The following is a 54,188-nucleotide window of genomic DNA, read 5'->3' as shown; positions in this document are numbered from 1 at the left end:
ACGGCGGCAACTACCGGGTCAAAAAGGAGGTGGCGCTCGCCGAGGGCGTCGACTTCACCGAGTTCGTCGGCGACACGCAGAAAGTGACGCTCGCGGAAGCCGCGGCGGAGGTCGATCAGGAGGATAGCGAGGCCGACGCGGACGACGACGCCGTCCGCGACGTGCTGGCGGCGTTCGAGCGCGGGGACATCTCGATGGACGACGCCGTCGAGATGCTCTAGTCCACGATCTCGGCGTCCTCGGCCTTGCGGAGTCGCGAGTAGGGGAACGCGTAGACGCGCGGCTCGTCGGTGCGGAGTTGCTCGCCGAGGTAGACGGCCTCGACCACGGGGTCCTCGGCCGGGTAGCGGTCGTTGGTCGGGTGCTCGGCCACGGTCGTCCCGGTGGCTTCGATGACGTACTCGTCGGCCCGATCGGGAGTGAGGCGTCGGACGACCAGCGTGTCGGCGGACTCGCGGTCGACGACCACGTCGCCGTCGTCGAGTCGGCAGTCGTCACAGAGCGGAATGACGGCGGTCTCGGGGACGAACGACTCGCGGCCACAGTTGTCGCAGTCTGCGCGGCGCCGGCCCGGCGATGGGACCCGTCCCTGGGTGATCTCGATCGCCACCCGGCGGCGGTGCTTGCAGTTCGTGCCGCGGAAGTAGTAGTCGGGGCAGGTGCAGCGGCCCCCCGGGACGTCGACGGTGTAGGTGTCGTCGTGACTCTCGACGTCGTAACAGCCGCCGCCGAGCGGCGTGACGGCCATCGGTTCGATCCACGCACGGACGGTTCGCTCGTCGCAGTCCCTGAGGTCGGGCGCGAGGGCGATCTTGGAAGCTCGTGACATCGGCGATCAGGACGCTGCTGGGTTCCACCGCGTCCACCGTCCGGTAGGAGCCCGAGCTACCTAAGGGACACGCCCCACATCCCCCGTATTCGCGCGGTAGGAGTGTCCTACCCGCCATTTTCCGGCACCTCCAAGACTCCGAATTCGGGGGCTGGGGGCGGCATCGAAGGCCTTTTGCTCGGGCCGGCGAAATCGCCGGCCATGAACATAGAGCGGGAGACGGTCGTCGAAGCGGGCGTCTCGCTCGCGGCAGTCCTCGTCTTCATCGCGGCCCTCGTCGTCGTCGGGTCGACGTTCGGGACCAACGGCGATCTCTCCGGGACCGGCGGTCTCGCCGTCATCGCCTCCGTCGGTCTCTTTATCGTCGTCATGACCGCCGTCGGGTACTGGCTCTCGTTTCGGGAGTAGGGAGAGCGAGGGCGAGTGAGCGGAGCGAACGAGCCCTCGAAGCGAAACGGCGACCGAAGGGAGCCGTGGAGCCGTAAAACGAGGCCTCGTTACTCCTCGTCTTCCGCGTCCCCATCCTCACGCCAGTCCACCAGTTCGTCCTCGTCGGCTTCGTCGAGCCGGTGCTCGTAGTAGTTCAGCGGGTGGGACTCGTTGATGACGTCCTCGCAGATGTCGTCCTTGTTCACGCAGTCCCCGTAGGACTGCATAGTAGCACAGGCCGGCGCGGAGTACTCGGTGGGGCTCGACTCCCCGCGGATGTGGTCGACCTGGTAGCGGGTGGCCTCCTCGCCGAATCCCGGATTCACCTGGAAGATGTCCACGATCTCGTCGGTGGTCATCCCGATGCTGGTCAGGAAGGCGGCGATGGCGAACCGTGAGTGGTGTTCGAGGTGCTCGCCCTTCTGGACCTTGTCGAGCAGGTGGCGCATGCAGGGCGGGAACAGGTCCGGGACGACTGTGTCGATGTCCCGCGTCAGGTCCAGATCGGCCAGCGTCTCGCTGATCCGCTCGGTTTCGGCCTCGAGTTCGGTCGCGATCTCGTCGGGGACCGCGAAGGGGAGGCCGTCCTTGACGCGGCGTTCGACGGCCTGGCGGACCAGGAGGAGGAGTTCGGTCTCGTCGACGGGCACCTGTCCGTCGGCCAGCGAGCGGTTGACCAGCCGCCACTCGTCGCCCCACTGGCCGGCGGCGTGTTCGAGGTACGCGCCGACGTCGACGCGGTAGCCGCCGTCGTCCTCTGGGCTGCCGTGGACGCTGCCCGCGAGGTCGAACTCCGCGAGCAGGTCCCGGAGATCGAGTCGTTCGGTGCGCGTGCTCTGGAACGCCGCCCGGTCGTCGAGTTCTTCGGAGAAGCGCTCGTAGGCGGTCGCCGCCTCCGCGCGGGCGTACCGGCGCAGGAGGACGTGCTGGTCGACCAGCGACACCAGCACCCGAGCGACCGGGTAGGAGAGGAGTTCGACGCGGGTGCGGCGGTGGGGCTCGCCGACGGTGCCGTCGGTGATCGCCCACTCGACGCGCTCCAGCCCCCGTTCGACGACCGCCTCGTCGCTGGCCACCAGATCGGCCAGGTCGACGCCCGCGGTCTCGACGGCCTCGCGAGCGGCCGCCAGAAACGGGTACCGGGCGTGGAGCGCCTTCATCGACCCTTCGGTTGCGGCCGGGGTCGAATAAACCCGACGGTCGGCGCAGTCGGGCTAACTCGATCGGGCGAGAAGTGGCCTCAGGGATCGTGCCGGCGTTCGATCTCGGTGACGACCTGTTCGTCGTCCGTCCCGCCGTCGGAACCGAGTTCCGACGAGGTCCCGATCACGTCGTTCACGGGACCGCCGTCCGCGAGTTTCGAGCGGTACTCCTGCAACTCGGCGGGCGTCACCTCGACGCGGCGGGTCTCGCCGCCCTTCTCGATCTCGAGGGTGACGGTCCCGTGGGGGTCGTTTCGCCGCCGGAAGTTCGCGACGGCGACGAAGACGTACCAGAGGGCGACGAAGGCGCCCAGGAAGTAGACCACGGCCGTCTCGAAGACGAGCGGGTCGGCGGCGTGGAACCAGCGCGCGGGGTAGGCGACGGAGAACAGGTACACGCCGGCGAGGGCGACGAGCGATCCGGCGACGACGCCGACCTGCTGGCGGCGCTCGGAGGGCAACACCGCGACGACGCCGAGGAGGACGGCCGGGCCGCCCAGCCCCGCGAGGACGCCGCCGAGGTGTTTCGCCGCGATGGGATCTTCGGCCCCGAGGAGGGCACCGAGCGGCGTCGTCACCACGAGCAGCGCGGTCACGAGCGCCGCGGCACCGGCGAGCGAGACGGCCGCACCGAGGGCGATCCGTCGCGGATCGCGCTTCCCGCGGTCCCGTCGGTCGGTGTAGGCCTCCGAGAGGCTCGGCATGGGCGGCTATTGTCCGTCCTCGTACAAAACGATACGTCAGACGCGCGTGTGACGGGCGGTCGGTGAGCGGGCAGTGGGCTAGCAAGAGGCGGACAGTGGGCGGTCGAGGGACGGGACCGGTTACCGGCGACCGAAGATGCGTTCGCGCAGGCCCCAGCCGCCCTTGCGCTCTGTGAGCAGGACGGAGCAGTCGACGTCGTCGACGACGTCCATGTGCAGCGAGTCGGCGACCAGCCGCGAGAGCAGCCCCCGTTCGGTCGCGCCCATGATGACGAGCGTGGCGTCGACGGCCGCGTTCTCGATGGCCGTCTCCACGTCGCCGGAGTCGTCGACCGTCATCGTCGCCCCGCCCAGGTCCTGTTCGACGGCCCAGTCGGAGAGGAACTGCTCGCCGGCCTCGCGCTCGTCGGGCCCGTCGACGACGTGCAGCAGTTCCACCTCGGCCCCGGAGATCGACTGGAGGGTCCGGGCGACGGCGGCACTCAGCTCGCAGTTGGGGCCGCCGTCGGTCGGCAGGAGGACGTGCGAGGTGTCGAGTCCGCGGTCTTTGAGGACCAGGAAGTCGCTCGGGAGGCGGCGAGTGAGGTCGCTCAGCGACCGGTCGGAGCGGGCCGCGCTCCAGAGGCGGTCCTCGCTCCAGCCCATCACGACGGTGTCCCCGTCCTTGCGGCGGACGATGTCGAAGATCTCCTCGAACGAGCGGTGGGAGACGACCGTCGACGTCTCGAAGCCGACGTCGTAGTCCGCGCCGGTCTCGTGAAGCGGTTCCAGGAGGCTCTCCGACTCCTCGATGATCCGCCGTCGCCGGGACCCGCGGTAGCCCCGGACGGGCCGGTCGGGTTTCTGGATGATGTGGACGACGTGGACGGTCGCTTTCTCGTGTTCGCTGGCGAGCACGCAGCCCAGTTCCACGAGGTGGGCCTCGGTCCGGGGGTTGGCGATGGGGACGACCACCCGGTGGTGGTCGCCGTTCTCCACCGGGCCTTCGGCCGTGTCGATCAGGGGGACGTACGACCGGCCGACGAAGCCGCCGAACAGCCACTCGCGGATCGAGAGCTGTCGGCTCGCACCCTCGAACCGGGCCGATTCGAGCCGGTGTTCGGTCGTCTGGAAGTAGTTGACGATGGTCACCAGGACCACGCCGCCGACGGTGTTGCCCAGCAGGACCGGGAGGACGAACTCGACCATCCCGGTCGTCAGGAGCAGTTCCCCGTGCAGGACGAGGTAGATCGTCTCCGTAAAGGAGACGACGGAGTGAAAGAGGCCGCCGAGCGGAATCGCGAGGAAGGCCAGGTAGATGACCACGAGCCGGGAGATGGTGTCGCGGGCGGCGTACTCCACCCAGACGACGCCGGCGACGATCAGCCCGGCGAAGGCGGCCTTCGAGAACAGCGGCCACCAGGCCGTCTCGACGCCCTTCATCGAGAGCGAGATGGCCGTCGCCGCCACCTCGTCGGAAAAGACGCCGCCGTAGACGAGCGCCACCGCACCGAGGGCCCCGCCCGCGAAGTTCCCGGCGAGGACGACGAGCCAGTTGCGCAACATCGCCGGAATAGAGGCCAGCCGTTCGAGCGTCAGCGCCACCGGCGGGAGCGTGTTCTCGGTGTACAGTTGATAGCCGCCGATGATGATGTAGATGAACCCGAGCGGGTAGAGCATCACGCTCAACACCGTGTCGCCGCCGGTCGAGGCCGTCAGCGACGCGTAGAGCAGGAACGTGATGGTGATGGCGAACCCGCCGGCGAGCGCGCTGAAGAACAGTTCGCGGCTGCCAGAGGTGATCTCCTCGTCGGCCGCCGCGATGATGCGCTGGAACACCTCGTCCGTCGAGAAGCGGTCGCGGACCACCCGCCCGACGGCGGGAGCGCCGCTCCGGGACCGTTCGACCGCCTCGCGGACGGACTCCTCGGGGTCTGGCTCGATCGGCTGCTCACCGTCGTCTGGCTCACGCATGACAGGTACGTACTCGGATACGAGAAGGGAGCACTGAGATGAAAAGGGCTGTGGTCAGCCCGTCGTCACTCGCTCTGGATGCGGGGTGCGAGCATGTACGTCACCGTCCCGTCGCCCTCGGCGATGTCGAAGTGCATCTTGACGGGGAACTCCTCGCCAAGTTCCATCTCGACCTCGGCGTCTTTCGGGATGGCCTTGTTCATGTCCTTCAGATAGTCCAGCGAGAACAGCGAGCGGGCGTCGCCGGCCACGAGGTCGATCAGTTCGTCCCGGCCCAGTTCGAAGTGGACGTCGTCGGTGTCGCCCTCGGCGTCGACGTAGAAGACCTCCTCGTCGGCGTTGACGCCGAGCGCGATGTGATCGGAGACCATGTCCGCGGCGGTGACCGCCCGGTTGATGTCCTTGCCCTCGAGGACGACCGTCGCGGGCAGGTCCAGGTCGGGCAGGTCCGGTTCCTGGCGGATGGAGTCGGGGTCGATCAGCGCCAGGGTCCCTTCGAGCCCGTCGATCTGGACGTGGAGCTTCCGGGTCTCCTCGTCGAGTTCCAGCTGGATGAGCTGGCCGGCGTCGGCCATGCCGGCGAACTCCTCGAGCCGCGAGAGGTTGACGCCGATGACCCCGCCGTCGGTCTCGTAGGACTCGAAAGCCGAGGCGTCGAGTCGCAGGTCGACCATCCCGACGTTGGCCGGGTCGACCGCCCGGATCTCGATGCCCTCGTCCGTGAGGTGGATCTTGCACTCGTCCACCAGGACGCTCACGGAGTCGAGCGTCGCCCGGAGCGTGTCTGCACTCACGATGGCGTTGAACATCTTGACCCGGGCTACGCCCCCATCTCTTAAAAAGTCCCGTCTTTCCGTTCCCCCTCGCCGGGTCGCTGCCGGACGCTCCGGGACGCAGGCCGGGATGCTGAGGGGTGGTGTCGGGCGGTCTGGACTGGTTCCCAGTCGGTCACGACTCCGTGCGCCTTCCCCCAGGGGAAGCGAGGGTTTAGGCGTGCCAGCGGTGGACGATGACCGATGGCACGGCACACGGAAGGCGACCCCGCGGTCTCCCGCAGGACCGTCCTCGCCGGCCTCGGCGCGACAGTCGGGCTGGCGGGCGCGACCGGGTCCGCGCTCGGGCAAGACGAGGGCGTCACAGCCCGCGCCGCGCTGCCCCAGACCCAGGAGTACCAGGTCGAGAGCCTCCCCGGCTACTTCATCCACGTCGATCCCGACCCCGACCCGGTCCAGGCCCCGCTGGCCGAGGAGTGCGAGTACGCCAACTGGCCCCGGGAGGAGACGATGGCCTACGAGGTCCTGCTGATCGACCGCAAGGACGACGACCACTGGTCGACGGAGACGGCGATGTACGTCCCGGACGATCGGTCCGTTCCCGCCGGCGGGTTGTACGTCATCAACGACGTCGAACGCTGCGCCGGGAGCTACGTCGGGGTCGAGGTCGAAGAGATGGTCGCCGACGTCTCCGTCCTCGGCGAGGTCGCGGGGAACGTGGATGCCGGCGCGGCCGAGGATCGGCCCGAGACGACCCAGACCGGGGGCGACGGCACGGGCTTCGGTCTCCTCGCCGGCCTGTCGGGACTGGCCGGTGCCGGCGCGCTCGCCCGCTGGCGCGACCGACGCGAGTGACGGGATCGCGGCGGTCGCGTCCGAAACGACCCCGGGAGTTTCGTGTGCGGCCGCCGATGGGTCGGTATGAGCGACCAGTCCTCACACGAACTGATGGAGTCCTACGTCGACCTGGCCGCCGAGGAGGCCAGGTACCGCCGGGCGAAAGCGGACGTGCTCGAGGACGTCGGCGACCGACTGGCCGAGGGCGTCGAAGACGCGGTCGACGAGGCGGGCGTCAACGTCGAGGTCGTCCACACGTCGAAGGACGGGAGCCTCCAGACGCTCGCTGCGCGACTGGACAGCGCGGCGCTCGTCGCGGCGCTGAACGACCACCTGCCCGACGGCTTCGTCGTCGAGCACGTCAACGACGACGGGACCCTGACGGTCCAGTGGGAGGAACGCGAGACGGTCAGGGACCGCCGCCACGACGGCGCCGTCCTGAAGGCCATCGTCGCCGAGGAGACCGTGCTGGACGCCGACGGCCTCGTCGATGAGGTCCCGACCCGCGAGCGGGTACTCTCCCGCGCGGTCGAACTCGGCGTCCCCGAGGAGGCGGCGGCGGACCGACTGGCCCGGCTGGCGGACCTCGACGTGGTCGACCTCTCCGACGGGAAGGTCTACCCCGACTCGAACTTCTCGAAGTTCTGAGCGTGGCCGAACGACACCGGTAAACGGCTCGGCGGGTAATCCTCGGCAATCAGATGACGGGGAAAGACGAGTACTACAACCGGGCCAAACAGGAGGGGTATCGCTCCCGGTCGGCCTACAAGCTGAAGCAACTCGACCGGACGGCGAACCTGCTCGACGAGGGCGCGACCGTCGTGGACCTCGGGGCCGCCCCCGGCGGCTGGCTCCAGGTGGCGAAACAGGAGGTCGGCGAGGCCGGCACCGTCGTCGGCGTCGACCGCCAGCGCATCGATTCCCTCGACGGCGTCCAGACCGTGCGGGGCGACATGACCGACGAGGATACCAAGGACGAAGTGCGCGACGTCGTCGGGGAGGCGGACGTGGTCCTCTCGGACATGGCGCCGAACATGACCGGCGAGTACGACCTCGATCACGCTCGCTCCGTCCACCTCGTCCGGCAGGCGCTGGAGGTGGCGCTCGACCTGCTGGGTCCCGGCGGGGACTTCGTGGCCAAGGTCTTCGACGGCCAGGACCTCGCAGACCTGAAAGCCGAGATCGAACCCGAGTTCGAGTACGTCCGCGAGGTCCGCCCCGAGGCGTCCCGCGACGCCTCTTCAGAGCTGTTTCTGGTGGGCAAGGGTCGGCTCACCGCGCCGGTCGAGGAAGGCGAGACGGTGACGGTCGAGATCGTCGACACCGGCCACGAGGGAGACGGCATCGCGAAGGTCGAGGGCTACACCCTGTTCGTCTCGGGCGCCGAAGAAGGCGAGACGGTCGACGTCCGCGTCGACGACGTGAAACCGAGCTACTCGTTCGGCCAGCGAGTCGAGTGAGTTACTGCGGTTCGCCGGTGGGCGCCTCGGCGGCCCGGTCGCGCGAGCGGGCGAAGCCGACGACGGCGTAGACGAAGGGCGTGTCAACGACGGCGATCAGGAGTTTCAGGAGGTACTGGCCGACGATCAGCCCGGCGACCGCGCCGAGGGGGAGCGCGACGCCGACGCCCAGAACCTGCGGGACGAGCAGGAACCCGAGCGTGACGAAGATGACCGTGTCGATGAGCTGGCTCGAGGCGGTCGAGGCGACGTTGCGCAGCCAGAGGCTGTCGCCGTCGGTCAGCTCGCGCAGGCGGTGGAAGACGAGCACGTCCCAGTTCTGCGAGACGACGTAGGCCGCGAGGCTGGCGATCACGATGTTCGTGCTGGAACCGAGCACCTGCCGGAACGTGGTCGGGTCGATGCTCGTCGGGGCGGCGGGCGCGAGGATGGTGCTCCAGACCAGCGCGAGCAGGACGAAGTTCATCGCGAAGGCGACGTTGACGAGCACCTGCGCGGCCCGCTTGCCGTACAGTTCGGCGTAGCAGTCCGAGGCGAAGAAGGTCAGGGCGTACGCCAGCGCGGCCCCCGGGAGCGACAGCGTCGCGCCCGTCACCGGCAGGGCGACGGGCAGCGAGAAGGCGAGCACCTTCGAGGCGGTCAGCTGGGCGGTCACCAGCGCCGTGACGAACAGCGCGATCAGGGCGACCTGGACGGGCGCCAGGGCGGCGGTCCGGTTACTCGTCATCGAGTCGCCCCTGTCGCTGGTCGATGTCGTCCAGCTGGTCCAGCGTCTTCCGGATCGACGCCCGGATGGCTTCGCTGCGGTTGACGAACTTCCCGTCCGTGCCGACGTGGTCGTCGAGGTCCTGCAGTAGCTCCGCGGGCACCTCGACGCTTATCTTGGGCATACCCGGGTATTATTGGAACCCCGGCTTAACGGTTTCCCACCCGGTCAGGCCCCTCCGAGTGGGCCGTCGGCGAGTTTCATCAGCGAGACGTTGCCGTCCTGGTCGAGCGTGATGCGGTAGCCGTAGTAGGAGAACTCGAGCCGGGCCTGGGCCTCGGGGGACGGGGGGTTCTCGTACATGTGACTGACGAGGTGGTCGATCCGGTCGTAGATCGGCGGCAACTCGGTCACGTCGACCCCCTCGACGTCCGCGATCAGCCGCAGGAGCCGGTAGTCGGCGTCCTCCGGTTCGGGTTCGATCTTCCGATGATAGATCCGTTCCTCCCCCTCGCGACGGCCGGTCGCCTCCTCGTCTCCCATATCGTCGGATACTCTGCCCCACTGGAAAGTCCAATCGACAGGCTGGGTGCGCGCTGGTTGCGAGGGAGAGCCGATCGATTGCGAGTCGCGGGAGGTCGAACCGTTGTCGAACCGTCTAGTCCGCGCTCGCGTCCGCGGGCCGGGGCCGACCTCGGCGCCCGCCCAGGGTGATCAGCCACAGGAGCCCAAGCCCGACGAGGAAGGCCAGGGCGGCGGGGACGGCCATGAGCAACATGGTGAACACGCCCCGGGGCGAGATGAACGCGGCGAGGGCGAACATCCCGACGACGACCTGGCGCCAGTACTTGCGCTGGGTGTGGAAGGAGGCGACGCCGCCGACGTGGAACAGCGCCATCGAGACGGGGATCTCCATGAGCAGGCCGATCCCCACGGTCGTGTAGATGACCAGCCAGCCGAAGTTGTTGATCCGGTAGGCGATGATCATGTTGGCGTTGATCGAGTCGGCGGCCAGCCAGGAGATGACGGAGGGCGCGACGTAGAGGAAACCGATCGCGCTCCCCAGGACGATCCCGACGATCAGCGACCCGCCCCAGACCAGCATCACCCGGGGGTCGCCGCGGACCCAGCCCCGCTCCTTCATCGACGGCCAGGCGTAGTACAGCACCAGCGGGAGCACCGTGACGATGGCCAACAGCGTCGAGAACTTGATCTCGAAGATGAGCGCCTCGACCGGGTGGAGCGTGACGATGTCGACGCTCGCGTCTATGCCGCCGGGCATCTGCCTGAAGAAGACGTCCTTGATCTTCCGAATGCCGCCCGAGTAGAGCCAGATGAACGACCCGCCCATCACGAGCATGAACAGGCCCACGATCCGGAAGGCCTTCGAGGTCAGCGAGTCGACGATGAACGCGACGTCGTAGTAGTAGCCGCCGATGTCCTCCTCGGTGGTCTCGTCCTCGGTGAACGCGTCGACCATCCCGGCGGCCGTCTGTTTCGCCGTCCCGCTCTCCTCCTCGGCCTCGGTCGTGGGGGCCTCGCCGGACTCGTCGGTCTCCGCGGCGCGCTCCTCGCGGGCTTCGAGTCGCGCCTGGATCTCGTCGAAGCGGTCGAGGATCGCCTCGGCCTTCGCGGGCTGCTCGTCGTCCATCGCCGCGCGGGCTTTCGCGACGGCCTCGTCCTCCGAGAGCTCCTCGAAGACTTCCGGCGGGGCCGCGCGCACGCCGCCGACGTCGAGGTTCGCGAGGTCGATCTCGGCAGGCGACCCGGCACTGGCCGGCGCGGGACCGGTCACGCCCTGGTCGGCGTCGCCGAGGGCTCGCGAGAGCAAGAGGAGCAGGGCGACCCCGGCGGAGAGCAGGGCGACGACGACCCCGACCAGTCCCGTCGCGATTTCCACTGGGAGGCCGAAGAAACCGGGCTGGGCGAGGCGGAACGAGGACTCGACGGGGACCGAGGCGATGAGTCCGTTGGCGGCCTCGACGCCGCCGCGGGTGTAGAAGCCGTAGACGGCGACGAAGGCGACGAAGGCGACGCCGGCCAGCAGGTTCCAGTGGTCGCGGGCGACGCCCGGCGCGTCCACCTCGCTCCCGCTCCGTTTGGCGACGACGACGATCCGCGTCAGCTGGAGCGAGAAGGCATAGAGGACGATCAGCGGGATCGCCCACATGATCTGCGTGAACGGCTCGGGCGGGGAGAAGAGCGCGCCGAAGACGAAGATGCCGACCACTGCGTGGCGCCACTTGTCCCGAAAGGTCTCGTAGGGGACGATCCCGGTGTAGGCGAGCCCGCTCATCGCCAGGGGCAACTGGGCCGCCAGGCCGAAGGAGACGGTCAGCATGAAGATGAACTCCGCCCACTTGACGATGGAGTAGGTGGGCTGGAACCCGACGTTGTAGGCGTTGGTCGCCAGGAACTCGAACATGATGGGGAAAAACAGGAAGTAGGCGTAGGAGATACCGACGGCCGACAGGCCGAGGGCGAGCAATCCGATGGCGGCGACCTTCCAGCGGGCGACGCGTTCGCCCGGCCAGAGGCCGCGTTCGCGGAGGCCGTCCCGGGAGTACCAGACGAACAGCGGGATGGCGAGGATCAGGCCGACGGCGAGGCCGATCTTCACCTGCAACAGGATCACGTCGAAGGGCGTCCGCGCGACGATGACGACCTCGTCTGCGACTTCCGGGCCGAGGCGGGAGAGCATGTCGCGTTTCAGGATCGTCCAGCCGAACTCCCGGAGGCCGTAGATGGTCCCCATCAGGCCGAGGACGGCGACGATGAACACCTTCTGGAGGTGTGACTGTGCGGACGACAGCATCGCGCCCACGGTCTCGCGCCCGCTCTGGACGGCGCGGCGGGTGTCCTCGTCGACGGCCCCGGACATTATCGTCCGTGGGTTGCCCGCTCGCAGTTATCAACCTTTTCGATGCGCGCGGCCGCGACCTCCGCCGCGCCGGCCGGCGCCGGGAAAAGAAAGTTTACAACGGGCCATCGGCTATCCCCGCCCACATGAGCGACGGCGAACCGGGGCTCTACTCCGAGATGGACATCGAGGGCCCCGACCGCCCGGAACCCGATCCGACCCCCGGCGGGGAACCCCCCGGCGCGGGGACGGGGACCGGGACGCCGGGTGCCCCCGACGACGAGGAGATGCCGCTGACGGAGCACATCGAGGAGATGGTTCACCGCCTCGGCGTCGTCGCCGTCGCGATGGCCGTCGTCGCCGGCATCGCCTTTCCCTTCGCCGACCGCCTGATCGAGTTCCTCTGGTTCTCCTTCCTCCCCGCGACGGCCTCGCAGTGTCCGCCGCCCGGCGGGACCGTCACCACCTCTTCGGCCTGCCCGCGGGTCTACCACCCGCTGGCGCTGATGGTCGCCCGGCTGAAGGTCGCCACGCTGGCCGGGTTCATCGTCGCCCTCCCCCTGTTCGTCTACGAGACCTACCTGTTCATGCGGCCCGGGCTCTACCCCCGCGAACGGAAGTACTACCTCGCGGCCGTCCCGACGAGCCTGATCCTCGCGGGCGTGGGCGTCTCCTTCGCCTTCTTCCTCGTCCTGCCGGCCATCTTCACGTACTTCCTCTACTACTCAGAGAGCGCGGCCGTCATCGCCTTCGGGCTGAGCGAGACGTTCAACCTGATGGTGATGATGCTCGGCCTCTTCGCCTTCATCTTCCAGATCCCACTGTTCGTCATGCTCGCGATCATGATGGGCGTCACGACCCGCCGGTGGCTCGAGTCCCGCCGCCTCTACTTCTGGGGCGGGTTCCTCACCCTGGCGTTCTTCTTCAGCCCCGACCCGACCGGCATGGCCCCCATCCTGGTCGCGCTGACGATGGTGGTCCTCTTCGAGGGGACGCTGGCCCTGCTCCGGTGGACCGGCGCAGACGCCCACACCTCCGCCGTCGAGCAGGCCGCCTCGCTGCGCCCGCTCGTCTACACTCTCACCGCGGCCGCCGGCTACGTCGCCGGCCCGGCCCCCATGCCGGCGGGCTACTACGGCAGCCTCCCGCAGGTCTTCGTCGACGCGCTGGCCTATCTCGGCCTGACCTCGGCGACGCCGGTCGTCGTCGGCCTCTCGGTGATCGCCGTCTTCGAGGGTCTCAACTACCTGCTCCGCCGGTACGACGCGCCCCGGCGGCTCCGCCGGGCGCTGGCCCGGATCCGGGTCCCGGTCTGGCTCGGCGCGGTGGCGGCCGGCTACCTGGCCAGCCCGGACCCGCGCCTGCTCGCTGACCTGGACGTGACCCTGCTCTCCACGGTCGAGATGGCCGTCGCCGTCGCCGCGGTCCTGGCGGTGTACGAGGGCGGCCTGGCGCTCTGGCGCTGGCGGCGCGCCGCGTAGAAACCCGAAGCTCTTTTCGGCGGCCGTCGAACCCACTGGCGATGACTACGGTCGTGGCGCTCCGGCACGGCGAGACCGAGTGGAACCGCGAGGGACGCATCCAGGGGTGGGCGGCCTCGCCGCTGAACGACCGCGGCCGCCGCCAGGCCCGCGCCGCCGGCCGCCACCTCGCCGACGCGTACGACTTCGATCGAATCCTCGCCTCCGACCTCCGGCGCACCCGCGAGACCACGGCCCAGCTCCGGGACGTCGGGCCCTTTCCCGAACCCGAGTTCACGAGGGGCTGGCGCGAGCGCTCCTTCGGCGAGTTCCAGGGCCTCACCTACGAGCAGGTCTTCGGCGAGTTCCCCGAACACCGCGGCTCCATTGGGATGCTCGGCCTGGAGAGTTGCCCCACCGGCGGGGAGAGCCTCCTGCAGGCCCGCGAGCGCGTCCTGGTGGCGTGGGACGACCTGCTGGAACAGGCCGGCCCGGACGAGGAAGTGCTGGTGGTGACCCACGGCGGCCCGATCTACGTCCTGCTCGCGCACGTTCGTGGGACGGACCTGCCGACGGCGATCTCGACGCTCTCACAGCGCAACTGCGCGGTGAACGAACTGCGGTACGACGACGAGACCGGCGAGACCGACGTGGTGCGGGAGAACGAAGTCGAGGATCGGGAACTGGACACGGTGGAGTGACGGCGCGAGCGCGCCGATCGCTCACTCGCTCGTCGGGTAGTCCGTACTGAACACGTCCTCGACCAGCGGTTCGTCGTCGTCCTCCTCGTCCGGGCTGACGCTCCCGGTCTGGTAGCCGTGGAGGTCGAGCGTGACGTGCTCGAAGCCGAGGTCGCCGATGTGGTCGCGAGCGGCCCGGACGAAGTCGGGGTCCAGCGCCACGTCGAGTTCGTCTTCGGCGACCTCGATGCGGGCGAGATCGTCGTGGTCGCGCACGCGGAACTGCTCGAAGCCCCAGGTCCGCAGGAGCCGTTCGGCCTTCTCGATGCGCGAGAGGCGTTCCTCGGTGACTTCCAGGCCCGTCGGGATCCGCGAGGAGAGACAGGCCATGGAGGGCTTGTCCGCGACCGAGAGGTCGTAGCGGCGGGCGATCTCCCTGACTTCGGGTTTCGTGATGCCGTGTTCCAACAGGGGGGAGTAGGCGTTCAGTTCCTCGACGGCCCGGAGGCCGGGACGGTGGCCCTCGCCGGGGTCGGAGGCGTTGGTGCCGTCGCAGACCACGTCGATTCCCTGGTCGCGCGCCTCGTCGAACATCGCCGAGAGGCGCATCGACCGGCAGTGATAGCAGCGGTCGCCGTCGTTCGCGACGAAATCTGAACTGTCGAGTTCGGAGAACTCCACGATCTCGTGGCGGATGCCGATCTCGTCGGTGACCTGGTTCGCGTCCTCGAGTTCCGCGGCGGGGAGGGTCTCGCTCTTTGCCGTACAGGCGACGGCGTCGGCGCCGAGTGCGTCGTGGGCGAGGGCGGCGACGACGCTCGAGTCCACGCCGCCCGAGAAGGCGACCAGGACGGCTTCCCGGTCGGCCAGGTCCTCGCGGACGGCCGCGACTTTCTCCGAAACCGCGTCCGCGTCGACCTGCGTGTCCTCTGCAGCCATGGCCCCGACTTTGCGATCCCACAGCAAAAGCCCCTCGTCTCGCGATCGGCAGCCTGGGGCCTAAATTGCCGGCGCGAAGCGGCAGGAATATACCGGCCGGACGCTGAGAGACGCGTCAAATGGGGGGCGTGTACGCGGTGGCAGGGGGCAAGGGCGGTGTCGGCAAAACGACGACGGCGATCAACCTCGGGGTCGTCCTCGGACGCACGGCCGAGCAAGCGGTCGTCGTCGACGCGGATCTCGCGATGCCGGACGTCGGCCGGCGGCTGAACCTCGACCGCGAGCGCGGGCTCCACGGCGTGCTGGCCGGCGAGACGCCCGTCAGGGACGCCGTCGTCGACGGCCCCGCGGGGCTGTCGGTGATCCCGGGCGAGCGGGACCTCACCGCGTTCGCCGACGCGGACCCAGCGCGACTCCGGAAGGTGCTGGACCTGCTGTCGGTCGCGTACGACGTGGTGCTGGTGGACACGGGCCCGGGCCTGCAGGACGAGACCGTCATCGCCTACCAGGAGGCCGACGGCGTCGTCCCCGTGGCGACGCCCGAATCGGGCGCCGTCGCCGATGCGAACAGGACGGCGGGCCTCGCCGCGGACGTGGGTGCCGAGCCGATCGGGACCGTCCTGACGCACGGCGAGGGGCGCGAGGCGCGGGAAGCCGCCGAGCGACTGGGCGACTACCTGCTGGCCGTCGTTCCCCCGCACGAGACGGGCGGTCCGGTGGCTGCCGTCTCGCCGGATCACGCCGCTGCCGAAGCCTACCGGACGGTCGCTGCGGCGCTGCCAGCGGTCGACGGGGCGACGATCGCGCCCCGGGACGAACGACCGCTGGATCCCGAGGCCGTCGCGGACGCCATCGTCGACGCCGAGGCGGATCGGGACGGTTCGGACGACGAGGACGGGGAGGCGGCGGACGCCGACGGGACGGTCGCGTCGTGAGCGACCCGGGAACACTTTTGTGGTGCGGTCGGTAGTGCGCACTCGATGGAGCTGGAAGCGATTCCGGGAGTCGGCGCGAAGACGGCCGAGCGGCTGGCCGAACTCGACGACCCCGAGCGCGCCCTCCGGGAGGGCGACGTGGCCGCCATCGCCCGCGCACCGGGTATCAGCGACGGGCGTGCGGCCCGCATCGCCCGCGGCGCGATCAGACGCGACCACGACGACCCGGGCGGCTTTCTCGGTACCGAGCGGGCCCGCGAACTCTACCGACAGGCGCTGGGCCTGGTACAGGAGCGGACCGTCACCGACTACGCCGCCCGGCGACTGGAGACGATCTACCCCAGCGCCGCGGCGTCGAGAATCGAGGAGGTCCGGGCGTTCGCGACCGACGCGATGGAACGGGAGCCCGACCCCGCCGTCCGCGAGGCCCTGGCAGACGTCGAGCCACTCGAAACGCCCGGCGACCTGCGGATCCGGGACCGCTGTCTCGCCACGGGGGACGCCGAGACCTACGCCCGCGCCCAGGAGGTCGTCCCCGAGGTCAGCGTCGAACTCGTCGACGACGCCCGAAAGCTCTCCGAACTGGGGCGAGGGTACGCCACCGTCGTCGCGCTCGACGAAGCCTTCGCCGGCGTCGAGGTCGACGGCGACGTGCGCGTCGACCCGACCGCCCTCGAGAGCCCGGCGGAGGTCGTCCCCGAGCGCGTCCTGACCTTCTTCGCCCGCAACCGCGAGAGCCTGCAGGCGGCCGCGACGGTCGCCCGCGAGGCGGGCCTCGACGCCCCCGTCGATCTGGACGCGCTTGCGGACGGACTCGCCAGACTGGACGCCGACGGCCGAGTCAAAGGCGACGAGGAACTCGACCGGCTGAGTACCGCCGTCGACGACCTCGACGCCGCGGTCTCGACCGCCGAGTCGGTGGCCAACGACCGCCTCCGCGAGGCCATCGAGGAGCGCGACGTCACCATCGAGGGCGCGGACCTGCTCTCGCTGGTCGAACGCGGCGCGGGCGTCGACTCGCTTCTGGACCGCGAACTCGCCGACGAGTACGCCGACGCGGTGGCGGCCGCCCGCGACCAGCTCGTGGACGCGCTCCAGTTGCGCGACACCGAGAGCATCGCCCGGCAGGCGTTCCCGGAGGAACCCACCTTCCCCGTCGAGCGCGACGAGGCCGTCGTCAGCCGCCTCCGCGAGGAACTGACAGCCGCCCGGGACCGCCGGGCGACCCGGCAGAAGCGCGAACTCGCGGCCGACCTGGCCGACGCGCGACCCGCCGCCGAGGAACTGGTCGACGCGGCGCTGTCCCTGGACGTGGAACTGGCGGTGGCCCGCTTCGCCCGCGAGTTCGACTGCACGATGCCGACGCTCACGGACGACGAGCCGGGCTTTGCCATCGAAGGCGGGCGCTCGCCGCTGCTCGACGTGTCCTTCGACGCGGTGGAGCCCGTCGATTACGGCGTCGACGGCGTGACGCTGCTCTCGGGCGTCAACAGCGGTGGGAAGACCTCGACGCTCGATCTGGTGGCGCTGATCGTCGTCCTCGCGCACATGGGGTTGCCGGTGCCGGCCGAATCGGCGAGAGTCGAGCGCCTGGCCGAGTTACACTACCACGCCAAGACCCAGGGGACGCTGGACGCGGGGGCCTTCGAGTCCACCCTCCGGGAGTTCGGCGGTCTGGTGACCGGCGTCGGCGACGACGCCGAAGGCGAGGAGCGGACCGGTCGCAAACTCGTGCTGGTCGACGAACTGGAGTCGATCACCGAGCCGGGCGCGAGCGCGAAGATCATGGCCGGCATCCTCGAGGCCCTGGACGAGCGCGGCGCGACGGCGGTGTTCGTCTCGCACCTGGCCCGCGAGATCCGGGCCGCCGCGGACTTCGACGTGCAGGTGGACGGCATCCAGGCCGTCGGACTCTCCGACGGCGAACTGGAGGTCAACCGGTCGCCGGTGAAGGGGGAACTGGCGCGGTCGACGCCGGAGTTGATCGTCGAGAAACTGGCCGAGGACGGGGACGAGCGGTCGAAGGCGTTCTATCGGCGGTTGCTGGGGAAATTTTAGACAAAGTGGATGCAGGCACCGATGTCCACCTGGAGGACGACTTCGAGGAAGACGCCGGCCAGGATCGGGAAGAAGGCGCCGGCGGTGACCTGGAGCGCGCCCATCATGGCGCGGCGGCCCTGTCGCCGCCTGTCGGCGCGGGTCGAGCCGAGTTGCGAGAACGCGGCGGTGGCGGTGAACGCGCCCTTCACGACGTGGAAGGCGGCCAGGACCGCGAACGCGAAGGTGACGAGGTCGCCGATGCCGAGCTGGCATGCGATCGATCCGACCTGACCGGTCGCGCTGGCGCTGGCCGTGCCGACGAGCAACGGCAGCGCGGCGGCGACGCTCGCGGCGACGGCGTGCGAGCGCACCGATGGTCGTGACATGCGACTGGTCACCCTCTCCCCCAAGAGGCGCTGGCAGGTATCCAGTCGGTTTTCGCCTCGCATTGTTAACTCTTTAGGAACGCCGCCGCCGTCCGGGATCCGCGACGCCGTCGGCCACCGACCGGGGACTGACCGGACCGGAGCCGCCCGTTCGCGGTCGAGCCCTGGCGAAACACTAAGTGCCGTGGGGAGCGTGGTGAAAGTGATGACCGACGACCCCGAGGAGGGGATGCTCTCGTGGGACGAGTCGGTGTTTCGCGACGAACACGTCTTCGAGATCGACTACCTCCCCGAGACGTTCCACCACCGGGACTCGCAGATGGATAGCCTGAAGTACGCGCTCCGGCCGGCGGTCCGGGGCTCGCGCCCGCTGAACGTGATCGCCCGCGGCCCGCCCGGGACGGGGAAGACCACGGCGGTCCAGAAGCTGTTCACCGAGTTGCGCGCCGAGACGGCCGAGGTCCGGGCGGTCCGGGTCAACTGCCAGGTCAACGGCACCCGCTACTCGGTCTTTTCCAGGCTGTTCGAGGGCATCTTCGACTACGAACCGCCCTCGTCGGGCATCTCCTTCAAGCGACTGTTCGAGCAGGTGACCGATCGCCTCGTCGAGGACGAGGAGGTGCTCGTGGTGGCCCTGGACGACGTGAACTACCTCTTCTACGAGAACGAGGCCTCCGACACGCTCTACTCGCTGTTGCGCGCCCACGAGGAACACGCCGGCGCGCGCATCGGCGTCATCTGCATCTCCTCGGACCTGGACCTGGACGTGATCGAGGAACTCGACGGCCGCGTCCAGTCCGTCTTCCGCCCGGAGGAGGTGTACTTCCCGACCTACGACGAGAGCGAGATCGTGGACATCCTCGGCGAGCGGGTCGACCGCGGGTTCCACGACGGCGTGATCTCCCCGACGGTGCTCGACCGGGTGGCAGCGCTCACGGCGGAGGCCAACGGCGACCTCCGGGTCGGGATCGACCTGCTCCGGCGGGCCGGGCTCAACGCCGAGATGCGCGCCTCGAAGGAGGTCAGCGTCGAGGACGTCGAGAGCGCCTACGACAAGTCGAAGTTCGTTCACCTCTCGCGGGCGCTCCGTGGCCTCTCCGACAGCGAGGCGTCGCTGGTGGCGGTGATCGCCGACCACTCCGGCGAGCAGGCCGGCGAGGTCTACGAGACCTTCAACGAGCGGACCGACCTGGGCTACACGCGCTACTCCGAGATCATCAACAAGCTCGATCGGCTGGGAATCATCGACGCCAGCTACACCGACGTCGACGGCCGCGGCCGATCCCGGGAGCTGACCCTCAATTACGACGCCGATGCGGTCCTCGACCGGCTTGAGACCTGATCCACCGACGGAGCCCGATCAGTCGCCAGCCCGGAGCCGGCGCGTCAGGAACGTCGACACGCCGTCGAAGTAGCGGGTGGCCCACAGCGCGACGGCGAGCCCCCCGAGACCGTCGAAGGCGAGGTCCAGAACGACGTCACGGAGTCCGTACTGGGCCAGCAGCGCCTCGCCGCCGAGCACCGCCGAGAGCCCGCCGGTCGCGAACTCCATGACCTCCCAGAGCACGCCGAAGGCCAGCACGAACAGGACGGTACAGCAGACGCGGAACCACGTGGGGAGGGAGACGGACGGCGAGTAGCGGTCGAGCGCCTGGACGGTCGCGTAGCCGAGGCCGGCGACCAGCGACGCGGAGACGACGTGAGTCAGCTGGTCGTACCAGCCGACCGTCTCGTAGATGCCGAGCGCGCCGACGCCGTGGAGGAACCCGGCGACCGTGAGCCAGAGCGCGAGTCCGGCCGAGAGCGGGCGGCCGTAGCGCCAGCGCACCAGATCCGGTACCAGCGCGACGACCAGCCCCATGCCGGCGTTGAACACGAGGCCGCCCCGGGCGGTGACCAGCCCGCCCACGACGACGAGGACGAGGACGGCCTGCATCGCCCGGACGGGGTAGCGCAGTCGCGAGTCGGCGAGTGAGTGCGGGTCGCGGTCCGGTGGCGTCGTCCGGTCGCGGTCGGCGCCGTCCGCGACGCGGTGGTACCGGCGGACGTACCCCCAGAAGAGCAGGCCGGCGAGGACGCCGACCGCCGACGCGAGGACCAGATCCCACATCAGGTCGGCCGTGTCGGTCAGGTACCGCGTGCCGAGGAACAGGTCCGAGGCGTACTCCAGCACGCCCCAGACGGCCGCCAGCGCCGCGGTCGTGACGGTGACGAAGGGGACGCTGAACCAGCCGGTCAGCTCCACGTCGGTGAACACGTCGATCTCGACGGCGAGGACGAGCGCCAGCGCCGCCGTCGCGCTGTAGCCCGCGAACGAGATGGCCACCCCGGCGACACGGGCGACCACGACCGCGGTCAAGACGGCGAGGATCTCCGCTGGGAGCATCCGCTCCGGGTCCCGCGTCCAGACGGCCGGGGCCACCGCGACGAGCGCGCCCGTGAGGGCGAACCCGCCCCAGAGGAGGTCGCCCCCGACGAGACTCCAGCCCGCCGCGACGACCAGAAGGACGACGGCGACCCACGCCAGGGCCGCGTTTCGACGTGCGTCCCGAACGAGCGTCTCGAGCGTTCGCACGACCACCCGTTCGCTCGCCGGACGGATATCGGTCGTGTCGGATCGGTTGCCCACTGGTTCCAGGCCCGCCGGGCCGGGCGCGTCGGCCACGTCGCGAAGGCGACCGGATCAGTACGGGTATTTTAGTCCTAGGGGGAATATCTTAGGCCCTTCTTGAGTGGAATGGTAAAATTTAATCACGGCTTTGTGGAAGAAAGAGATACCATGGTCGTCCCGAAACCGGACAGCGGCATACTGAACAGGCTGTACGCGAACCTCGTCGGGGGCAACGGGATCGTCTCGCTGGACGTCCCGGAGAAGGTGCTCAAGCGTCTCTACACGTACGGGAGCCTCCAGAACACCGACGAGGGGGTCCGCTTCGAGGTCAAAAACAGGTTGCAGGACGCCGAGTTCGCGGGCGTCGAGCGCCTCGAGATCAACGGCGACGAGGTCCTGCCGAGCGACGTGACACTGGAGACCTCCGAGGGAGACAGCTACGAACTGACGGAGATCGACGAGACGGATCCGATCGGCTTCCCGGTCGGCCGGACGGTGTACGTCACCGTTGCGGGGCTGGACCTCCCGACCGGCGATCACGACATCGAGATCGACTTCCTGGCCCCGCCCTTCGGGTCGCTCTCGCTGTCGGTCACCGACGCGATCCGGGACGAGGAGACGGTCACGAGCGTCCCGCGCGACGAGGCCGACAACTACAGCGAGGAGGCCATCGCCGAGCGCCACGAGTTCCTCGCCGAGGAGACGGACACGGAACTCGACCACGTCACGGAGTACTCGATCGATCCGGAGGGACTGGAGGGCAACATCGAGAACTTCGTCGGCGTCGCGCAGATGCCGATGGGGCTCGCCGGGCCGCTCAGGGTCGAGGGCGAACACGCCGACGGCGAGTACCCGATCCCGCTCGCCACCACGGAGGGGACGCTCGTGGCCTCCTACAGCCGCGGGATGAAGGCGCTGAATCTGTCCGGCGGCGTGAAGGCGACCGTCGTCGACGACCGGATGAACCGCGCGCCGGTCTTCGTCTTCGAGGACGCCCGGACCGCCCGGGACTTCCGTGACTGGGTGTTCGACCACTACGACACCATCAGGGAGAAAGCCGAGGAGACCTCGAGCGTCGCCGAACTGGTCGAAATCGAAGACTACCTCACCAACAACTACGCCTTCCTCCGCTTCGACTTTAAAACGGGGGACGCCGCCGGGCAGAACATGGTCGGGAAGGCCACGTTCGCGGCCTGCAACTGGATCCTCAACGAGTTCCCCGGCTACGTCGAGAACTTCTACCTGGAGGGGAACTTCGCGACGGACAAGAAACACTCGCAGGTCAACGACATGATGACCCGCGGCAAGCGGGTGACCGCCGAGGCCACGATTCCGGAGGAGGTGTTCACCCACCACCTCGGCGCCGACCCCGAGAGCCTGGTCCACCACGGCGAGGTCGCCAACATCGGGTCGATGCTGGCGGGGACCAACACGAACGGCGCGCACCCGGCCAACGGGCTGGCAGCGCTTTTCATCGCCACGGGCCAGGACGAGGCCAACGTCGCCGAGTCCTCGGCCGCGCTGGTCAACGCGACCCTGCTCGACGACAACTCGGTCCACGTCTCGGTGACCATCCCCTCGCTCATCGTCGCCACCTACGGCGGCGGGACCGGCCTGCCGACCCAGAACGAGGCCCTCCAGATGCTGGACTGTGACGGCGCTGGCAACGTCAACAAGTTCGCCGAGATCGCCGCCGGCGTCGTCCTCGCCGGCGAGCTCTCGCTGGCGTCGGCCATCTCGGCCTCGGACTGGGTGACCAGCCACGAGGAACTGGGCCGCAACCGCTGATCGGTCGGCCTCAGAAGTCCTCGACGTGCGGTCTGAGGTCCAGTTCCAGCGTCCACGCCGACTCGTCCTGCTCGACCAGGTGCCAGTAGCTGTCGGCGATGGCGTCGGGGTCCAGGTAGTCGTCGGGATTTTCGACCTCGCGGTCGGGCGGCAAGATCCCGCCGTCGAGGACGACGTGGGCCACGTGAATCCCTTCGGGGCCCAGTTCCCGGGCCATCGACTCGGCCATGCCGCGGCAGGCGAACTTCGCGGCGGAGAACCCGATCGCGCCTTCGCGGCCCCGGACGGACGTTGTCGCACCGGTGAAGATCACGGTGCCGCCGTCCCCCGCCCGCATATCGGCGACGGCTTCCTGTGAGCAGTGGAGGGCCGCCTTCGGGCCGACCGCGAGCGCGCGCTCGAACGACGCGGTGTCGATCTCGGTGAGCCCCTCCCACGAGGCGGCGCTGGCGTGGTTGACGAGGACGTCGACGGGTCCGAACGCGTCCCGGACGGCCTCGAAGCCCGCCGCGATCTCGTCGGGGTCGGTCAGGTCGGTCGGCACCGAAAGTCCCGCTCCGGGCGTCTCGTCGAGGTCCGCGGCGAGGTCGTCGAGGTAGTCCGCCGACCGGGCGAACAGGCCGACGCGACAGCCCTCGGCGGCGAAGCGCCGCGCGATCGACTCGCCGAGTCCGGGACCGACGCCCGCGACGACGACAGTGCGTGTCATACCTCGGCCTTCGAGCGGCGACGGCAAAAGGCCCGTCGCCGAAACCCCGTCGTGACAGCCCACCGATACGACGGGGCGGTCCCGCCGGGGGTCGACGGATCGCGCGCGGGACATGTCGCCGGCCGCGTCGCGTTCGGGCGATCACGGCGTTCGTGACCCCTACGCGGGACGCCAGGAGGTGTGGGAGAGTGTCTCACCCACCACCCAAAGTTAAGACGACACCATCCTTTGAGCGAGACGTATGCCGGAATGTCAGAACTGCGGCGCTTTCGTCACCGCCGCGTACGCACGTGTTTTTACACCGAACGGCATCCAGGAACCACGGGTCTGCCCCCAGTGTGAGGACAAGATCCGCGACGGCGCGGACGTCCGGGCGGCGCGGTCGACGCGGCGCGGATAGCCCGTTCCGGGACGGCAGGGACTTCGCGTCCCCACCCACCTACTTCCTCGCTGTCTCCAGCAACTCCCGAGCGGCCGCCAGCGCGTCCTGTGCCCGGTCGGCCTCGCGCCCTTCAGCGGTGATCCGGACGAGCGGCTGCGTCCCGCTGGCCCGCACCAGGAACCAGGCGTCGCCCAGATCCACGCGCACACCGTCCAACGTCTGAACGTCGTCGTACCGGTCGGCGACGAGGTCCCGGACCCGGTCCATCACGGCGGCCTTGTCCCCGACCTCGACGCTGTCGCGGTGGATCGGATACGTCTCGATCTCTGCTGCACGGTCGGCCAGCGGGCGCTCGGCGGCCAGTTCGACCAGCCGGCAGGCCGCGAGCGGGCCGTCCGGGCACAGCGTCGCGTCGGGCCAGATCCAGGCCCCGCTCGGCTCGCCGCCGAAGGCCACGCCCTCGCCGGCGACACGCTCGGCGACGTACACGTCGCCGACCTTCGTCCGCTCGACGGTCACGTCGATCTCGGCGAGGTGGTCCGCGACCGCGAGGCTGGTGTCGACCGGCGCCGCGACCCGCTGCCCGGGGTCGGCGGCCGCGCGGGCGAACAGCGCCAGCGTCACGTCGCCCGAGAGGTAGGTGCCGTCGCCGGCCACCGCCCGCATCCGGTCGGCGTCGCCGTCGTGGGCGATGCCCAGGTCCGCGTCGGTTTCGGCGACGAGCGTCGCGAGCGACTGGCAGTTCTCCGCCGTGGGCTCGCTGGGTCGCGCCGGGAACGAGCCGTCGGGCTGGGCGTTTAGCGTCTCGACGTGACACCCCAGGTCCTGGAGCGCGTCGACGGTGACGCCGCCGGCCCCGTTGCCGACGTCCACGATCACGTGGGGTGGGTCCGCGACGTCTACCGCGTCGACCAGCGCCGCGCGGTGGCGTTCGCGGGCGTCGGCCTCCCGCCGCGACCCCAGTCCGTCCCAGGGCTGCAGGTCGGCGGCGTCCTCGCGGACGCGGTCGCTGATGGTCGCCCGGCGGTCGGCGTCGAACGCCTGGCCGCTCGGTTGCCAGAGCTTGATCCCGTTGTCCTCGGGCGGGTTGTGCGAGGCGGTGATCGAGACGCCGGCGTCGGCGTCCTCCCAGCCGACGGCGCGGGCGACGGTCGGCGTCGCCGCGAGTCCGAGATCCAGCACGTCGGTACCCGACTCCCTGAGGCCGGCCGCGAGCGCGTCCGTCAGCAACTCGCCGCTCTCGCGAGAGTCACGCCCGACGACGACCCGGTCGGCGTCGACGCCGAGCGCGCGCCCCACCGAGAGCGCGAGGTCCGCCGTCACCGTCTCGCCGACCGGCCCCCTGATGCCGCTCGTTCCGAACATACCCGGACCGAGGAGCCTCCCCGTGAAAAATATCCACCTCCTATGTCGGGCGAACCCGCGGCTTTTTGTCCGCCGGGGCGGTCACTTCGGCCATGAAACGCGGCGGGAGCGACGAGGCGAAGCGACGTGCCGGCGAGTCCGCCGCCGAAGCCGTCGCGGACGGGATGGTGGTCGGCCTCGGCACCGGCAGCACGGCGGCCCACGCCATTCGGGCGCTCGGTCGGGCCGTGGACTCGGGGCTGGATATCGAGGGGATCCCGACCTCCTACCAGTCGCGCGACCTCGCTCGCGACGTGGGCATCCCGCTGACGACGCTGGACGAGGCGACCCCCGACCTGGCCATCGACGGGGCCGATCAGGTGGCCGGCGGCGACCTGATCAAGGGCGGCGGCGCGGCCCACGCCCGCGAGAAGATCGTCGACGCGGCCGCCGACCGATTTCTGGTGGTCGCCGACGACTCGAAGCTCACCGACCGGCTCTCGGCACCCGTCCCGGTCGAGGTCCTGCCCGACGCCCGCGAACCGGTTGCCGACCGACTCGGCGACCTCGGCGGCGACCCGGAACTCCGGGCGGCCGAGCGCAAGGACGGCCCCGTCGTCACCGACAACGGGAACCTCGTCCTCGACTGTGATTTCGGCGAGATCGACGACCCGGCGGCGCTGGGCAGCGATCTCTCGGCGCTCCCGGGCGTGGTCGAGCACGGCCTGTTCGTGGGGCTGGCCGACGAGATTCACGTCGGGAGCGACGACGACGTGACGGTCCGCCAGCCTGGCGAGTGAGGGAGGCGTCGATCGGCGCCGTCGCTGGTCGGGCTAAAAAATACGAGAATGGTGTCCCAGCCTCAGAGGTCGCGCGGCTGGACGGTCTTGCGGTCGTTCTCCTCGGCACGACGCGCGGCGTCCTCGAGCAGTTCTTCGACTTCGTCGTCGAGTGCGTCGTAGAAGTCAGATGCGACGTTCATGTCATCGAGCGCTTCCTTCACGGCGGCTTTGACGATCAGGTCTGCCATACAGGCCGCCTTTCCAGAGGGTTGTTTAAATACTTTCCTGTCCGTGCGGTTTCTCGCCGGTATTCACGGGGGTCTGAGGCGGTCTCGCGGGGGGCCATTTATAAATCCACTGGCCGGTTTATATACCCTCGCGCCCGCCGGTCGCGTCAGACATCCCGATTCGGTCGCCTACACCCCGCAACGGGACTCTCGCGCGCGCTTTGGTCCGTTAGAATATGTGTTGGAATGCCAACTATTCTGGAGTCGATGGGTAGGAGTGCATCGAGCGTCGAGGGGTGGTATGCGCGAGTTGCTCGACGCCGTCGCGGCGGGGGAGGTCAGCCCCGCCGAGGCGGAGGCGGAACTGGCCGGCTACGCGACCGGCGAGGCCGGGCGGTTCGACGCCGCCAGGGAGACCCGCTCGGGAGTCCCGGAGGCGGTCCTGGCCGACGGAAAGACGCCGGCGGAGGTCGCCGACCTCGCGGCGACGGCCCTGGAGACCACCGGCCGGGCCATCGCGACCCGGCTCGACCCCGAGGCCCTGGCGACCGTCAGGGACCGACTGGCCGATCACGACGCAGAAGACACCTACCACGAACGCGCCCGCGTGCTGGTGGCCCGCGAGCCGGGGTACGACGGCCCCGACCTCGACGCCACGGTCGGCGTCGTCACCGCCGGCACGTCCGACGCCGAGGCGGCCGGTGAGGCGGCGGTCATCGCCCGGGAGATGGGCGCCACGGTCGAACGGGTCGACGACGTGGGCGTGGCCGGCATCGCCCGGCTGCTGGACCGCCTCCCCGACCTGCGCGAGCACGACCTCCTGATCGTCGCGGCCGGCCGCGAGGGGGCGCTCCCGACGGTCGTCGCCGGCCTCGTGGATACGCCGGTGATCGGCCTCCCCGTCTCGACGGGCTACGGCCACGCCGGCGCGGGCGAGGCGGCGCTCGACGGTATGCTCCAGTCCTGTACCGCGCTGACCGTCGTCAACGTCGACGCGGGGTTCACCGCCGGGGCACAGGCCGGACTGGTGGCCCGTGCCGTCGACGCTGCCCGCTCCGAGTAGCCCGCTCCGGCCGGTTCGTGGCGGCCGCCGCGGGATACCTGACTGGTTTGGTATCGACGCTTTATCCGCCCACCTCCTATGCGAGTTGTCGGCAGTCGCTGGCTGTCGGCACCGACGAATGACAGAGTGCAACCACTGCGGCGCGCACGTGTCCGACCAGTTCGCACGGGTATTCGGCGACGAGTTCGGCCGCGTCCACGCGTGTCCGAGCTGCTCGGCGAACGCTGGCATCGCCGAGGTCGCACGCGAGCGCGCCCACCAGGCGTGACGGCACCGTAGCCACCCCCACCGCGGTGGAGTCACCACGCGAAGCCCCCTCCTGACGCTGGTCCGGCGACCGGCCGGACGCCACCCCATGCTTCCCCAGCGGCCGCGCCGTCGGGCGTAACGTTCACTGTCCGCCGGTCGCTCTTCGCACCCGTGTCGGACCACTACGTCTACGTGCTGCGCTGTGCCGACGACACCCTCTACACCGGGTACACCACCGACGTGGACCGCCGCGTCGCCGAACACGACGCCGGCGAGGGCGCGAAGTACACCCGCGGTCGCACGCCGGTCGAACTGGTCCACGTCGAGGCCTTCGACTCCCGGTCGGCCGCGATGTCGCGCGAACACGAGATCAAGGCGCGCTCGCGACCGGCGAAAGAGCGGCTGATCGCCGACTGACTCACTTTGTTCGTCAGTCGAGCCCGCACTCGCTTCGCTCGCGCGGACGCTGACGGATCGGGCCGGTGAGAACCCCGTCGGGATTGTCGGGGACCGGAGCTTTTTGCACGGGGGAGCGCGAGACCCCGTATGGACGAGATTTCGTTCGGGACGGACGGGTGGCGGGCGACCCTGGACACGTTCACCGACCGCCGCGTCCGGATGGTGGGGCAGGGCGTCGCCGCGGTCCTTCGCGAGGACGGGAGAGGCGGCGAAACCGTCGCCATCGGCTACGACGCGCGCGAACACTCCCGGGGATTCGCCGAGGAACTCGCCCGCGTGCTCTGTGCCAACGGGTTCGACGTCATGCTCCCCGAGCGGGACTGCCCCACGCCGGTCACCGCCTGGACGGTCACGGACCGCGACCTGGCCGGCGCGCTCGTCGTGACGGCCTCGCACAACCCGCCGGAGTACAACGGCGTCAAGTTCGTCCCCGACGACGGGGCGCCCGCGACCGCAGACGTCACCGACCGCATCGAGGCGAACCTGGCCGAACCCGACCCGCTGCCCGAGAGCGAGCACGGCGCGGTCACGGAGACGGACTTCGTCGGCCCCTACGTCGAACACGCCCTGGCGTTCGCGGACGCCGACCTCGACGGGCTGACGGTGGCCTACGACGCGATGCACGGCAGCGGCCGCGACGTGACCGACCGGCTGCTCGAGGCCGCCGGGGCCGACGTCGAGCGCCTGCGCTGTGAGACCGACCCCGAGTTCGGGGGCGAGTCGCCCGAACCGAGCGCCGAGAAACTCGACGCCTTGATCGAGCGCGTCCAGTCCGGGGACGCCGACCTGGGCATCGCCAACGACGGCGACGCCGACCGGATCGGCGTCGTCACGCCCGACCGCGGCTTTCTGGACCCCTCGCTCTTCTTCGCCGCCGTCTACGACTACCTGCTCGAGTCCCGGTCCGGGCCGGCGGTCCGGACGGTCTCGACGAGCGCCATCGTCGACCGGGTGGCCGAAGCCCACAACGAGAGTGTCGCCGAGACGCCGGTCGGGTTCAAACACGTCGCCGCGGCGATGGGCGAGACCGACGCCCTGATGGGCGGCGAGGAGAGCGGCGGGTTCGGCGTCCGCGGCCACCTCCGCAACAAGGACGGCGTCACCCTGGCGCTGCTGACCGCGGCGGCCAGCGTCGCTCGCCCGCTCGACGAGCGCGTGTCGGAGCTCGAAGCCGCACACGGCGAGGTCCACCAGGACCGGGTTAGCGTGGACTGCCCGGACGACCGGAAGGCCGCGGTCGTGGCCGACCTCGACGGGGCGCTCCCCGACGAGATCGCGGGTTCGGCCGTCGACCGCGTCAACGACGTCGACGGGTTCAAGATCTTCCTCGCGGACGGCGCGTGGTTGCTGGTCCGGCCCAGCGGCACCGAGCCGAAACTCCGGGTGTACGCCGAGGCGACCAGCGACGAGCGGGTCGCCGAACTGCTCGCGGCCGGGCGCGACCTGGTCGAACCACTCGTCTGAGTCAGATATCGAAACTGTCTATTCCGGCGCCTAAGCCGCCCTTACCCAGCGAATCAGCCAAAGAGCTAAGGAAACGACTGGCTAATACTACCCTCTATGGGGGTCGATTCGCAGGCGACCGAGCAGCTGTCACAGTTGTTCGACCTGTCCGACGTGGTCCTGAATCCGGACGCGGCGTTCGTCCAGCGGGTAGCCGCCGCGCTGGCGCGGGGGTGCGACCACGTCGATCTGCCCTGTGGGTTCCTGACCCACATCGATCCGGTGGCCGACACCCAGGAGATCGTGCTCGCGGTCGGCTCGGCGGGCGACCTGCGGGAGGGCGAGACGGTCCCGCTCTCGGAGTCGTACTGCCGGCGGACGATCGAGACCGACGGCGGGACGATGACAGTCACCGACGCCAATGCCGAGGAATGGCGCGACGATCCGGCGTACGAGCGGTTCGGGCTGGAGAGTTACGTGGGCTCGACGGTCGAACTCGACGGGGAACGGTGCGGGACGCTCTGTTTCGGCGGCTCGGAGCCGCTAGACGAGCCGCTGACGGCGTGCGAGGTAGGGCTCGTCGAACTGCTCGCCCAGTGGGCCGAGTTCGAACTGGCGGTCAGGACCGGGCGAACCGGCTTCGAACCGGACGCCGGTCGCATCCAGCGGTTCGCCGACCAGATCGCACCCGAGACCGTCGACGCGGCGCTCGACGTGTTCTCACACCGGACTCGCCGGGAGTTGCTCGCCTACCTCGCGGGGACCGACGGGACGGTCCCGGTCGAGGAGGCGGCGGCCTATCTCGCGAACCTGGACGGCGTGGCCGGACGGCCGCCGGATCGAATCGAGATCGCGCTCGTCCACACGCACCTCCCGAAGCTGGTCGACGCCGGCGCCGTCGCCTACGACGAGCAGACGGGAGAACTCGACTATCGCCACGACCGGCTCCTCGACCGCCTGCTGTCGACCGTCCGGCCGCTGGAGGGCTAGTTACGTCCGGACGCCCCGGAGCCGACCGGGGTCGGCGGCGGGTTCGATCGCGAATCCCAGCGACGCCCAGAACGGCCGGACCCGGGAGTCGAACTCGGCGACGAGTCGCTCGCGGCGGTCGGCGGCGGCCGCGACCAGCGCCGTCCCGATCCCCTGATCCCGGCGGCCGGGCCGGACCGCGATAGCCTCGATGGCGTCACCCTCGAGCACCAGTGCCCCGAGGATTCGCCCCTCCGTCACCGCGACGAGGACGGCGTCGGCGTCGACGGCGTCGACCAGTGCGTCGTGGGACAGCGCGAGGCCGCCGGCGTCGACGACGGTCGCGACCGCGGGGACGTCCTCGGGCGTCGCGTCGCGGACCCGCATCGTGCTCGCCGAAACGGTGTAAAGGCATATAGATGCCGACCCGAGACGGTAACTGAATGGCCCCCAGTTCGGTTCTCGGCCTCCTCTACACCGGGGTCCTGCTCGCGGCGTCGGTCACGAGCGTCGGCGTCGCCTACTGGGTGTACACGATTCAGGGCGTCCGCGGGTCGAAGACGTTCGTCATGATCCTCGCGACCTCGGTCGCGTGGTCGCTGAGCGTGGCCCTGCACGTCGCCACGTCGAACTGGCTCGTGATGGAGACCATCGTCAGGCTGGAACTGGGCTTCGGCCTCCTCGACGCCGCCCTCTGGTTCGTGTTCGCCTGCCAGTACACGGGCAAGACCCTCCACCGGCGCCGCTGGGTGCAGGCCGCACTCGCCGGCACCGGCCTCGCGTACGTCGGGTTGACCCTGACGAACCCGCTCCACCACCTGATGTGGCGGGCGACGCCCCGGTTCACGGAGCCGTTCACCTTCGTCAGCAACGAACGGGGCCTCGCCTATTTCGCCGTCCTCGCCGTCATCTACCTGACTGTCGGCGCCAGTTTCTACCTGATCACCGTCTTCCTGGCGTCGACGCGCCGGGGGACGCGCGTCCGGATTATCCTGCTCTCGATCGCCGTGAGCCTCATCGTCGGCCTGAACGCCCTCTCCATCGTCGACGCCCTCCCCGTCGCGGGCTTCGACCACGCCAGCCTCGGCGTCCTGCCGCTGGCGCTTGCGGGGACGGCCGCGGTCTTCTGGTACGACCTGCTCGACTTCGAGCCGGTGGCCCGGAACAGGCTCATCGAGCGCCTGGAGGACCCGGTCGTCGTCCTCGACGCCGGTCGACGGGTCGCGGACTACAACGGGGCGGCCGCCCAGCTGTTTCCGGCCGTCGACGAGGCCGTCGGCCAGCCCTTCGCGTCCGCCTTCCCGAGCCTGAACGAACAGGTCGCCTTCGACGACCGTGAGGCGGAGACGGTCGCCGAGGTGACCCTCGACGTCGGCGGGACCAGCCGCCACTACTCGGCGGTCCTCTCGCGGATCGAGGGCGACCCGGCGGCGACCGAACCGGTCGGCTACGCGGTCCACCTGCGCGACATCACCGACCGCGAGGAGTACCGGCAGGAACTCGAGCGACAGAACGAACGCCTCGACCGCTTCGCCAGCACCGTCTCCCACGACCTGCGCAACCCCCTCTCCGTCTCGAACATGCGCGCCGAACTGATCGAAGACGACGTGGCCGACGGCCACGACCCCGAACGCGTCCGCGAACACGCCCGGAAGATCCAGGGGGCCAACGAGCGGATGGAGACCATCATCGACGACCTCCTCGCGATCGCTCGCGGCGGCGCCGAAGTCTCCGAGGACGACACCGAACAGGTCGATCTCGACGCGGCCGCGCGGGCGGCGTGGGCGAACGTCGACACCGGCACCGGCTCGCTGGCGGTGGCGGACTCTGTGACCCTCACGGCCGAGCGCAGTCGCCTGCTCACCGTCTTCGAGAACTGCTTCCGGAACTCGGTCCAGCACGGATCGGACGACGTCACGGTGACCGTCGGGCCGCTCACCGACGGGCGAGCGGGCTTTTTCGTCGCGGACGACGGCCCCGGCATCCGGCCCGAGGATCGGGACGCGGTGCTCGAGTACGGGGTCAGCGAACGCGACGACGGGACGGGACTGGGGCTGGCCATCGTCGAGACGATGGCCGAGGCCCACGGCTGGACGACGACCGTCACCGAGTGCGAGGACGCCGGCGGGGCGCGCGTCGAGTTCACGGGCGTGACGCTCGGCGGCGACGCAGCCGGATCGTCCGAATCGGTGTCGGACGCCACCTCGTCGGAGCGGTGCTAGCGCTTCACCCGCCTTTGATCAGTCGCAGGATTCGGACGTGATCGGTCTCCACCTGCCGGTCCTCCGGGACCGGGGTGTCGTCGACGAGGACGGACACCTCGTGGGGGCTGTAGTCGACGGCCGCCACGAGGTCGGCGTAGGTCGGGTCGGGCCCCAGCGCCGACAGGTCGATCTCGTACGTGTCCTCGCCGACCACTTCGACCGTCACCATGTCCGGACGAGGGGCCGCGACCGGTTTGAGCGTGTCGCTCACCGATTCGCGCGGTTCGATCGCACGATGCTCGCGAGCACCCAGATCGACAGCGCGAGGCCGATGGCCGTGACCACGAGGAAGTCCGTGTCTCTGTCCATGCCGGACGGCGGGCCGCCAGGCGGGTAGTTATCGAGGGCTTACCGGGCGGCTGTCCCCCGATCCCGTGGTCGCGGGACCCCCCGACGCGGGCGGTCCCGGACCGTTTAAGGCTGGGCCACTCCTCCCCGGGGACATGAGCGAGGGAGCCACCGAGTCGCGGGCCGGGCGGGACGAGATCTGGATCGAGAAGTACCGCCCCCAGACCCTCGGAGACATCGTCGGACAGGACACCATCACCGAGCGCCTCGAGAGCTACGTCGCGCGGGACGACCTCCCCCACCTCATGTTCTCCGGGGAGGCCGGCATCGGCAAGTCGACCGCCGCGCTCGCCATCGCGCGGGAACTGTACGGCGAGGACTGGGAGGAGCACTTCCTGGAACTCAACGCCTCCGACCAGCGCGGGATCGACGTCGTGCGCGAGCGGATCAAGAACTTCGCCCGCTCCTCCTTCGGCGGCGCGAAGTACCGCATCATCTTCCTCGACGAGGCCGACTCGCTCACCTCGGACGCCCAGTCGGCCCTGCGCCGGACGATGGAGGAGTTCTCGAACAACGTCCGCTTCATCCTCTCCTGTAACTACTCCAGCCAGATCATCGACCCGATCCAGTCCCGCTGTGCGGTCTTTCGCTTCGCGCCCCTCTCGGACGAGGCCGTCGCCTCGCAGGTCCGCAAGATCGCCGCAGAAGAGGGCATCGAGGTCACCGACGAGGGCGTCGACGCCCTCTGTTACGCCGCCGACGGCGACATGCGCCGGGCGATCAACGGCCTGCAGGCCGCCTCGGTCACCGGCGACGTGGTCGACGAGGAGTCAGTGTACGCCATCACCTCGACGGCCCGGCCCGAGGAGATCGAGGAGATGGTCACCCTGGCGCTCGACGGCGACTTCGTCGCGGCCCGCTCCCGACTGGACGACCTGCTCACCGAGTCGGGGATCGCCGGCGGCGACGTGATCGACCAGATGCACCGTTCGGTCTGGGAGTTCGACCTCGACGACGAGGCCGCGGTCACGCTGCTCGACCGCATCGGCGAGGCCGACTACCGGATCACCGAGGGGGCCAACGAGCGCATCCAGCTCGAGGCACTTTTGGCCTCGCTGGCGCTGGACGACTGACTCGGCCTCAGTTCAGCCGCCAGAGTTCGTAGTTCAGGAGCGCGGCGAAGCTCACCCACGCCAGATACGGGACGAGCAACAGCGCCGCCCGCCGATCCACCCGGGCGAAGGCCCACACGGTCGCGACGATGGCGAGCCACAGGAGGGCGATGACGACCAGCCCCGCGACGGGCGAGCGCAGGCCGAAGAACGCGCCCGACCACGCCACGTTGAGCGCGAACTGGCCGGCGAAGAGCGCCAGCGCGAGCCGGACTCGGCGCTCGTCGAGCCCGGTCCGCCAGACGAGCCACGCTGCCGCGCCCATGAGGGCGAAGAGCGTCACCCAGACCGGGCCGAAGACCCAGCCCGGCGGGGTGAAGCCGGGTTTCGTCAGCGTGGGGTACCAGGTCGTCACGCCGCCCAGCGAGATGAGGTTACCGAGAGCCCCGACCAGTTCGCTGGCGAGGACGGCGAGGGCGAGCGAGGCGAGCGGACGGCGTCGAGGGAGGGTGGGAGCGGAGTCGTGCGTGGACACGGTTCGATGGTCGGCGGCCAGCGTAAAGAGCGTCCGGGCGAGCGGTCCCGACGGGGCCGCGACGGCGGCCGGATCGCCCGACCGTGGGGCTGGCCCCGGCGAATCTCGCCGGCTGTTCGGAACTGTTTTACCGCCAGGTTGGCCACAGTAGGGCAACGAATGAGCGAGCTCGAGGAGGAGTACCAGCTCCAGTACTTCGAGGATGAGGGGTTTCACCGGCTGGAGTGTGGATCGTGTGGGGACCACTTCTGGACCCGCGACGAGAGCCGTGAGACCTGCGGCGAACCGCCGTGTGCTGAGTACAGTTTCATCGACGAACCCGGTTTCGACGAGGCCCAGTCGCTGACGGAGATGCGCGAGACCTTTCTCTCTTTCTTCGAGGACAACGGTCACGAGCGGGTCGACCCGTATCCCGTGGCGGCCAACCGCTGGCGCGACGACGTCCTCTTGACCCAGGCGTCCATCTACGACTTCCAGCCCCACGTCACCTCGGGGCAGTCGCCGCCGCCGGCCAACCCCCTCGTCGTCTCCCAGCCCTGCATCCGGATGCAGGACATCGACAACGTCGGCAAGACGGGCCGGCACACGATGGCCTTCGAGATGGGCGGCCACCACGCCTTCAACGCCGCCGAAGGCTCGGGGTACGCCTACGAGGGCGAGGTCTACTGGAAGGAAGAGTGCGTGCAGTACTGCGTCGAGTTCTTCGAGTCGCTGGGGGCGGACATGGGCGAGTTGACGTTCATCGAGGACCCGTGGGTCGGCGGCGGCAACGCCGGCCCGGCCTTCGAGGTCATCTACCGCGGACTGGAACTCGCCACGCTCGTCTTCATGTGCTTCGAGCAGGATCCGGAGGGCGAGTACGAACTGAAGGACGGCAACACCTACTCGCGGATGGATCGGCGAGTGATCGACACCGGCTACGGCATCGAGCGCTGGACGTGGATGAGCCAGGGCACGCCGACGGTCTACGAGGCGATCTACCCCGACATGATCGACTTCCTGAAGGACAACGCAGGGGTCGACCTCACCGACGAGGAGGCGTCGATCGTCCACGACGCCGCGCGGCTCTCCGGGAGTCTGGACATCGACGACGTCGACGACGTGGAGGCCGCCCGCGCCGACATCGCCGAGCAGGTCGGCGTCTCCGCCGACGAACTGCGCGAACTGATGGAACCGCTGGAGGACATCTACGCCATCTCCGACCACGCGCGGACGCTCGCGTACATGCTCGGGGACGGCATCGTCCCCTCGAACGTCGGGACGGGCTATCTCGCGCGGATGGTCCTCCGGCGCACCAAGCGCCTCTGTGACAACGTCGGCGTCGACGCGCCGCTGGACGAACTCGTCGACATGCAGGCCGACCGGCTGGGCTACCAGAACCGCGACACCGTCCGCGACATCGTCCGCACGGAGGTCGAGAAGTACCGCGAGACGCTGGATCGGGGCGGCCGGAAGGTCCGCCAGCTGGCCGACCAGTACGCCGAGTCGGGCGAGGCGATTCCGACCGAGGAGCTGATCGAACTGTACGACAGCCACGGGATCCAGCCGGACATGGTCGAGGAGATCGCCGCCGAGCGCGACGTGGCCGTCGACGTGCCGGACGACTTCTACTCGCTGGTGGCGAACCGCCACGACGCCGAGGAAGCGGCCACCGAGGCCGACGTCGACGGGCACGGCGACCGCCTGTCCGACCTGCCCGAGACCGACCTCCTCTACTACGAGGACCAGGACCGCACCGAGTTCGAGGCGATGGTGCTCGACGTGTTCGAGCGCGACGACGGCGACTTCGACGTCGTCCTCGACCAGACGATGTTCTACCCGGAGGGCGGGGGCCAGCCCGCGGACCGCGGGACGATCACGGCCGAGGACGTCACCGCCGAGGTGACCGACGTCCAGATCGAAAACGGCGTCGTCCGCCACCGGACCGACGCGGACCCGGGTAAAGGCGAGTTCGTCCGCGGGGGCATCGACGCCGACCGGCGGCGACAGCTCATGCGTCACCACACCGCCACGCACATCGTCGGCCACGCCGCCCGGCAGGTGCTGGGCGAGCACATCCGCCAGGCCGGCGCGCAGAAACACACCGACAGCGCCCGGCTGGACGTGCGCCACTACGAGCCGGTCACCCGCGAGCAGGTCAGGGAGATCGAACGGCTCGCCAACGAGGTCGTGATGGAGAACGGCCCCGTGAGCCAGGAATGGCCCGACCGCCACGAGGCAGAGGCCGAGCACGGTTTCGACCTCTACCAGGGCGGCATCCCGACGGGCGAGCAGATCCGGCTGATCCACGTCGACGAGGACGTCCAGGCCTGCGGCGGCACCCACGTCGCCCGCACGGGCGATATCGGCGCGATCAAGCTCCTGGGGACGGAGCGCATCCAGGACGGCGTCGAGCGGCTCACCTTCGCGGCCGGCGCCGCCGCCATCGCCGCCACCCAGGAGACCGAGGACGCCCTCTACGCCGCCGCCGACACACTGGACGTCAGCCCGCAGGAGGTCCCCGAGACGGCCGAGCGGTTCTTCGAGGAGTGGAAGGCCCGGGGCAAGACCATCGAACAGCTCAAGGAGGAACTCGCCGCGGTCCGCGCCGAGGGCGACGGCGGCGAGGAGGTCGACGTCGGCGGGACCCCCGCGGTGATCCAGCGACTGGACGCCGACATGGACGAACTCCGTGCGACGGCTAACGCCCTCGTCGAGGAGGGCAAGATCGCCGTGATCGGGAGCGGCCAGGACGGGGCGCAGTTCGTCGTGGCAGTCCCCGACGACGCAGGCGTCGACGCCGGCGACGTGGTCGGCGAACTCGCCGGGCGCGTCGGCGGTGGCGGCGGCGGCCCGCCGGACTTCGCGCAGGGCGGCGGCCCCGACGGCGACAAACTCGACGACGCGCTCGAAGACGCACCGGACATTCTCGCGCAGATCCAGAACGCCTGAGGCGGGGTTCGGACCCTCGTTTTTCTGGCGACGACCGTTACTCGGCGAGCCCCTCGGAGCGGAGCCGCCGGAGTTCGCCCCGGAGCGCCGACCGTTTGAGCAGGACGAAGCCGGCGAGGATCAGGCAGAACCCGGCGACTGTCCAGGCCGACACGGGTTCGTCGAGCACCAGCCAGCGCGATCGGCGGCGACGGGGTCGAAAGCGGCGCCTCGCCGGCCAGGAGGCTACCGGCGTGCAGCATCGCCGCGCCGACGAGCATCGACCACGCGGTGAGCGGATGTCGGGAGACAGCCAGTCCCGGTCGCGGCAGAACCAGGAGGACTGAAGCCCCTGCAGGCGAAACGGTCGGACGTGCCAACGGCGACAAACGGCGACGTGGACCTGTTCTACGAGACCGCGGGCGACGGGCCGACGGTCGCGTTCGTGACCCCCGCCGGCTACGGGGCGTGGTGCTGGTCGTGGCTCGTCGAGGAACTCGCGGGTCCCTTCGAGACGCTCGTCTGGGACCTTCGCGGGACCGGGCGCTCGGACGCGCCGCGGGGCCCGTACGACGTCGCGACGCTCGCGGCGGACCTCGAGGCAGTCCTGTCGGATCACGGGGCCCGGCGGGCGCATCTGGTCGGCGCGGGCCTGGGCGGCATGGTCGCACTGGCCTACGCCCAGGAACACTCGCGCGCGGCGACGCTCGCGCTGCTCGGGACGACCGCGGACGGGAGCCGCGTCGACGCCGACGCCCTCGCCGCCCTGCAGGCCCCGCGGGACGATCCCGAGGCGCTCCGATCCTCACTGCAGCGTGCGTTCTCGGACGGCGTCGTCGACGCCCACCCCGAGATCGTCGACCGGATCGTCGAGTGGCGGACCGAGGACGACGCCGACCCCGACGGCTGGGCGGCCCAGCGAGAAGCGACGACCGAGTTCGACGCGACCGATTCCCTTTACGAGGTGACGACGCCGACGCTCGTGGTCCACGGACGGGACGACGCGGTCGTCCCGGTCGCGGCCGGACGCGACCTCGCCGACGACCTGCCCCGTGGTTCCTTCGAGGGTATCGACGCGGGGCACCTCGTCGCGGCGGAGGAGCCGGCGGCCGTCGGAGACCTGCTGGTCGGGCAGCTGGACGAACACGGGGACAGCGAGTACTGAGCGAGACCGTGACAGTTATCAGCCAGTAGTGTATGCTACGCACATGACTGTCGTCCTCCAGATGCTCGGCGGGTACGGTATCGGTCGACTGGTCCTCCTCCTCGTCGTCCCGGTTCTGGTCGTCGCCTTCGGCTCGTACGTCGGCGTCCTGATGGCGTTGCAGTCGTTTTTCGATGCTTCGTCGTGGCAGGAGGTCCGCGAGCGCGGGGACCGGGAGTCGTGAGCGGTCGGGGCGACCGAGAGTGCGGCAAGTCGTGTCGAGACGGAACGGCATATCCGTCTGGAGCCGAAAGGGAGTGGCAATGACGCGGCCACGCATCGCCCTGCTGAACGCGGCTCACGACGGCGCAGACACCCGGCGGAACTTCCGCCGCGAACTCGACGCGGACCTCGTCGAGTTCCACTGTCCGTCCGGCGAGGTCCCGGAGACGATGCGGTACGACGGGTTCGTCGTCACGGGGTCGCGGGCCTCGGTCTACTGGGAGCGCGAGTGGATCGGCCAGTTGAAGCGGTGGGCCGGCGACGCCATCGAGGCCGGCCTGCCGGGCCTGGGCGTGTGTTACGGCCACCAGTTGCTCGCGGACGTCACGGGCGGGCGGGTCGAGCCCATGGACGAGTACGAGATCGGGTATCGAGAGGTCGAACAGGACGGCGACAACCGGCTCCTCGACGGCGTGGACGAGGATTTCACCGTCTTCACCACCCACTCCGACCGGGTGGCCGAGGCGCCGCCGGGCGCGACCGTCTTCGCCGAAAACGAGTTCGGCATCCACGGCTTCCGGAAAGACCGCGTGTTCGCCGTCCAGTTCCACCCCGAGTACGACATGGAGACGGCGGCGTCGGTCACCGAAGGCAAGGACGACCAGTTGAGCGACGAGCGCATCCAGCGCGTCCTCGACGGCATCCACGCGGAGAACTACGACGCGGCCTGCGAGGCAAAGCGCCTGTTCGACAACTACCTGGCGTTCGTCCGGGAGGTCCAGGCCGAGCGGACGGGCGGCGAGGCCGGCGTCAGTGCCGCCGACGACTGACCGACGTCGACCGCCCCCGACCACTCGCGAACCGGTTAACAACCGCGGGCTAGTTGGGTAGTGTTTTTACAGATGGAAACGTAACACGGGTATGCTCGATTACTTCGGCCTGGAGGCCGACCTCGGTGAGGAAGAGCGGATGATCCGCGACACGGCCCGGGATTTCGTCGACGAGAACGTGCGCCCCGACATCGGCGAGCACTGGATCGAGGGCACCTTCCCCAAAGACCTCATCCCCGAGATGGGCGAGATGGGCTTTTACGCCCCGAATCTGGAGGGGTACGGCTCGCCGAACGTCTCGGAGACGGCGTATGGACTCCTGATGCAGGAACTGGAAGCCTGCGACTCGGGCCTGCGCTCGATGGCGTCCGTGCAGGGCGCGCTCGTCATGTACCCCATCCACGCCTACGGTTCGGAGGAACAGAAAGAGGAGTGGCTGCCCAAACTTGGGAGCGGTGAAGCGGTCGGCTGTTTCGGCCTCACAGAGCCCGAACACGGCTCGAACCCGACGGCGATGGAGACCCGAGCCGAGGAAGCCGACGGCGGCTACCTGCTCAACGGGTCGAAGACCTGGATCACGAACTCACCGATTTCGGACGTGGCGATCGTCTGGGCACGTGATCGGACGGACCCCGACACGCCGGTCCGGGGCTTTTTGGTCGAAACCGACCGCGACGGCGTCTCGACCAACAAGATCACCGAGAAGCTCTCGCTGCGAGCCTCCATCACGGGCGAGATCGGCCTGAACGACGTCTTCGTCCCCGAAGAGAACCTGCTGCCGGGTGCCAAGGGCATGGGCGGACCCCTCGGATGCCTCACGCAGGCCCGCTACGGCATCGCCTGGGGCGCTATCGGCGCCGCGCGGGACTGCTTCGAGACCGCCCGCCAGTACGCGAAGGATCGCGACCAGTTCGGCGGGCCCATCGGTCGATTCCAGCTCCAGCAGCAGAAACTCGCCGAGATGGCCACCCAGATCACCCTGGCGCAACTCCTGGCACACCGGCTCGCGGACCTGAAGGAACGCGGCGAGATGCGCCCCCAGCACGTCTCGATGGCCAAGCGCAACAACGTCAGGATGGCCCGTGACGAGTCCCGCATCGCCCGCGAGATGCTCGGCGGCAACGGGATCACGGCGGACTACTCCCCGATGCGCCACATGGCGAACCTCGAAACCGTGTATACCTACGAGGGCACCCACGACATCCACACCCTGATCCTGGGAGAGGACCTGACCGGACTCCAGGCGTACAGCTAATCGGCCGTACCCGACTGGAGTTCGGTCGCAAACCGTCGCGTCCGCCGACCTGACACGGGAAACGCGTTAGCGGAGGGGCCAAATCGATTATTTCAGTCCGCGGTGTAGGGACCGCTAGGTGTATGCTATGGGTGAACAATACACAGGCAGTGTGGAAGCGCCGGAGCACAGCATCGCCAGTCGCCTCCGGACGGGCGCGGCGCTGATGGTCCTCGCCGGGGTGGGGTTCGTCGGGTACGGACTCGTCTTCCTCGCCCGGACCTTCTTCGGGAGCGGATTCGAACTGGGCGTCGACACCCTCGGCGGCGTCACCGCCGGGCAACTGGCCGCGAGCAATCCGGCCATGGCGAACTACATCAACCATCTCCACGTGGCCATCTCGGGCCTGTTGATCGCCGTGGGACTCGCCGTGGCCGCGCTCGCCTGGTACGGCGTTCGGAGCGGCCAGACCTGGGCGTGGGTCACCGCCGTCGTCGTTCCGGTCGTGGCGCTCGGGTTCGCGCTCCCGATGCACTACGGCGGCCTGTTCGCACACGACTGGGTGACCCACCTGGGACCGATCTACCTCGCGACGGCCGTGTTCCTCGTCGGCGCGGTCCTCTCGGGGCTCGCCCTCCGCCGCGCGGCCGCCGCCGGGTCCCGGCCGGCGACGTGAGCGGGCACCGCGACTCCTCTTTCGTTCCTCACTCGAACCGGCCGGTCTCGGCGCCGCAGTCGGTACAGATCGTCAAAATTGCGTCGCGGTCGTCGGTGAGTTCGAGGTCCTGTTCGGTCCGGCCGGCGCAGTCCTCGCACTCGCGGAGCATCTCCGTCTCGCCCATCTCCTTCGGGGCGCCCATGGCCAGCGCGACGACGCGTTCGTCGCCCTCGTTGGTGCCGAGTTGCCACTCGCCCGGTTCGAAGCGGACGCACTCGCCGCCGGTCACCTCGACGTCGCCGTCCTCGGTCTCGAACGTCACAGTCCCAGTGACGACGTAGAACACTTCTTCCTGGTCGCTGTGGCGGTGGTAGCCGAAGCCGAAGCTGTCGCCGGGTTCGAGTTCGTAGTAGTTCAGCGCCAGGTCGGTCGCGCCGACGGCGTCGCCCAGTTTGCGTTTCGCGTCCGCGGGACCCATCCTGTCGTCGAGCTCGTCGACAGTGGCTCTGTCCATACACCGGCTTCCGGGGCCGGATGCAAAAGTCTACGCGGTCGGGACGGTCGTCTGGCGGGGGAGAGGTGGGCGGCGACGGCCTACTCGCGGCCGTCGATGTCGAGTTCCTCTTCGAGGTTGGCGATGGCGTCGCTGTCGGCGAGTTCCTCCATCTGTTCACGGAAGTGGGCCTCGCACACACCGACCTTGACGCCGTCTTTCTCGACCGCGATGTCCGCGTCGCGGTCGCAGTAGTGACACCGCATATTCCTGGGTACGAGTTGCGCGGCTTTGAACCCTGCGAACTCGTCAGCCGGTCGTCTGACGACCTACCGCAGCGCCGTCAGGAAGGTCCCGGTCGCCGCCCGGTCCAGCCCCGCGAGCCCGAGTCGCTCGTCGTGGGCGTCACTCCCCCCGGTGACGAGCAGATCGTGGGTCTCCACGGCCCGTTCGACCGGCGTCGGATCGGCGTCGCGGCCGTACGGGTAGTACCGCTCGACGGCGTCGAGGTCGGCCGTCAGTTCGAGCGCCGCTTCGGGGTCCTCGTACCGCAGCGGGTGCGCCAGGCCGACGACGCCGCAGGCCCCGTCGAGGACCTCCCGGCTCCGCTCGAAGGAGGGGATCTCGCGGGCGACGTAACACGGACAGTCGTCGCCGATGAGGCGGTCGAACGCGTCCTGGTAGTCGTAGTCGGCGGGACTCTCGTCGATGGCGCGCGCGACGTGGGGGCGACCGAGCCCCGGACGGATCTCGACGTCGAGGGTCACGCCGAGGCGGTCCTCGACGCAGTCGACGATGGCCCGGCCGCGCTCACCGCGATCGCGCTGGATCTCCGTCACGAGGGTTTCGAGCGCGGGCGTCGGGTCCAGTCCGTAGCCCAAGAGATCCACGCGCTGGGAACCTGCGTCGACCCGGAGTTCGATGCCGCGGACGATCGTGACGCCCTCGCGTTCGGTGACGGCCCCGTCGAGAGACGGATCGAACCGGTCGTGGTCGGTCAGGGCGACGACCTCGACGCCGGCTCGTCGGGCCGCCTTCGGCACCGAATCGAGCGTCAGCGTCCCGTCCGAGCGCGTCGTGTGGACGTGGAGGTCCGCGACGACCATGTCCGGGCTGGGAGTCCCCCCCGCATGCCGCTTGCGGTCGTGGTCCTTAATGGCACTAGAAGAATCGATAGCGAACGTTTATGAACGACCGTGAACGACTCGGCGGGTATGCGTCTACTGAGTGGGCTGGACGAACGGATCGGTGCACAGGCGTACCCGGCGACGAGCGAGGAGGTCATCGCCGAGTACGGGGACCTCGAACTGGAACTGCCGAACGGCGACGAACGGCTGGGGGACGTGCTCGGCCGCCTCGAGGCGGAGACCTTCGAATCGGCCGAGGACCTGCGGCTCGCGGCCCTGTCGGCGGTGAGCAACAACGCCATCGGCCGGAAGGGCTACAGCGACCGCGATCCCTCCTGCATCGGCGAGGAAGGCCACGAGCAGCTCTCGTTCTGAGCGCTCGAGCCGGGGATCGGCTCCGTTCACGCCGAAACGGGAGCGCGGGAGCGCGGTGCAATCGGTCGCCGCAGACCCGAAGGTTTTGTGCGGTGGTTATCGTATCGGGCGAGTGAGACGAGATGGTACGCAAGCTACTGCCGGTCCTGTTGCTCGTCGGCCTCGCCGTGCTGGCGGGCTGTTCGTTCCTCGGTCCGAACCCCGACAGCTACGCGAGCAGTTACGAGTACAGCGTCGGTATCGACTCGAACGCGACGTTGCAGAACGCGACGCTCCGGGTCCCGCTCCCGCAGGTCGACGGCGCGACCCCGATCAACGCGAGCGTCGTCGCCCCTAACGGGTCGATCGAAGGCAACTTCGCGGCGACCGTGGTCGAGACCGACCACGGGCGGATGCTCGAACTCGTCACCGACGAGCTCCCCGTCAGAACCCGGTACTATCGGGTCGTCGAATCGGGGGACATGGGTCGCAGAGAGGAGATCTCCGAGTCGGCGTACGATCCCTCGAACCCCGACCACCAGAAGGTCACCCAGCGAACGGTCGGTGTGAGCGTGTCGGTGGCCGCCGACTACCCGCTGGAGACGCAGTCCCCGTTCGGGACGGAGCCGACCTTCTACGCCGACGACGCGGTGTCGCGGACCCCCTCGGAGTGTTCGTTACCCTACCGCAACGAGTCCGGTTGCTTCGCCTACGACGCGCCGATGTACATGTCCTACGACGCGCCGGCGAACGCGAGCGTCAGCGGCATCGTGACCTTCGGCGGCTACAACGAGTGGTTCACCGGCGGGTGGACCGGCAACGAGTACACCGACAGAGCGACGTTCCGGGCCACCGGCCCGCAGGACGGGTGGGTGACCGGCGACGGGTACACGGAGACCGGGCGCGGGAACTACCCGTCCCCGGAGCGCTGAGCCGAGCACCGGATCGCGACCCGCAGCCGCGACCAGTGAATGCCTGCGGCGCCGTTTCAGCCCCGTCGGTGATCGATCGACGTGCGCTCGGCACGATGAACCCGCAAGAGGGGACGCTTTTGCCGCGCGTCGGCGTATAGGCGATATGGATAGGACCTCTCGTCCCGCTTCCGAGGCGAGACCGTCGGCTGCCGACGACGACGACCCGATCGCCATCCGGACCACTGGACTGACCAAGCGATACGGGTCGGAAGTGCTGGCCGTCGACGACCTCGATCTGACGGTGTACGAGGGGGAGATCTTCGGGTTTCTCGGGCCGAACGGCGCCGGGAAGTCCACGACGATCGACGTGATCATGGACTACGTCCGCCCGTCGGCCGGGAGCGCGACCGTCCTCGGCTACGACGCCCAGGATGAAACGCGCGACGTCCACGAACGGGTCGGGATCCTCCCGGACGGGTACGGACTCTACGACCGGCTCTCCGGGCGCAAACACCTCGAGTACGCGATCTCGCTGAAGCGAGCCGACGACGAGGTCGCCGACCTGCTCGATCGCGTCGGTCTCGACGCCGACGCTGCCGACCGAGTCGTCGGCGGCTACTCGAAGGGGATGATGCAACGCCTGGCGCTCGCGATTGCGCTCGTCGGCGACCCCGACCTCCTGATTCTCGACGAGCCGTCGTCGGGGCTCGATCCCAACGGCGTTCGCCTCGTCCGGGAGATCGTCCGGGACCACGCTGCCCGTGGAAAGACCGTCTTCTTCTCCAGCCACATCCTCAGCCAGGTCGAAGCCGTCTGTGACCGCGTCGCGATCCTCAACCGCGGGCGACTCGTCGCCGTCGATTCGATCGACGGGCTTCGCGACGCGCTCGGGGCGGGCTCGACGGTGACGCTGACGGTCGACGCCGTCCCGGACTCGCTGTCGCTCGCGGCGCTCCCCGGCGTCTCGGAGGTCACAGTCGAGGACCGAACGATTCGGGTTCACGTCGACGACGCCACGGCGAAGGTCGACGTCCTCGACCGAGTGCGCGACGACGGGGCGGCCGTTCTGGACGTGGCGATCGAGGAGTCGTCGCTGGAAGACCTCTTCAGCGCCTACACGGGCGATGCGCCGCCGGTCGTCGGTGCCACGGAGGGAGCGCGATGACCGCCGTCCCGATCTGGCTGACGATCGCGCGCAAGGAGTTCGCCGACGCGCTCCGATCGCGCGTGCTCTGGGGGATCGTCGCGATCGTCGCCGTGATGACGTCGCTGTCGGCGGGCATCTCGCTGCTCGTCCCCGACGTCCAGGGCGGGGCCGAGATGGCCATCGGCGGCGCGTCCCAGTTCGCGGGTCTGCTCGTCCCGATCGTGGCGCTGATCGCCGCCTATCTCGCGATCGCCGGCGAACGCGAATCGGGGAGTCTGAAGGTGATACTCGGGCTCCCGCCGTCGCGAGGCGAGGTCCTCTTCGGGAAGTTCGTCGGCCGGACCGGCGTGGTGGCGATCGGCCTGGTACTGGGATTTCTCCTGTCGGGCGTCGTGACCGCGGCCCTCTACGGCGAGCTTCCGGTGGCCGCGTTCGTCGGCACGACCGCGTTGACCGTTTTCCTCGGCGTCTCGTTCGTCGGCATCGCCATCGGCATCTCTGCCGTGACGGCGACGCGGGCGCGGGCGATGACGCTCGCGATCGCGGCCTATCTCGGCCTGACGCTCCTCTGGGATCTCGTGCCCAACGCCGTTCACCTGCTGGTGACCGGCGAGATGCCCGGCGCGATCGTTCCCCCGTGGCTCCTGCTCGTACAGGGCCTCAGCCCCACTGGCGCGTACAACGCGCTCGTCCAGCGGGTGTTGCTCGGCGGTGGAACGGCCGTCGAAGCGCGGATCGGCGGCCCCGCGCCGGGCTATCTCGATCCCGTCGTGTTCCTCGCCATCCTCCTCGCGTGGGCGATCGTCCCGCTGCTCGTCGGGTATCTCAGGTTCCGGCGCGCCGACTTGAGTTAGCTGGAACTGCACCGATACCCCACATTAGCGGTCATCGGGGAGGCCGGCAGCTTCGGGCCCCGGTGGGTCGCGGCTCGCGAGGCGCTCGGGGCCGTAGATGACAACGAGCAAAATCGCGGTCGCCACGATCGGAAGCGCCCCCGTGATCTCCGCGAGGAGGTTCAACCAGGGGTCGGGGACCCCGTTCGGGACGAGTGCGGCCGCGTCCGCCGGGTGGTAAATCCCCATCGCGTTGATGCCCGCGTGGAACACGGCCACGGCGAGGACGCTCCCGCCGGTGCTGTTGTACATCCAGGTCCAGAGAACCGAGCCGGCGAGGATCGAGACCATCCAGAGGAGTTGCTGAGAGCGCGGCCACCCGCCGTGGGTCGTCGTGGCGTTGAGAAACAGCGGGAGGTGCCAGCCCGCCCAGGTGACGCCGACCACCACGCTCGACGCGAGGGCGCTGTACTTCGCCTGCAGCACCGGGAGCATGAACCCCCGCCAGCCGAGGTCCTCCTGGCCACCGCCCAGGACCGTCCCCCAACCCATCGCGAAGAGGTAGATGAACGGCGACTCGAACGACGAGAGGTCGATCGGGCCGCCACCGAGCACGAACAGGCCACTGATGAGAACGAGGACGACGAACGGGAGCAGGAACACGATGGCCCACCACTTCGCACCGATCCGCCACTTGAACATCTGACCGACCCACGTTCGGAGACTGCCACCGCTGGCCCAGACGACGACGGCAGCGCCGACGGGCGGCCCGAAGCCGCCCAGTCCGATCAGGAGCGAATGCGTCCACGACGCCTCCATTCCGGAGGCCGCGAGCGCGCCCTGGATCGTCCAGGTGAACGCGTACGCGATCCCGACGAAACTCACCAGCCGATGTGTGTCGACCCAGGAACGGACGGCGGAGGCCATTGTCGGACCCTGGTACGTACACGCTATTGAACAGTCCGACTGACTTTCGGCTGGTCGCCGACGAAGTCGGTATCGACGAACTGCGAGCCCCGACCGTCACGGCCCGAGCCCGTCGCTACGCGCCAGAAATATCATCCATTAGTTACGTTACCGTTACATTCATAGTCGGCTACCCCATACCATGAGTGTGAGTACCAATGTCTATGGGTGCCTACGACGAAGAAGAGCACGAGCGCCGTGAGCGGAAAAACAGCGAGGTAGACGCCGACTTCGACGACGAGCGGACGAACTACCACGGGAAAGTCGAGTACGACAGCGGCGAGTCCGCCGAGGACCTGCTCGACCAGTTCAAAGAGATCAACGAAGGATAGCTCGTTCTCGCCAGTTCCGGACGCAGACGCACGCAGAATACCGTTCTGACGTCGGGTAGCGACGCGGCCACGTCGGTACAGCCGATCAGTTACGAGTCTCGGAGATCGGTGACGTCGCTCATCGCCTCCGCCAGCGGCTGCTCACCGCCGAGTCCGGTCGAGAGCGTCGCTGCGACGGCCTCGCGTGCCCCGGGAATCGGCTCGTGCGTCTCGACGTACGCCGCCAGCGCGAACGCCCGCTCGCTGGCCCCGGTCAGTTCCAGCGCTTCGGTTCGAGCGAGTTCGGCGTTCACCCAGTCCCGGACGACCTCGCGGCCGGTCGGCCCGAGCGGCGACACCTGTTCGCCCAGCAGGTGCAGCGTCTTCGCCGCGGTCGTCGGCGCGATGCCGGCGACGCTCGCGGCCGTCCCGATCGATCGCCCCTCGGCGTACACCTCTGCGACCGTCGCCGCGACGTCGGGCTCGCAGGGCAGGTCGTCGGCGTACTCGGCCAGCCGCTCCGCGAGCGACCCGCCGGTCTCGTCGACAGTCGCCACGCCGCGGTCGCGCTGCTCCGTCGTCACCTCCACCCCCGCGGCGATCTCCGACAGCCCCATACTCGGCGCTTCCGCGATCTCCCCAATAAATGTACGTGAAACCGAACGACCCACGGGGGCGTCACCGGCCGCTATCGCCACACAGTTCTGAGAGAACGTACCGGTAACCGGTACGTTCGGTCAGGCGGATCGGCCGGCTCCGGCGGTCTCCGGGCGGTCTTTAAACAGGGATCGCGGGCCAACCTTCGACTGTACATGGCAACCACGACGCAGTCCTGTCCGGAGTGCCAGGGACGCCTCCGGGAAGGCGACAGGGAAACGGTCTGCGGCGACTGCGGCCTCGTCGTCGCTGAGGACAACATCGACCGCGGCCCGGAATGGCGCAGTTTCGCCGACGACGAGACCGACCGGGAACGGACCGGCGCACCGCTGACGCGATCGCGTCACGATCGGGGCCTCACGACCGAGATCGGCCGCTCGACGCGGCTCAAAGGGCGCAAGCGTCGGCGATTCGCGCGCATGCGTCGCCAGCACAACCGCGCGCAAATCAAGTCCAAGGCCGAGCGCAACCGGGTGTACGCCTTCGGCGAGATCCGGCGGCTGGTCAGCGCGCTGAACCTGACCGACCACGTCCGCGATCAGGCCTGCGTCCTCTTCGAGTCCGCCCAGCACGAGGACCTGCTCCGCGGGCGCTCCATCGAGGGCTTCACCGCCGCCGTCGTCTACGCCACCTGCCGGACCGTCTCCGTCTCGCGGACGCTCGACGAGGTGGTCGAGACCGCCCGCGCATCCGAGGACGAACTCACGGCCGCCTACGACGCCCTGAACCGCCAGCTCGGGCTGCCGACCGGTCCGATCGACCCGGCGGAGTACCTGCCGCGCTTTGCCAGCCGGCTCGACCTCCCCCAGGCCGTCGAGCGCCGCGCCACGGACCTCGTCGACGCCGCCCGGGAGGCGGGCATCGTTTCGGGTCGCGACCCGTCGGGCGTCGCCGCCGGCTGTCTCTACCTGGCCGCGCAGGAACGCGACTGCGACCTCACCCAGTCGGAAGCCGCCGAGACCGCGGGCGTCACGCCAGTGACGCTGCGCTCGACCTATCAGGAACTGCGGGAGTGAGGGCGGAACTTCGAGTGGGTCGACCGTCCGTCAGTCCTCGTCGCCGGCCCAGTCGTCCAGCGAGCGCTGGGCGGCGTCCGTCGGCGTGTCGGGGGAGGTGGTCCCGAACTGCTCGAACGCGATCTCGTACTCGCGGGGGAGGCCGGAGACGTCGACTCTGGCCAGAATCACGGGCGTCTCGCGGGCCGCGTACTCGATCAACTCGCGCTGGGAGCGTTCCAGCGACCCGCCGCCGGTCTTGACCTCACACAGGTACCGCGCGACCGTCCGCCCCGCCACCGCGACCGCGAGCGCGCAGTCCGGCTGCCAGGCGCCCTCGATGCCAGGCCGGGAGACCGCGGGCGGTGCCTCCTCGACGTCGATGGTCAGCGACGTCTCGGGGCCCAGGTCCAGATCGTGGCGGACGTACAGTGCGAGGGGACGGGTCACCCCGTCGCCGGCAGTCAAGAGCGCCTCGCCGAGCGCGCCGTACTGGCTGGCGTCCACGCCGAACTGCCAGCCGTCGTCCGGGTCGGCCGCGGGGAGGCGCCCTCGGGTCCTGCTGGCACCGACCAGGTACGCGTCGGCGTCGGTGTCGTCCTGCGGCGCGACGGCCTGGATGCGGACCGGGCTCTCGCCGTCCCGTGTGAGTTCGGCCGCGGCCGTCCGCGCGTCGCCCTCCGTCGCGTAGGCGAGGCGCTCCCCGGCCGATGCGACCAGTTCCGCGACCGCGGAGTTCCGGTCGATGGCCGAGGGCTTGACCGCGACCTGGAACTCGTCGGCAGCCATGTGCCGGACAAGGCGCGGCCACGGAATTAACTCCCCGGGTTCGCCACCGATGCGTCCCCCACCGTTTCCCGCACCGCCGCCGCGAGTTCCTCGAACCGCGCCGTCGCGACACATTCCGGCGCGTGCTCGCCGACGGGCCGTCCCCGGGCCTGCGCATCGGCCAGCGCGACCGACTCCGGAAGGACCGTCACCGGCGCACCGAGTTCCCGAGCGAGCGCGTCGGCCGTTCCCCGACTTTCCGCCCGATTCAGCACGATCCGGACCAGGCCGGCGTCGAGTTCGCGCGCCAGCGCCCGAGCGCGGACGGCGTCGGCCAGCGCGGGTTCGGCCGGCGTCGTCACCAGCACGCAGGCGTACGCCACGCAGAGCCCGAGGCCCACGTCGCCGCCCAGCCCCGCCGGACAGTCGACGACGACCCGGCCGTACTCGGCGGCGACGCGCTCGACGGCGGCCACCAGAGCGGTCGGATCGATCGCCCGCGCCCCCGCGAGCGACCGCCCACAGGGGAGGATCGCGACCGGCGCGTCCTCCCGGACCGCTTCGACCGGGTCGGCGCGGCCGGCGAGCACGTCGTGGAGGTCCGGCCCCCGGGACGCCGGCAGGTCGGCCATCCCCAGGTCGGCGTCGACGACCACCGCGTCCAGCGCCGCGGCCAGGTTGTACGAGACCGTCGACTTCCCCACGCCGCCCTTGCCCCCGGTGACCGCGAGGATCATCGCACCCGGTCCAGCGACTCGACGGGCACCGTCGCGCGCTCTGCGCGTTCGGCAAGCTCCGCCGCCCGCTGGGACAGTGCCTCGAGGCGTCGGGCGTCTCGCGACAGCTGGGCGTCCAGCTCACGGGCGCCGGCGACGCCCCCGACGCTCCCGAGGATCTCGGTCGCCACGGGGAGCCGCGTCGTCGCAGAGAGCCGCTCTGCGGTGTCGATGCGGTCGGCGACGGCGTCGAGATCCGCGTCGATCGACTCGTCAGTCCGGTTTCGCTCCGCCTCGGCCCCGTCCGCAGCGGCCCGATCCGGGAGGGGTCCGTCCCCACCGAGAATCGCCGCGTCGCCGGCACTGTCGATCGGTGGGGCGTCACCGTCCTCCGCTGCCGACCCCGGATCGTCGGTCCGGTCCACGGGCACCGCGTCACGCGGCGGTCTCGGGACGCCCAGTTCGCGAACGATGTCCTCGGCCGTGGCGTCGACGGACGGGACCTGCACGCGCGGTTCGATGCCGTCGTCCGGCTCGACGGGTTCGGTCTCGACGACTTCCAGCGGGGAGTCCGTCGGCGGCGCCGAACTGGCCGCCCCGATCGGTCGCGTCTCGCCGGCGGCGAGGACGCACTCGAACCCCTCGTCGTCCCAGCCAGCCGCTGGGACGCCGTGGCATCGTGGCGGCCAGAGCGGACCGTCCAGGCGGCTCTCCAGCCGTACACGCCGCGGTTCGCCGGGATTCTCGACCCGGCCGGTCACGAGCGTCACGCCGTCCTCGCGCGTGGCCGAACAGGAACACGTCACCATGGGTCGGGCTGGTCCCGTCCTGGGATATAAACTACAGGCGGAGCACCGGGGCGTCCAGCCAGTCGGCCGCCGCCGTCGGATCGGCGAAGCGGTCACAGGCGACCACGACCGGGGCGCGTAGCTCGGCGACCCGGCCGACCGCGAGCGCGGCGGTCACGTCGTCGGCCTCGCCGGGATCGGCCGGCGTGGCCCACGGCGCAGCGTCGACGGCGGCCCGGAACTCGGCCCGCAGCCCGTCCGCGAGGTGGGCGCGTGCCTCGCGGCGGCGGTTCGCCAGCCTGTCTTCCATTTCCATGCGTCGCTCCCGGGCGTCCCTTGCCTCTCGGGCCGTCTCGTTCGCGGCGTCGAGACGCTCTCTGGCGGCGATCAACTCGGTTCTGGCGTCGGTCAGGTCCCGCATCGCCGCGTCCAGTTCCGCCTCGTCCGCGTCGGATAGCGCGTCGCGCTCGCGGAGCGCCTGCACCCGGCCACGGAGTTCCGAGACGCGCTCGTCGAGTCGCTCGACCTCGTCGCTCCGCTCGGCGACCGCGCGCCTGGCCGTGCGCGTCGACGTCTCAGGGACCGACAGGTCGGCCAGTTGGGCCCGGATCTCGGCCAGTCGCTCTTCGTACGGCGTCGTGAGACCCCGCGACCGCGCGGCAGCCGCCAGTGCCGCCCGGATCGACACGCACACGTCAGGATGGACGTGGCCGACGCGCTCGTGAACCGGTCCGGGGTCCGCCGCGTCGACGGTCACCGACGCGTCATCGCCCCGAACCGCCGCTAGGACTGCCGAGCCGGACAGATCGAGGTCCCGTCCGTCCACGACCCGACCCTCGCGAATCGTCTCCCCACAGTGGAGCCTCATAGCTCGCGGTCTTTCAGCGCCGCCGGGTCGGGGTGGTCGCTCGCGGCGGCGAACTTCGCGTACGGCGTACTCGGGTGCTCGCGGTCGGCGTAGGCCCGCGCGGCCTCGCGGACGTCCGCCCCCACCGCCTCGAACTCGTTGAACGGGCGCGTCCGCTCGACCTGGACGTCCGCCCCGTACTCCGCCCGGAGCCGCAGCGCGAGGAAAGCCCCGAACTCGGTCGCCTCGAACAGCGCCGCCCGCCCGAACCGGCGAACGACCGCCCCCTCGTGGGCCTGACAGGCGTTCCGGAGCGTCTGTCGCGCCTCCCGTGAGTAGGTGACCACCAGCAGCACAGACGAACGTCGTCACGCAATACGTCAAAAACCCATCTATTCGTGGACGGCAGGTCGGAGAACCGGGTGTCCTCAGTCCCGCGACCGAAGACCGAGCGCCAGCAGTGCGCAGAGGGCAACTACGACGCCGAATCCGGGGCCGTTGCCAGTCGTCGTGGTCGGATCGTCGCCGACGTCCGCAGCGGCACGCCCCCTGGTCGAAGTGTCAGTTCCGGGCCCAGGCGTCGTGTCCTGTTCGGTTGCCGAGTCGTCGGAGGTCCCGGGATCTTCCTCGGTGACGGTTATGGTCTGTGAGACCTGCTCTCCGACCTCGATGGTCCGCTCGCCCGCGGAATCGAAGGAGACAGTTATCGTCTCCATAACGGTCTCGTTGGACGGAACCGCGATTTCGACAGACTCGTTACCCTGGTCGCCAACCCGGATCGATGCGTCGAACGTGCCCCGCTCGCCCCCGTCGTTTGAGACCCGGACGGTGAGGGTTACATTCTCGTCCACGGCGACGCTCTCGTTCTCGACCGACGCGTCGACGCTCATGACGGCCGGAGACGTGTCCTCGGTGCTGCCATCACTCACGTCTGTGCCGCCACCGCCTCCACCGCCACCACCGCCTCCGGCACCTCCACCACCGCCACCGCCACCACTGTCACGACCGCTACCGCCGTCGCCGTCGTCCGCTTCTCCGGCGGCGACGGTGACCGTCTCCCGTGCCTCGTTACCCAGGCCGTCCGTGATCGAGAGCTCGACGTCGCGGGACTCGCCCGGCGAGAGGTCCTCGATATCGTAGGACGCCCCTGTCCGGGAGACCACCGCATCCTCGGTGACGACGGCGTCCCCCGCCGTGATCGAGAGGGAGTCGTGGTCGACGCCCGATCCCGCGTCACTGTAGTTGAAGATGACCGCGTCCCCGTTCGCATTGACTGTCACTGTCGGCGGCTTCCGGTCGATGACGACCGCCTGTCGACGGACCGTGGTAACGCCGGCCTCGCTGCTCGCGACAACCGCGAGGGAGTAGTCACCGTCGGCAACGTCAGCGCCGTCCGCAGTCCCGTTCCAGGTGACTGTCGCCTCTGCGTCGAAGGCGTCGGAGCGGTTCGTCTCGTAGACGACATCCGTGGCGTTGGACACGACGACGGTCACGTCACCCGGTTCGGCGTGGGACGCCGCTAGCGTGGCCTCAAGCGGTTGGCCGTTCGTGACGTTCTGGTTCGCGTCGACGGTCAGTCCCGGTTCGCTCAGGTTCGTCTCCGAGGGCGACGCGTCCGTCTCGACATCGACTTCTTCGGCCGCCAGCGCAGCCGACGCGACATAGGAGTCCTCGCCCGTCAACGCATAATCGAGGACGGCGTCCTCGAACGCAGCCGTCCCCGGTTCGAGTCCCGCGTTCTGGGCCACCTCGACGGCTGCAGCGCGGTCGTCCTCGTCGAGGTCGTCGACGGTAACCCTCTCGGCCGGGAAGTCGGCGTCGTAATAGTCGTCGGGACCCATGCTGTCGTCGTAATC

Annotated in this window: 62 protein-coding genes (2 of these 62 running past the window's edge); 32 read left to right on the top strand and 30 right to left on the bottom strand. The window is 69.6% G+C overall.

The features are described from left to right. Window positions 1-221: the final stretch of a Holliday junction resolvase Hjc gene (gene hjc / locus U5918_RS11705; protein ID WP_336001541.1), read on the top strand. Its footprint begins 319 nt before the window's first position; only the last 221 of its 540 coding nucleotides appear in the window; its start codon lies beyond the left edge, outside the window; its stop codon occupies window positions 219-221. Here the strand turns inward: hjc and U5918_RS11700 are convergent. After that, window positions 218-829 carry an SWIM zinc finger family protein gene (locus tag U5918_RS11700; protein WP_336001540.1) on the bottom strand — a complete coding sequence of 204 codons (612 nt, stop codon included), beginning with the start codon at window positions 827-829 and terminating at the stop codon, window positions 218-220. The two genes, hjc and U5918_RS11700, sit on opposite strands and share 4 nt — an antisense overlap. Window positions 830-1,030: 201 nt before the next feature. Between U5918_RS11700 and U5918_RS11695 the strand changes: the two genes are divergently transcribed. Continuing rightward, window positions 1,031-1,237 carry a DUF7472 family protein gene (locus tag U5918_RS11695; RefSeq protein ID WP_336001539.1) on the top strand — a complete coding sequence of 69 codons (207 nt, stop codon included), beginning with the start codon at window positions 1,031-1,033 and terminating at the stop codon, window positions 1,235-1,237. 89 nt (window positions 1,238-1,326) lie between these two features. Here U5918_RS11695 and priL read toward each other — a convergent pair whose 3' ends face one another. The 4 genes from priL to U5918_RS11675 all read right to left on the bottom strand — a co-directional run bounded on the left by priL (window position 1,327) and on the right by U5918_RS11675 (window position 5,926). Beyond that, entirely contained in the window at window positions 1,327-2,418 is a 1,092-nt protein-coding gene (priL, locus tag U5918_RS11690) for a DNA primase regulatory subunit PriL (RefSeq protein WP_336001538.1), read from the bottom strand. A gap of 80 nt (window positions 2,419-2,498) precedes the next feature. After that, the gene (locus tag U5918_RS11685) at window positions 2,499-3,164 is read right to left on the bottom strand and encodes a cell division protein CdpA domain-containing protein (RefSeq protein ID WP_336001537.1); all 666 of its coding nucleotides are present in this window, start codon (window positions 3,162-3,164) and stop codon (window positions 2,499-2,501) included. Between the two features lie 120 nt (window positions 3,165-3,284). Continuing rightward, a complete protein-coding gene (locus U5918_RS11680; RefSeq protein ID WP_336001536.1) occupies window positions 3,285-5,117 on the bottom strand; it encodes a formate/nitrite transporter family protein in 1,833 nt (610 codons plus the stop codon). Between the two features lie 65 nt (window positions 5,118-5,182). Next, window positions 5,183-5,926: a DNA polymerase sliding clamp gene (locus U5918_RS11675; RefSeq protein WP_336001535.1), complete on the bottom strand. Its 744-nt coding sequence runs from the start codon at window positions 5,924-5,926 to the stop codon at window positions 5,183-5,185. 207 nt (window positions 5,927-6,133) lie between these two features. On the opposite strand from U5918_RS11675, the gene U5918_RS11670 reads away from it, so the two are divergent. From U5918_RS11670 to U5918_RS11660, 3 genes are all read left to right on the top strand, one after another. Beyond that, entirely contained in the window at window positions 6,134-6,745 is a 612-nt protein-coding gene (locus U5918_RS11670; protein ID WP_336001534.1) for a hypothetical protein, read from the top strand. A 66-nt stretch (window positions 6,746-6,811) separates the two neighbouring features. Further along, on the top strand, window positions 6,812-7,375 hold the full coding sequence (locus U5918_RS11665; RefSeq protein WP_336001533.1) for a hypothetical protein: 564 nt from the start codon (window positions 6,812-6,814) through the stop codon (window positions 7,373-7,375). 53 nt (window positions 7,376-7,428) lie between these two features. Next, window positions 7,429-8,187 (top strand): 23S rRNA (uridine(2552)-2'-O)-methyltransferase, encoded by a 759-nt coding sequence (locus U5918_RS11660; protein ID WP_336001532.1) that lies wholly within the window; start codon window positions 7,429-7,431, stop codon window positions 8,185-8,187. A gap of 1 nt (window position 8,188) precedes the next feature. On the opposite strand, the gene U5918_RS11655 is transcribed toward U5918_RS11660, so the two are convergent. From U5918_RS11655 to U5918_RS11640, 4 genes are all read right to left on the bottom strand, one after another. After that, window positions 8,189-8,914 carry a queuosine precursor transporter gene (locus U5918_RS11655; protein ID WP_336001531.1) on the bottom strand — a complete coding sequence of 242 codons (726 nt, stop codon included), beginning with the start codon at window positions 8,912-8,914 and terminating at the stop codon, window positions 8,189-8,191. Next, entirely contained in the window at window positions 8,904-9,077 is a 174-nt protein-coding gene (locus tag U5918_RS11650; protein WP_336001530.1) for a ribbon-helix-helix domain-containing protein, read from the bottom strand. Before U5918_RS11650 ends, U5918_RS11655 begins: the two co-directional genes overlap by 11 nt. Before the next feature lie 44 nt (window positions 9,078-9,121). Next, the gene (locus tag U5918_RS11645; protein WP_336001529.1) at window positions 9,122-9,436 is read right to left on the bottom strand and encodes a HalOD1 output domain-containing protein; all 315 of its coding nucleotides are present in this window, start codon (window positions 9,434-9,436) and stop codon (window positions 9,122-9,124) included. Between the two features lie 115 nt (window positions 9,437-9,551). Next, window positions 9,552-11,774, bottom strand: coding sequence for a twin-arginine translocase subunit TatC (locus tag U5918_RS11640; protein ID WP_336001528.1), 2,223 nt, complete (start codon window positions 11,772-11,774; stop codon window positions 9,552-9,554). 125 nt (window positions 11,775-11,899) lie between these two features. On the opposite strand from U5918_RS11640, the gene tatC reads away from it, so the two are divergent. After that, window positions 11,900-13,234 (top strand): twin-arginine translocase subunit TatC, encoded by a 1,335-nt coding sequence (tatC, locus tag U5918_RS11635; RefSeq protein WP_336001527.1) that lies wholly within the window; start codon window positions 11,900-11,902, stop codon window positions 13,232-13,234. Between the two features lie 41 nt (window positions 13,235-13,275). Further along, entirely contained in the window at window positions 13,276-13,914 is a 639-nt protein-coding gene (locus U5918_RS11630) for a histidine phosphatase family protein (RefSeq protein WP_336001526.1), read from the top strand. A 21-nt stretch (window positions 13,915-13,935) separates the two neighbouring features. On the opposite strand, the gene larE is transcribed toward U5918_RS11630, so the two are convergent. Beyond that, window positions 13,936-14,832 (bottom strand): ATP-dependent sacrificial sulfur transferase LarE, encoded by an 897-nt coding sequence (gene larE, locus U5918_RS11625; RefSeq protein WP_336001525.1) that lies wholly within the window; start codon window positions 14,830-14,832, stop codon window positions 13,936-13,938. Between the two features lie 119 nt (window positions 14,833-14,951). Between larE and U5918_RS11620 the strand changes: the two genes are divergently transcribed. Continuing rightward, on the top strand, window positions 14,952-15,767 hold the full coding sequence (locus U5918_RS11620) for a MinD/ParA family ATP-binding protein (RefSeq protein ID WP_336001524.1): 816 nt from the start codon (window positions 14,952-14,954) through the stop codon (window positions 15,765-15,767). Between the two features lie 45 nt (window positions 15,768-15,812). Continuing rightward, the gene (locus U5918_RS11615) at window positions 15,813-17,825 is read left to right on the top strand and encodes a helix-hairpin-helix domain-containing protein (RefSeq protein ID WP_336001523.1); all 2,013 of its coding nucleotides are present in this window, start codon (window positions 15,813-15,815) and stop codon (window positions 17,823-17,825) included. On the opposite strand, the gene U5918_RS11610 is transcribed toward U5918_RS11615, so the two are convergent. Beyond that, entirely contained in the window at window positions 17,822-18,193 is a 372-nt protein-coding gene (locus U5918_RS11610; RefSeq protein ID WP_336001522.1) for a hypothetical protein, read from the bottom strand. The two genes, U5918_RS11615 and U5918_RS11610, sit on opposite strands and share 4 nt — an antisense overlap. 205 nt (window positions 18,194-18,398) lie before the next feature. On the opposite strand from U5918_RS11610, the gene U5918_RS11605 reads away from it, so the two are divergent. After that, window positions 18,399-19,535, top strand: a complete 1,137-nt coding sequence (locus U5918_RS11605) for an ORC1-type DNA replication protein (RefSeq protein ID WP_336001521.1) — start codon at window positions 18,399-18,401, stop codon at window positions 19,533-19,535. A gap of 18 nt (window positions 19,536-19,553) precedes the next feature. Here the strand turns inward: U5918_RS11605 and U5918_RS11600 are convergent, their stop codons facing one another. Further along, a complete protein-coding gene (locus U5918_RS11600) occupies window positions 19,554-20,768 on the bottom strand; it encodes a DUF2238 domain-containing protein (protein WP_336001520.1) in 1,215 nt (404 codons plus the stop codon). Window positions 20,769-20,972: 204 nt separating this feature from the next. Between U5918_RS11600 and U5918_RS11595 the strand changes: the two genes are divergently transcribed. Next, window positions 20,973-22,592, top strand: coding sequence for a hydroxymethylglutaryl-CoA reductase (locus tag U5918_RS11595; protein WP_336001519.1), 1,620 nt, complete (start codon window positions 20,973-20,975; stop codon window positions 22,590-22,592). Window positions 22,593-22,602: 10 nt separating this feature from the next. Here U5918_RS11595 and U5918_RS11590 read toward each other — a convergent pair whose 3' ends face one another. Continuing rightward, window positions 22,603-23,301: an SDR family NAD(P)-dependent oxidoreductase gene (locus tag U5918_RS11590; RefSeq protein WP_336001518.1), complete on the bottom strand. Its 699-nt coding sequence runs from the start codon at window positions 23,299-23,301 to the stop codon at window positions 22,603-22,605. Between the two features lie 241 nt (window positions 23,302-23,542). Between U5918_RS11590 and U5918_RS18575 the strand changes: the two genes are divergently transcribed. Beyond that, complete coding sequence (locus tag U5918_RS18575; RefSeq protein ID WP_418771232.1) at window positions 23,543-23,701, top strand: DUF7563 family protein; 159 nt, start codon at window positions 23,543-23,545, stop codon at window positions 23,699-23,701. 39 nt (window positions 23,702-23,740) lie between these two features. Here the strand turns inward: U5918_RS18575 and glmM are convergent, their stop codons facing one another. After that, window positions 23,741-25,048, bottom strand: a complete 1,308-nt coding sequence (gene glmM, locus U5918_RS11585; RefSeq protein WP_336001517.1) for a phosphoglucosamine mutase — start codon at window positions 25,046-25,048, stop codon at window positions 23,741-23,743. 92 nt (window positions 25,049-25,140) lie between these two features. Between glmM and rpiA the strand changes: the two genes are divergently transcribed. Then, on the top strand, window positions 25,141-25,827 hold the full coding sequence (gene rpiA, locus U5918_RS11580; protein WP_336001516.1) for a ribose-5-phosphate isomerase RpiA: 687 nt from the start codon (window positions 25,141-25,143) through the stop codon (window positions 25,825-25,827). A 62-nt stretch (window positions 25,828-25,889) separates the two neighbouring features. Here the strand turns inward: rpiA and U5918_RS11575 are convergent, their stop codons facing one another. Further along, window positions 25,890-26,057 carry a DNA-binding protein gene (locus U5918_RS11575; RefSeq protein ID WP_011322117.1) on the bottom strand — a complete coding sequence of 56 codons (168 nt, stop codon included), beginning with the start codon at window positions 26,055-26,057 and terminating at the stop codon, window positions 25,890-25,892. A 280-nt stretch (window positions 26,058-26,337) separates the two neighbouring features. Between U5918_RS11575 and larB the strand changes: the two genes are divergently transcribed. The 5 genes from larB (at window position 26,338) to U5918_RS11550 (ending at window position 30,240) form a co-directional block, all read left to right on the top strand. Next, on the top strand, window positions 26,338-27,099 hold the full coding sequence (gene larB, locus U5918_RS11570) for a nickel pincer cofactor biosynthesis protein LarB (protein WP_336001515.1): 762 nt from the start codon (window positions 26,338-26,340) through the stop codon (window positions 27,097-27,099). Window positions 27,100-27,217: 118 nt separating this feature from the next. Next, entirely contained in the window at window positions 27,218-27,367 is a 150-nt protein-coding gene (locus U5918_RS11565; RefSeq protein WP_336001514.1) for a DUF7563 family protein, read from the top strand. Between the two features lie 152 nt (window positions 27,368-27,519). Then, window positions 27,520-27,765 (top strand): GIY-YIG nuclease family protein, encoded by a 246-nt coding sequence (locus U5918_RS11560; RefSeq protein WP_336001513.1) that lies wholly within the window; start codon window positions 27,520-27,522, stop codon window positions 27,763-27,765. A gap of 129 nt (window positions 27,766-27,894) precedes the next feature. Next, window positions 27,895-29,271, top strand: a complete 1,377-nt coding sequence (locus tag U5918_RS11555; RefSeq protein ID WP_336001512.1) for a phosphoglucomutase/phosphomannomutase family protein — start codon at window positions 27,895-27,897, stop codon at window positions 29,269-29,271. A 96-nt stretch (window positions 29,272-29,367) separates the two neighbouring features. Next, window positions 29,368-30,240: a DUF7344 domain-containing protein gene (locus tag U5918_RS11550; RefSeq protein ID WP_336001511.1), complete on the top strand. Its 873-nt coding sequence runs from the start codon at window positions 29,368-29,370 to the stop codon at window positions 30,238-30,240. Here the strand turns inward: U5918_RS11550 and U5918_RS11545 are convergent, their stop codons facing one another. Continuing rightward, window positions 30,241-30,606: a GNAT family N-acetyltransferase gene (locus tag U5918_RS11545; protein ID WP_336001510.1), complete on the bottom strand. Its 366-nt coding sequence runs from the start codon at window positions 30,604-30,606 to the stop codon at window positions 30,241-30,243. A gap of 56 nt (window positions 30,607-30,662) precedes the next feature. Here U5918_RS11545 and U5918_RS11540 point away from each other — a divergent pair, with 56 nt between their 5' ends. After that, window positions 30,663-32,441, top strand: coding sequence for a sensor histidine kinase (locus U5918_RS11540; RefSeq protein ID WP_336001509.1), 1,779 nt, complete (start codon window positions 30,663-30,665; stop codon window positions 32,439-32,441). Window positions 32,442-32,445: 4 nt separating this feature from the next. Here U5918_RS11540 and samp2 read toward each other — a convergent pair whose 3' ends face one another. After that, window positions 32,446-32,652 (bottom strand): ubiquitin-like small modifier protein SAMP2, encoded by a 207-nt coding sequence (gene samp2 / locus U5918_RS11535; RefSeq protein ID WP_336001508.1) that lies wholly within the window; start codon window positions 32,650-32,652, stop codon window positions 32,446-32,448. A 274-nt stretch (window positions 32,653-32,926) separates the two neighbouring features. Between samp2 and U5918_RS11530 the strand changes: the two genes are divergently transcribed. Beyond that, window positions 32,927-33,904: a replication factor C small subunit gene (locus tag U5918_RS11530; RefSeq protein WP_336001507.1), complete on the top strand. Its 978-nt coding sequence runs from the start codon at window positions 32,927-32,929 to the stop codon at window positions 33,902-33,904. 7 nt (window positions 33,905-33,911) lie between these two features. Here the strand turns inward: U5918_RS11530 and U5918_RS11525 are convergent, their stop codons facing one another. After that, entirely contained in the window at window positions 33,912-34,418 is a 507-nt protein-coding gene (locus tag U5918_RS11525; protein ID WP_336001506.1) for a TspO/MBR family protein, read from the bottom strand. Window positions 34,419-34,577: 159 nt separating this feature from the next. On the opposite strand from U5918_RS11525, the gene alaS reads away from it, so the two are divergent. Continuing rightward, window positions 34,578-37,349, top strand: a complete 2,772-nt coding sequence (gene alaS / locus U5918_RS11520; protein WP_336001505.1) for an alanine--tRNA ligase — start codon at window positions 34,578-34,580, stop codon at window positions 37,347-37,349. A 37-nt stretch (window positions 37,350-37,386) separates the two neighbouring features. Here the strand turns inward: alaS and U5918_RS11515 are convergent, their stop codons facing one another. Continuing rightward, the gene (locus U5918_RS11515; RefSeq protein ID WP_336001504.1) at window positions 37,387-37,518 is read right to left on the bottom strand and encodes a hypothetical protein; all 132 of its coding nucleotides are present in this window, start codon (window positions 37,516-37,518) and stop codon (window positions 37,387-37,389) included. A 183-nt stretch (window positions 37,519-37,701) separates the two neighbouring features. On the opposite strand from U5918_RS11515, the gene U5918_RS11510 reads away from it, so the two are divergent. The 5 genes from U5918_RS11510 (at window position 37,702) to U5918_RS11490 (ending at window position 41,434) form a co-directional block, all read left to right on the top strand. Beyond that, entirely contained in the window at window positions 37,702-38,493 is a 792-nt protein-coding gene (locus tag U5918_RS11510; protein ID WP_336001503.1) for an alpha/beta fold hydrolase, read from the top strand. A 43-nt stretch (window positions 38,494-38,536) separates the two neighbouring features. Then, window positions 38,537-38,716, top strand: coding sequence for a hypothetical protein (locus U5918_RS11505; protein ID WP_336001502.1), 180 nt, complete (start codon window positions 38,537-38,539; stop codon window positions 38,714-38,716). Window positions 38,717-38,795: 79 nt separating this feature from the next. Continuing rightward, window positions 38,796-39,524, top strand: coding sequence for a type 1 glutamine amidotransferase (locus U5918_RS11500; RefSeq protein ID WP_336001501.1), 729 nt, complete (start codon window positions 38,796-38,798; stop codon window positions 39,522-39,524). 91 nt (window positions 39,525-39,615) lie between these two features. Continuing rightward, window positions 39,616-40,779, top strand: coding sequence for an acyl-CoA dehydrogenase family protein (locus tag U5918_RS11495; protein WP_336001500.1), 1,164 nt, complete (start codon window positions 39,616-39,618; stop codon window positions 40,777-40,779). Between the two features lie 151 nt (window positions 40,780-40,930). Further along, window positions 40,931-41,434, top strand: a complete 504-nt coding sequence (locus U5918_RS11490; protein WP_336001499.1) for a hypothetical protein — start codon at window positions 40,931-40,933, stop codon at window positions 41,432-41,434. Between the two features lie 28 nt (window positions 41,435-41,462). On the opposite strand, the gene U5918_RS11485 is transcribed toward U5918_RS11490, so the two are convergent. From U5918_RS11485 to U5918_RS11475, 3 genes are all read right to left on the bottom strand, one after another. Further along, on the bottom strand, window positions 41,463-41,930 hold the full coding sequence (locus U5918_RS11485) for a cupin domain-containing protein (protein ID WP_336001498.1): 468 nt from the start codon (window positions 41,928-41,930) through the stop codon (window positions 41,463-41,465). An 80-nt stretch (window positions 41,931-42,010) separates the two neighbouring features. Further along, the gene (locus U5918_RS11480; protein ID WP_336001497.1) at window positions 42,011-42,175 is read right to left on the bottom strand and encodes a DUF6757 family protein; all 165 of its coding nucleotides are present in this window, start codon (window positions 42,173-42,175) and stop codon (window positions 42,011-42,013) included. Window positions 42,176-42,238: 63 nt separating this feature from the next. After that, the gene (locus tag U5918_RS11475) at window positions 42,239-43,015 is read right to left on the bottom strand and encodes a PHP domain-containing protein (protein WP_336001496.1); all 777 of its coding nucleotides are present in this window, start codon (window positions 43,013-43,015) and stop codon (window positions 42,239-42,241) included. Window positions 43,016-43,123: 108 nt separating this feature from the next. Between U5918_RS11475 and U5918_RS11470 the strand changes: the two genes are divergently transcribed. From U5918_RS11470 to U5918_RS11455, 4 genes are all read left to right on the top strand, one after another. Then, a complete protein-coding gene (locus U5918_RS11470; protein ID WP_336001495.1) occupies window positions 43,124-43,411 on the top strand; it encodes a DUF5789 family protein in 288 nt (95 codons plus the stop codon). 122 nt (window positions 43,412-43,533) lie between these two features. Continuing rightward, on the top strand, window positions 43,534-44,322 hold the full coding sequence (locus U5918_RS11465) for a hypothetical protein (RefSeq protein WP_336001494.1): 789 nt from the start codon (window positions 43,534-43,536) through the stop codon (window positions 44,320-44,322). Between the two features lie 145 nt (window positions 44,323-44,467). Next, entirely contained in the window at window positions 44,468-45,469 is a 1,002-nt protein-coding gene (locus tag U5918_RS11460) for an ABC transporter ATP-binding protein (RefSeq protein WP_336001493.1), read from the top strand. Continuing rightward, window positions 45,466-46,305 carry an ABC transporter permease subunit gene (locus tag U5918_RS11455; RefSeq protein WP_336001492.1) on the top strand — a complete coding sequence of 280 codons (840 nt, stop codon included), beginning with the start codon at window positions 45,466-45,468 and terminating at the stop codon, window positions 46,303-46,305. Before U5918_RS11460 ends, U5918_RS11455 begins: the two co-directional genes overlap by 4 nt. A gap of 24 nt (window positions 46,306-46,329) precedes the next feature. Here U5918_RS11455 and U5918_RS11450 read toward each other — a convergent pair whose 3' ends face one another. Beyond that, window positions 46,330-47,211, bottom strand: coding sequence for a CPBP family intramembrane glutamic endopeptidase (locus U5918_RS11450; RefSeq protein WP_336001491.1), 882 nt, complete (start codon window positions 47,209-47,211; stop codon window positions 46,330-46,332). Between the two features lie 197 nt (window positions 47,212-47,408). Here U5918_RS11450 and U5918_RS11445 point away from each other — a divergent pair, with 197 nt between their 5' ends. Next, complete coding sequence (locus U5918_RS11445) at window positions 47,409-47,582, top strand: DUF5786 family protein (RefSeq protein WP_336001490.1); 174 nt, start codon at window positions 47,409-47,411, stop codon at window positions 47,580-47,582. Window positions 47,583-47,671: 89 nt separating this feature from the next. On the opposite strand, the gene U5918_RS11440 is transcribed toward U5918_RS11445, so the two are convergent. After that, window positions 47,672-48,178 (bottom strand): DUF7858 family protein, encoded by a 507-nt coding sequence (locus U5918_RS11440; RefSeq protein WP_336001489.1) that lies wholly within the window; start codon window positions 48,176-48,178, stop codon window positions 47,672-47,674. Between the two features lie 195 nt (window positions 48,179-48,373). On the opposite strand from U5918_RS11440, the gene U5918_RS11435 reads away from it, so the two are divergent. Continuing rightward, window positions 48,374-49,234 (top strand): transcription initiation factor IIB, encoded by an 861-nt coding sequence (locus tag U5918_RS11435; protein ID WP_336001488.1) that lies wholly within the window; start codon window positions 48,374-48,376, stop codon window positions 49,232-49,234. A gap of 30 nt (window positions 49,235-49,264) precedes the next feature. Here the strand turns inward: U5918_RS11435 and U5918_RS11430 are convergent, their stop codons facing one another. From U5918_RS11430 to U5918_RS11405, 6 genes are all read right to left on the bottom strand, one after another. Beyond that, complete coding sequence (locus U5918_RS11430) at window positions 49,265-50,002, bottom strand: DUF8081 domain-containing protein (protein ID WP_336001487.1); 738 nt, start codon at window positions 50,000-50,002, stop codon at window positions 49,265-49,267. A 26-nt stretch (window positions 50,003-50,028) separates the two neighbouring features. Further along, a complete protein-coding gene (locus tag U5918_RS11425; protein WP_336001486.1) occupies window positions 50,029-50,718 on the bottom strand; it encodes a MinD/ParA family ATP-binding protein in 690 nt (229 codons plus the stop codon). Beyond that, on the bottom strand, window positions 50,715-51,506 hold the full coding sequence (locus tag U5918_RS11420) for a DUF7857 domain-containing protein (protein ID WP_336001485.1): 792 nt from the start codon (window positions 51,504-51,506) through the stop codon (window positions 50,715-50,717). Before U5918_RS11420 ends, U5918_RS11425 begins: the two co-directional genes overlap by 4 nt. Before the next feature lie 31 nt (window positions 51,507-51,537). After that, window positions 51,538-52,353, bottom strand: a complete 816-nt coding sequence (locus U5918_RS11415) for a DUF7856 family protein (RefSeq protein ID WP_336001484.1) — start codon at window positions 52,351-52,353, stop codon at window positions 51,538-51,540. Further along, window positions 52,350-52,688, bottom strand: coding sequence for a DUF7855 family protein (locus U5918_RS11410; protein ID WP_336001483.1), 339 nt, complete (start codon window positions 52,686-52,688; stop codon window positions 52,350-52,352). Before U5918_RS11410 ends, U5918_RS11415 begins: the two co-directional genes overlap by 4 nt. Before the next feature lie 72 nt (window positions 52,689-52,760). Beyond that, on the bottom strand, window positions 52,761-54,188 hold the final stretch of the coding sequence (locus U5918_RS11405; protein WP_336001482.1) for a VWD domain-containing protein. Its footprint extends 5,154 nt past the window's final position; only the last 1,428 of its 6,582 coding nucleotides appear in the window; its start codon lies beyond the right edge, outside the window; it ends in the stop codon at window positions 52,761-52,763.

This window comes from Halorientalis sp. LT38 (assembly GCF_037031225.1).
Taxonomy (GTDB): domain Archaea; phylum Halobacteriota; class Halobacteria; order Halobacteriales; family Haloarculaceae; genus Halorientalis; species Halorientalis halophila.
This window is presented reverse-complemented; position numbering and strand designations above follow the sequence as displayed.

Coding starts and splice junctions, on each gene's coding strand:
- U5918_RS11665 (WP_336001533.1), top strand. CDS start 6,812: ATGAGCGACCAGTCCTCACACGAACTGATGGAGTCCTACGTCGACCTG.
- U5918_RS11455 (WP_336001492.1), top strand. CDS start 45,466: ATGACCGCCGTCCCGATCTGGCTGACGATCGCGCGCAAGGAGTTCGCC.
- U5918_RS11530 (WP_336001507.1), top strand. CDS start 32,927: ATGAGCGAGGGAGCCACCGAGTCGCGGGCCGGGCGGGACGAGATCTGG.
- U5918_RS11620 (WP_336001524.1), top strand. CDS start 14,952: ATGGGGGGCGTGTACGCGGTGGCAGGGGGCAAGGGCGGTGTCGGCAAA.
- larE (WP_336001525.1), bottom strand. CDS start 14,832: ATGGCTGCAGAGGACACGCAGGTCGACGCGGACGCGGTTTCGGAGAAA.
- U5918_RS11630 (WP_336001526.1), top strand. CDS start 13,276: ATGACTACGGTCGTGGCGCTCCGGCACGGCGAGACCGAGTGGAACCGC.
- U5918_RS18575 (WP_418771232.1), top strand. CDS start 23,543: ATGCCGGAATGTCAGAACTGCGGCGCTTTCGTCACCGCCGCGTACGCA.
- alaS (WP_336001505.1), top strand. CDS start 34,578: ATGAGCGAGCTCGAGGAGGAGTACCAGCTCCAGTACTTCGAGGATGAG.
- U5918_RS11675 (WP_336001535.1), bottom strand. CDS start 5,926: ATGTTCAACGCCATCGTGAGTGCAGACACGCTCCGGGCGACGCTCGAC.
- U5918_RS11450 (WP_336001491.1), bottom strand. CDS start 47,211: ATGGCCTCCGCCGTCCGTTCCTGGGTCGACACACATCGGCTGGTGAGT.
- U5918_RS11565 (WP_336001514.1), top strand. CDS start 27,218: ATGACAGAGTGCAACCACTGCGGCGCGCACGTGTCCGACCAGTTCGCA.
- U5918_RS11500 (WP_336001501.1), top strand. CDS start 38,796: ATGACGCGGCCACGCATCGCCCTGCTGAACGCGGCTCACGACGGCGCA.
- U5918_RS11655 (WP_336001531.1), bottom strand. CDS start 8,914: ATGACGAGTAACCGGACCGCCGCCCTGGCGCCCGTCCAGGTCGCCCTG.
- U5918_RS11660 (WP_336001532.1), top strand. CDS start 7,429: ATGACGGGGAAAGACGAGTACTACAACCGGGCCAAACAGGAGGGGTAT.
- glmM (WP_336001517.1), bottom strand. CDS start 25,048: ATGTTCGGAACGAGCGGCATCAGGGGGCCGGTCGGCGAGACGGTGACG.
- priL (WP_336001538.1), bottom strand. CDS start 2,418: ATGAAGGCGCTCCACGCCCGGTACCCGTTTCTGGCGGCCGCTCGCGAG.
- U5918_RS11680 (WP_336001536.1), bottom strand. CDS start 5,117: ATGCGTGAGCCAGACGACGGTGAGCAGCCGATCGAGCCAGACCCCGAG.
- tatC (WP_336001527.1), top strand. CDS start 11,900: ATGAGCGACGGCGAACCGGGGCTCTACTCCGAGATGGACATCGAGGGC.
- U5918_RS11425 (WP_336001486.1), bottom strand. CDS start 50,718: ATGATCCTCGCGGTCACCGGGGGCAAGGGCGGCGTGGGGAAGTCGACG.
- U5918_RS11545 (WP_336001510.1), bottom strand. CDS start 30,606: ATGCGGGTCCGCGACGCGACGCCCGAGGACGTCCCCGCGGTCGCGACC.
- U5918_RS11695 (WP_336001539.1), top strand. CDS start 1,031: ATGAACATAGAGCGGGAGACGGTCGTCGAAGCGGGCGTCTCGCTCGCG.
- U5918_RS11475 (WP_336001496.1), bottom strand. CDS start 43,015: ATGGTCGTCGCGGACCTCCACGTCCACACGACGCGCTCGGACGGGACG.
- U5918_RS11645 (WP_336001529.1), bottom strand. CDS start 9,436: ATGGGAGACGAGGAGGCGACCGGCCGTCGCGAGGGGGAGGAACGGATC.
- U5918_RS11430 (WP_336001487.1), bottom strand. CDS start 50,002: ATGGCTGCCGACGAGTTCCAGGTCGCGGTCAAGCCCTCGGCCATCGAC.
- U5918_RS11485 (WP_336001498.1), bottom strand. CDS start 41,930: ATGGACAGAGCCACTGTCGACGAGCTCGACGACAGGATGGGTCCCGCG.
- U5918_RS11540 (WP_336001509.1), top strand. CDS start 30,663: ATGGCCCCCAGTTCGGTTCTCGGCCTCCTCTACACCGGGGTCCTGCTC.
- U5918_RS11470 (WP_336001495.1), top strand. CDS start 43,124: ATGCGTCTACTGAGTGGGCTGGACGAACGGATCGGTGCACAGGCGTAC.
- U5918_RS11685 (WP_336001537.1), bottom strand. CDS start 3,164: ATGCCGAGCCTCTCGGAGGCCTACACCGACCGACGGGACCGCGGGAAG.
- U5918_RS11700 (WP_336001540.1), bottom strand. CDS start 829: ATGTCACGAGCTTCCAAGATCGCCCTCGCGCCCGACCTCAGGGACTGC.
- rpiA (WP_336001516.1), top strand. CDS start 25,141: ATGAAACGCGGCGGGAGCGACGAGGCGAAGCGACGTGCCGGCGAGTCC.
- U5918_RS11495 (WP_336001500.1), top strand. CDS start 39,616: ATGCTCGATTACTTCGGCCTGGAGGCCGACCTCGGTGAGGAAGAGCGG.
- U5918_RS11445 (WP_336001490.1), top strand. CDS start 47,409: ATGTCTATGGGTGCCTACGACGAAGAAGAGCACGAGCGCCGTGAGCGG.
- U5918_RS11435 (WP_336001488.1), top strand. CDS start 48,374: ATGGCAACCACGACGCAGTCCTGTCCGGAGTGCCAGGGACGCCTCCGG.
- U5918_RS11650 (WP_336001530.1), bottom strand. CDS start 9,077: ATGCCCAAGATAAGCGTCGAGGTGCCCGCGGAGCTACTGCAGGACCTC.
- U5918_RS11465 (WP_336001494.1), top strand. CDS start 43,534: ATGGTACGCAAGCTACTGCCGGTCCTGTTGCTCGTCGGCCTCGCCGTG.
- U5918_RS11670 (WP_336001534.1), top strand. CDS start 6,134: ATGGCACGGCACACGGAAGGCGACCCCGCGGTCTCCCGCAGGACCGTC.
- larB (WP_336001515.1), top strand. CDS start 26,338: ATGCGCGAGTTGCTCGACGCCGTCGCGGCGGGGGAGGTCAGCCCCGCC.
- U5918_RS11505 (WP_336001502.1), top strand. CDS start 38,537: ATGACTGTCGTCCTCCAGATGCTCGGCGGGTACGGTATCGGTCGACTG.
- U5918_RS11420 (WP_336001485.1), bottom strand. CDS start 51,506: ATGGTGACGTGTTCCTGTTCGGCCACGCGCGAGGACGGCGTGACGCTC.
- U5918_RS11595 (WP_336001519.1), top strand. CDS start 20,973: ATGGTCGTCCCGAAACCGGACAGCGGCATACTGAACAGGCTGTACGCG.
- U5918_RS11415 (WP_336001484.1), bottom strand. CDS start 52,353: ATGAGGCTCCACTGTGGGGAGACGATTCGCGAGGGTCGGGTCGTGGAC.
- U5918_RS11605 (WP_336001521.1), top strand. CDS start 18,399: ATGACCGACGACCCCGAGGAGGGGATGCTCTCGTGGGACGAGTCGGTG.
- U5918_RS11615 (WP_336001523.1), top strand. CDS start 15,813: ATGGAGCTGGAAGCGATTCCGGGAGTCGGCGCGAAGACGGCCGAGCGG.
- samp2 (WP_336001508.1), bottom strand. CDS start 32,652: ATGGTGACGGTCGAAGTGGTCGGCGAGGACACGTACGAGATCGACCTG.
- U5918_RS11555 (WP_336001512.1), top strand. CDS start 27,895: ATGGACGAGATTTCGTTCGGGACGGACGGGTGGCGGGCGACCCTGGAC.
- U5918_RS11480 (WP_336001497.1), bottom strand. CDS start 42,175: ATGCGGTGTCACTACTGCGACCGCGACGCGGACATCGCGGTCGAGAAA.
- U5918_RS11590 (WP_336001518.1), bottom strand. CDS start 23,301: ATGACACGCACTGTCGTCGTCGCGGGCGTCGGTCCCGGACTCGGCGAG.
- U5918_RS11460 (WP_336001493.1), top strand. CDS start 44,468: ATGGATAGGACCTCTCGTCCCGCTTCCGAGGCGAGACCGTCGGCTGCC.
- U5918_RS11610 (WP_336001522.1), bottom strand. CDS start 18,193: ATGTCACGACCATCGGTGCGCTCGCACGCCGTCGCCGCGAGCGTCGCC.
- U5918_RS11440 (WP_336001489.1), bottom strand. CDS start 48,178: ATGGGGCTGTCGGAGATCGCCGCGGGGGTGGAGGTGACGACGGAGCAG.
- U5918_RS11550 (WP_336001511.1), top strand. CDS start 29,368: ATGGGGGTCGATTCGCAGGCGACCGAGCAGCTGTCACAGTTGTTCGAC.
- U5918_RS11575 (WP_011322117.1), bottom strand. CDS start 26,057: ATGGCAGACCTGATCGTCAAAGCCGCCGTGAAGGAAGCGCTCGATGAC.
- U5918_RS11640 (WP_336001528.1), bottom strand. CDS start 11,774: ATGTCCGGGGCCGTCGACGAGGACACCCGCCGCGCCGTCCAGAGCGGG.